We start from the raw sequence: 55,144 nt of genomic DNA on the forward strand, positions 1-55,144 counted from the left end.
CTTAATGATGCGCCGACGCGGCGGGCGTAGTTGTCGAGAGCCGCCTTGGCGACCCCGTAGCTGAGCAGGCCTTCCCGGGTGCGGACGGCGGCCACCGAGGACAGCACGACCAGGGTCCCGTGCCCCTGCTCGCGCAGCCGGGCGGCGGTGGCGTGCACGGCGAGCATCGGCCCGGCCATGGTGGACCGCATGGCGTGCTCGAACGCCGCCGTCTCGGTCAGCGCCGCCTCGCCGGCCAGCACGCCGACCGCGAGCACCACCACGTCGAGGTCGCCGTGCCGGGCGGCGGCCACCGCCAGCAGGTCGACGATCGCGGCGGCCGGGGCCAGCGCGTCGTAGTGGAGCGTCGCCACGTCGCGGGCAGGCCGGGTCAGCCGCGCCGCCGCCTCGTCGAGGGCGACCGGATCGCGGCCGGCCAGAATCAGCGTGCCCGACTCCGGCAGCAGCTCGGTGGCGATCGCCTGGCCGATCTGCGAGGTGCCGCCGAGCAGCAGCACGGTCTGCGGGCGGCCCAGTCCGTCACGCACGGCGGCCGCCCACGTGGTCGGTGACCCGCTGGTCGGTGAGCCGGAGGCGGCGGGCCAGGTCGGACACGAGGACCTGGTCGGGGTCGAGCATGGACCGGACTGCCCGCCACCGGGCCAGCCCCGGGTACATGGCGGCGACGGACCCGGCCCGCACGCGGCTGTCCTTGACCAGATAGACCCGGCCGCCGGCCGCGGCGATCAGGTCGTCGAGGCGGTCGAGGACCGGCGCCAGGGCGGGGTCGGCGGCGAAGTCCATCGCGAGGCTCCACCCGGGTGCCGGGAACGACAGCGGCGCCCGGCTGCCGTCGCCGAAGACCTTCACGGTCGTGAGGGACGGCGGATGCCCGGCGTCGCGGGTGGATCGCAGCGCCTCCTCGAGCACGTGCTCGGCGCCGAACGGGACGGTGAACTGATGCTGGATCAGGCCGCGGCGGCCGTGCAGCCGCGGCCAGCCCGGCAGCGCGTCGAGCGGAAAGTGCAGGTCGGTGAGGGACCGGAGGCGGCGGGGCCGCACCGCGACCGCCAGCCGGCGGGCCGCGTTGGCGGCGGCGGTCACCGGCGGCCAGGCGATGCCCCTACCGGGCAGCGGCGGGGTGGCGCGCGGCCGGGACGGTCGCCCCGGATCACGCCCGCCGGGCCGGGACGGTTGCTCCGGATCGCGCGCGCCGGGCCGGGCGGTGACCGCCCGGGTGACGACGCCGGCGCCGCGGGGGTCGACCCAGGCGACCGCGTGCTCACTGGTCGCGGCGGCAAGCCGCAGCCGGTCGAGCACGGACGACAGGCTCGGCCGCGGCTCGCCGACGGTGCGGACCCACCACGAGTCGAGCGGAACGAGGCGCAGCGTGGCCCGGCGGATGACGCCGGTGAGGCCGAGCCCGCCGACCGTCGCCCAGAACTCCTCGGCGTTGACGGCCGCGCTCATCGCCATCGCGCCGTACGCCGGGGTGTGGACGGTCATGGCGGCCACGTGGTTGCCGAACGTCCCGTAGCGCGTGTGGTTCTTGCCGTGGACGTCGGCGGCGATCGCGCCGCCGACCGTGACCGACGACGAGCCCGGCACCACCGGCAGCGTCCACCCGCCGGGCGCCAGCCGTCGGACCAGCTCGCCGATCGTGACGCCGGCCCCGGCCTCGACGGTCGCGCCGACCGGGTCGACGTCGCCGATAGTGGTCTCGCCGAGCGTCGAGACCACCAGCCCGCCGGCGTTCTGCGCGGCGTCGCCGTAGGCGCAGCCGCCCCCGCGGGCGATCAGCCCCCGTGGCCCGGCCTCCGTGAACAGGCCGGCCCAGTCCTCGTCCGTCACCGGCGCGGCCACCAGGGCCCGGCTGCCGGTCGCCCGTCCCCATCCGCCGATCAACGCCGGTCGTCCTTGTCTCACCACGAGGCACACGATGCGGCGCGTCACCTGAACGAGGGCTGAAGCGACCGGCCCGTCCGGGGGACCGGAAGAGGTGCTGAAGACCCCTGCCGGGCCGGCGTTCGCGCCGCTACCGTCGCCGGGCGGGGCCTGATCAGCACCATGCGGCAGGCGGTCGGCCGGCGGGTCCGGGAGCAGCGGCACCTACCCGGCGCCCACGACGAGCTGTTCCTGATCGTCGCCGAGGGCGTGGCCACGCCCACCGGCGCGCGCACCGTGCTGGTGGCGGAGTCGCTGAACGGGGCGGTGGTCGTGGCTTTGCTGCTGGCGCTGCCGCTGCCCTCCTGAGGTTCAGGCGGGGCGCGCGGTGTGGATCCGGTCGCCCGGGTGCAGACCGCGGCGGCGTTCCTGCGTGTGGGCGTACGCCATCAGTCCGAACAGCGCCGCGAGCAGCACCAGCGACGAGCCCAGCGTGCCCAGCGCCAGCCCGCCCTTGGCCGCCGGCTTGGTGAGGAAGTCGCCGGCGGTCGCGCCGAGCGGCCGGGTGAGGACGAACGCGAGCCAGAACAACACGACATTGGGTACGGCCGGCGTGTACTTGAGCCCGAACAGCACCGCGAGCAGCCCGGCGATCAGCAGGGCGCCGCCCGCATAGCCGAGCCCGGAACTGTCGGACAGGAAGTCACCCATCGACGTCCCGAGCGTATTGGAGACCAGGATGGCGGCCCAGAACAGCACCTCGCCCCGGAACGTGTCGATGTCCCGGATCTGGAACGTCAGCCCGGTCGACTTCCAGACCGCGAAGATGACGATCAGCAGCGAGACCAGGATCGCCGCCCCGATGGGGTAGCCCAGGCCGAGACCCTGCGGTCCCCAGCCGAGCGCCTCCTCCCCGGCCGGAAGGTAGCTGGTGTCGCGGTTCATGAAGTCCGACATCGTGGTGCCGGCCATGCTGGTCGACAGGATCACCGTCCAATAGAAGAACGGGTTGTACGCGCGGGACCGCAGCTGGATCACCAGCGTCACCACGAAGATCATGAACAGCGCGATCGTGGTGAGGAAGTAGCCGAGTCCCAGCGTCTGGGCGAACAGGTCACCGGCGGTCTCGCCGAGCGTGGTCGCGGCGATCTTCATGATCCAGAACGCGAGCGTGACCTCGGGCAGCTTCTTCATGACGTACCGGCCGGCGCCGGCCACGTCCATCTCGGTGAACAGTTCCGGCTGCTTGTTCATTTGTCTCTCCCCGTGATTCCGGCCCGTGATTCCGGCTGAGCACTTCCAGAAGCATGGGGTCGGCACGAGGGGCCGCGGCGCGACTCGCCGGATCCGGCGCACAACATCACCTACAAGTTGTAGGATATGCACGCGTATTCAGCTCTCTCTTAGGGCCGTCTCCCTACCATCCGCCGCATGCATCGTCGTGACGCCCTCCGCACGGTCACCGCCCTCTCCCTCGGCGCCGCCGCCGGTTGCGACTCCGCGCGGCCCTCCCCCACGCCCACGACCGCACCCACGACGAGACCCGCGACGACCCCGGCCCCTCCGGCCCTTCCCGACGAGGTGCGGCACGGCCCGCGCGACCGGCCCCAGGTCGCGCTGACCTTCCACGGCCAGGGCGATCCGCGGATCGTGAGCGCCCTGCTCGACGAGCTGGAGCACGGCGGCGCCCGCGTCACGGTGCTGGCCGTCGGCGCCTGGCTGGCGGCGAACCCGGGCCTCGGCCGGACCGTCCTCGCCCGCGGCCACGAGCTCGGCAACCACACCCAGCACCACGCGGACATCAAGAAGATGAAACCCGAGCGGGCGTACGCCGAGATCGTCGCCTGCGCGCGAGCGATCCACGGCGTGGCCGGCTTCCCCGGACGCTGGTTCCGCCCGTCGCAGACGCAGTACGCGACCGCGACGATCAAAGCCGCCGCCCGCCGGGCCGGCTACCCGACGTGCCTGTCGTACGACGTGGACCCGCGCGACTTCACCGACCCGGGCGCCGCCGCGATCGTCGCCGCCACCCTCGCCGCGGTCCGCCCCGGGTCGATCGTGAGCCTGCACTGTGGTCACGAGGGAACCGTCGCGGCCATCGCCCGCATCCTGGCCGGTCTGGGCGCCCGGGGGCTGCGCCCGGTCACGGCCTCGGAGCTGTTCGCATGAACCGGCTCGGCCGAGCCGCGGCCGCGACCACCGCGATCCTGCTCGCGGGCTGCACCTCGGCCCCGGCGCCGGCCGAACCGCGCGCGTCGTCGCCCGCGACCACGAACGCTGCGACGCTGCTGCCGGGGATGCCGCCGCCTCTCGACCCGGCCGATGTCTACGCCGCCGACCGCCCGGGCCACCTGGCGGCCGTCGCCGCACACGCCCGGCCGCTGGTCTACGTCCCGAACTTCGGCAGCGACACCCTGTCCGTGATCGATCCGCGGACGTACAAAGTGATCCGGACCGTTCCCGCCGGGCACGGACCGCAGCACGTGGTGCCGTCGTGGGACCTGCGCACGCTGTGGATCAACGACAACGCGGGCAACACGCTGATCCCGATCGACCCGGCCACCGGCCGCCTGGGCCGGCCCGTGCCGGTCGACGACCCGTACAACCTCTATTTCACGCCGGACGGCCGGTTCGCGATGGTGATGGCCGAGTCGCGCCGGGCGATCGTCTTCAGCGACCCGCACACCATGGCGCCCCGGCATCTGCTGCCGGTGGGCTGCGACGGCGTCAACCACGCCGACTTCTCGGCCGACGGCCGGTACTTCATCGCCACCTGCGAGTTCTCCGGCGACCTGGTCAAGGTCGACACCGCCGCCCAGCGCCTCATCGGGCGGCTTCACCTGCCCGGTCACGCCATGCCGCAGGACATCAAGATCTCGCCGGACGGGCATACCTGGTACGTCGCCGACATGCAGACCAGCGGTGTCTGGCTCATCGACGGCGACCGGATGACCGTACGCGCCTTCCTCCCCACCGGCGACGGCGCCCATGGCCTCTACCCGAGCCGCGACTCCCGCCGCCTCTACGTCGCCAACCGCGGCGCGGGCAGCGTGTCCGTCCTCGACTTCCGCACCGGCCGCCTGGTCGCCCGGTGGCAGTTGCCCGGCCACGCCAGTCCCGACATGGGCGGCGTCTCCGCCGACGGCCACGTCCTGTGGCTCTCCGGCCGCTACGACCACGAGGTGTACGCCATCGACACCACCACCGGCCACCTGATCGCCCGCATCCCGGTCGGCGCCGAGCCGCACGGGCTCTGCGTCTGGCCGCAGCCGGGCCGCTACTCGCTGGGCCACACCGGCATCCTGCGCTGACCGGCGCACGCCTCGTCGGCGACCCGGAAGAACGCAGGCAGCCGCCGCCCTTGCCTCGGGCGGCGGCCAGCGCCGCCGCGGTCACCGGCAGCGGCGTCGTCAAGGACCTGCCCGCGGGGGTCTCGTGGTCGCCCGCTTCGCACCGTTGCTGCGTCTCGACGCGGCGATCAGCGCGGCCGCGCTGCGGGCCGGCCTCGACCACCCGGCCTGGCGGGCCCTGATGTGGGCGATCACGGTGACCGGCGGCCCGGTGGCGCTCACCATCGTCGCCCTCGTGGGCGTCGTGGGCCTGGCCGCGGCCGGCCGCCGCCGGGACGCCGCCTTCGTGACCGCGGTCATGCTCGGGTGCGTCGGCCTGCGCCTGATCGTGGTGAACCTGGTGGCGCGCCCCCGGCCGTGGCCGCGGCTGTCCACGGCGGCCGGTTGGTCGTTCCCGTCCGGGCACACGACCGCGAGCGCGGCCGCCGCGCTGGCGCTGATCGGCGTGGGTGTGCCGGCGCTCCGCCGTTCCCGGCCGCGCATCGCCCTGGTCGCCGCCGCCCTGACCTGGGCGGTGGCGGTGGGGGTGAGCCGGGTGGCGCTGGTCGTGCACTGGCCGTCCGACGTCGTCGGCGCGTGGCTGTTCGTCGCGATGATCGTGCCGGCCGCCGAAGCGCTGATTCCGCCGGCGAGTCCCTCAGAGTCCGGTGACCGCGCCGGTCCCGCTGATGATGATCGTCTGGGCGACGAATGCGCCGGTGCCGTCGCACGGCGGTTTCTCCACCTCGTCGGCCACCGCGGTCAGGTCGAACGTGCCCCGTAGGCCTGCGTAGGCGCCGGTGCCCGCCACGATCGGGGCGGACGCCCGCACCGTGACCGAGCCGGAGCACGTGCGCGGATCGGCGGGCAATGCCCGGAACGCGTCGGCCAGCCGGCCTTCCAGTGCGCTGACGTCCAGCCGCACGGTCCCGTGCCGGAGAGTGAGCGCAAGCCGGCCGTCCGGCTTCGTCGTTGCCGCGGTGCCGAAGTCGCCGACCGCGCCGGTGAGGATGGCCGAGGAGTTCGGGCCGTCGGTGTCGATCGCGTAGTCGACCAGATGAACCGCGTCCACCGGATCAGCGGGCGGCTCCGCGACCGGGGGCCGGGCCATCCGGGTAGTCATCCAGATCCACCCTGATTCTCCCGACCCCCGGCAATGAAGCGCCGAGCTTGTCGGCTATGCGTCGTGCATGGCCGCGTCGGCGGTCTCCGCGTGCTTGGGGATGAGCAGCGCGAGCAGGGCGCCGAGGACGGCCGCGCCGGCGCAGACGGCGAACAGGATGCGGTAGGCGGTCAGCGAGGCCAGTTCGAACGCGCCGAGCTTGATGGTGACGCCGGCCAGGATCGCGCCGCCGATGGCGCTGGCCAGGGAGCTGCCGACGCTGCGGAACAGGGTGTTGAGGCCGTTGGCGGCGGCCAGCTCGGAGCGCGGCGTGGCGTGGATGATCAAACCCGGCATGGCGGCGTACGCGATGCCGGTGCCGATGCCGGCGATGCTGGCGCCCACGACGATCTGCCAGATCGCGCCGGTGAGCCAGATGCGCGACAGGAAGCCGACCGCGATGATCAGCGCGCCGACGATCAGGGCGGTGCGCGGCTTGAGCTTGGCCGAGACCGGCGAGAAGATCAGCATGCCGAGGCCGCCGGGCAGCATGCACAGGCCGCCGACCAGGACCGACGCGCCGAAGCCGTAGCCGGTCTCCTTCGGCGCCTGCACGTAGGAGGCGGTGCCGATCAGGGTCGCGAACAGCGCGAAGCCGACGCACAGCGACGCGATGTTGGTCAGCAGCAGCGCGGGCCGGGCGGTGGTGCGCACGTCCACCAGCGGCGACTTGATGCGCAGCTCGGCCAGCACGAAGACGGCCAGCAGCACGGCGGCGGCGATCAGCAGCCCGATGGTGCGGGCGCTGCCCCAGCCCCACGACTCGCCCTGGGACAGCGGCAGCAGCAGGGCGAGGATGCCCGCGCCGAGCAGGACCGTGCCGGGGATGTCGAAGCTGCCCTTGGCGCCGCGCGCGGGCTCGGGCACCAGCAGGCGCACGGCCGGCAGGGCCAGCACGCCGCCGATCACGCAGATCCAGAAGAGCCAGTGGTAGTCGGCGTACTCCGCGATGAGCCCGGCCAGCGGCAGGCCGAGCGCGCCGCCGACGCCGAGCATGGCGCTGACCAGCGCGATGCCCGACCGGGCCCGCTCCGGCGGCAGGGCGACGCCGACCAGGGTGATGCCCAGCGGCACCGCCGCCGAGGCGAGGCCGACCACCGCGCGGCCGATGATCATCGTGGTGACGTTGTCGGCGAAGCCGCAGATCGCCGAGCCGACGACCAGGGCGCTCAGCGCGATCAGCAGCATGCGGCGGGTGCCGAAGAGGTCACCGAGGCGGCCGTACGCGGGGACGGCCACCGCGGAGACGAGCAGGGTCGCGGTGAGGATCCAGGCGACGCCGTCGGCGCCGGTGTGCAGGTCGGTCGCGAGCTCGCCGAGGACCGGCACGAGCAGGGACTGGGTGAGCGAGACCAGCAGCGCGCCGATGCCGATCACCAGCATGATCACGATCTGCCGGCTCGTCCATTTCGGCGCGGCGGGGTGGGGTGGTGCGGCCAGCTCGGCGGTCTGGGACATGGATGTCGCTCCCCGGGGAATCGGTCTCGTGGCAGAATGTGCCACGAGGCAGAGCCTGCCACGAAGAAGTTGCGATGATGGGCACGGCGGCCGCCGTTGAGAGCGGCATCACAACGATCGGACGGGAGTCGGGACATCACCGGCCTGCGAGACCGCAAGCGCGAGCAGAACCGCACGCTGACCGCCGAGACCGCGTGGCGGCTGTTCATCGAGCGGGGGTACGACAACGTGACCGTCGCCGACATCTGCACGGCCGCGGACATCGCGCCGCGCACCTTCCACCGCTACTTCGCCGGCAAGGAGGACGTGGTCGCCGAGCCGCTGCGCCGGATGACCGCGGTGGTGGCCGGCCAGATCACCGGCGCCCCGGCGGGCGAGGCGGACACCGAGGTGCTCCGCGGCGCGTTCGTGGCGCTGGCCCGGTTCGCGATCGACAACCGTGACCTGCTGATCGCGCTGCGGCTGGTCGCGCAGGGATCCCAGCACATCCGGGCCGCACACGTCGGGCCGCCCGAGCAGGAGACCGAGGTCGTCAAGCTGCTGGCGGATCGGCACCCGGGCGCCGATCCGGCGGCCTGGCCGCGGCGGCTGCTGGTCGCCTGCGCGGTCGCCGCCTACCGCGTCTGGTACGACGACTACCTGACCCTCGAGCTCGCCGACCCGATCGCGCACCTCGAGACCGTCCTCGACCGGGTGTTCGCGGCCGCATAGGCGTTCCACAGCTGATCAAGGTCCCAAAATCTGCGAACATCATTGTCTTCCAGATCGTTAACAATCTCGCTAACATCCGGGTCACGGCGGTAACCCAGCCGTAGCGTGCTCACCACAGCGGCGTGCCCCGAGGAGGCGGCTGTCCATGCATGAGTCCCTGCGTAGATCCCTTTTAGGCGGCGCACTTGTCGTCGCCATGGTCGCGACGGTCGCCACCGTCGGCGGCGCGGCATCGGCCCACACCACGACGCATCCCCGCGTCACCGCGGCGGGCCTGCGGGACCTGCCCGCGCTCCAGCCGGCCATCGACTGCTCGGCCGTGACCGGTCTCGACCTCACCGGCGTGACCGACGCGCCGGTCACGATCACGAGCGCGACCGTCGTGACCGCCGGAACCCCGGCCCCCTACTGCGAGGTGCGCGGGACCATCGCGCCGGCCGACACGATCGTGCTGCGGCTGCCCACCACCGGCTGGACCCAGCGGTACGTGCAGACCGGCTGCGGCGGCGAGTGCGGCAGCTCGAACATCAACTTCGGGCAGGCGTCGAACTGCCCGCCGGTCGTCGCCGGCCAGGTCGCCGTCGCCACCACCGACATGGGCCACCAGGGGCTGAACGACGGCTCGTGGGCCGCGAACAACCCGCAGGCGCAGATCGACTTCGCCTACCGGGGCGTGCACGTGACGTCGCAGGTGGCCAAGGCGATCATCGCGCGGTTCTACCACCACAAGCCGGCGTTCTCGTACTTCACCGGGTGCTCCGACGGCGGCCGCGAGGCGCTGATGGAGGCGCAGCGGTACCCGGGCGACTTCGACGGCATCGCGGCCGGCGCCCCGGCCAACGACATGGTCGTGCAGAACACCTACCACCACGCGTGGAACGTGCTGACCAACCTCGACGACGACGGCAACTACATCCTGCTCGCCGGGAAGCTGCCGATGATCCACAGCGCGGTGCTGGCCGCCTGCGACCGGCTCGACGGGTTGGCCGATGGGCAGCTCACCGATCCCCGGGCGTGCCAGTTCAACCCGTACGCGCTGATTTGCAGGAAAGGCCAGGCCGCCTCGACCTGCCTGACCCCCGCCGAAGCAGGCGTGGTGTGGCGGTTGCACAACGGCGCGGTGACCGGCAATGGTCAGCGCCTGGAGCCCGCGATCTCGCACGAGTGGGGATCGGAGCTCGACTGGACGCTGTTCGTCCCGGCCGCGCAGGGTCAGACCGTCGGCAGCCAGATGTTCGTGGAGTCGTTCGCGCGGTACCTCGGCTTCGTCAACGAGGTCGACCCGGCCTGGACGCTGAAGGACCTGAAGCTGACCGTGCAGGGCTTCTGGGACACGGTGCAGTCGTCCAGCTATCTGTCCGCGATGGATCCCGATCTGGGCGCCTTTGAACGCGACGGCGGCAAGCTGCTGCTCTGGCACGGCTGGGAGGACCAGCACATCTCCCCGCAGGGCACGCTCGAGTACTGGGACGCGCTGCAGAAGACGCTCGGCAAGCGGGCCGTCGACAGCTTCGCCAAGCTGTTCCTGTTCCCCGGTGTCGCGCACTGCGGCGGCGGCGAGGGCCCGAACACGTTCGACGTGCTCACCCCGGTGATGGCGTGGACCGAGAGCGGAGGGGTGCCGTCGAAGATCGTCGCAACCAGGATCGACAACGGCGCCATCACCCGTACGCGGCCGGTCTACCCCTATCCGCAGGTGGCCCGCTACGACGGCAGCGGCAGCATCGACGACGCGGCGAACTTCGTCCCGTCCACGCCACGGCAGCCGGTGCGCGACGACTTCAACTGGCTCGGATCGCGGTTGTTCTCCGGCGACTACCAGACCTGGGGCACGGCGGTGGGCACCCAGTTGGTGCTCAGGCCGGCGAACACCTGGCTGACCCGCAAGAGCAGCTGAGCCGGGCCCGGGCGGCCGCCCGTGGCCTGCGGAAACGAAGGTGCTCGCGTAAGGTACGCGTGATTCCACGCACCCGCAGGTGAGAGGCCACGACGTGACGACTGCATCGGGCCAGGTGCCGACCGATCTTCGCGCGCTGTTCGGGCAGTCCACGGCCGTCTTCGCGTCGCTGGCCGGGCCGGCTCACGTGGTCGAGGCGGCCAACCCCGCGTTCCTCGCGGCCGTCGGCGGAGAGCCGGACCGCCTCGGGTTTCCGCTCGCCGAGCTCGTGCCCGGCCTCGTCCCCCAGCTCGACCAGGTCTACCGCACCGGTGAGCCCGGCACCGGCCGCGATGTCCGGCTCGTGCTCGGCGCCGGTCCGCACGCGCGGGAGGCGTTCTTCGACTTCACCTACGAGCCGCGCCGCGACGCCGGCGACGCCGTGACCGGCATCCGGGTGCTCGGCGTCGAGACCACCCAGGTCAAGCAGGCCCAGCGGCTGATGGCCGAGCACCGCGCCCTGCTGGAGCAGATCGCCCGGCAGGCGCCGCTCGGCGAGGTGCTCGACGGGATGGCTCGATCGATCGAGAACCTCGCCCAGGAGGAGGTGCTCGTCTCCGTTCTGCTCGCCGATCCCGACGGCCGGCACCTGCGCCACGGCGCCGCGCCCAGCCTGCCCGGCTTCTACAACGACGCCATCGACGGGATCGCCACCGGCGAGGGCGTGGGCTCGTGCGGCACCGCCGCCCACCGGCGGGAGCCGGTCATCGTCACCGACATCGCCACCGACCCGTTCTGGACCGACTTCCGCGATCTCGCCGGCCGGGCCGGGCTGGGCGCCTGCTGGTCGACGCCGATCATGGCCCGGGACGGCGGCCTGCTGGGCACCTTCGCCATGTACCACCGCACCCCGCGCGTCCCGCAGGAAGAGGACCTCGCGCTCGCCCGGGTCTTCGCCGGCACCGCCGCCCTGGCGATCGAACGCCACCACATCGAGCAGGCGAAGGCGGCCGCGGAGGCCCGCGCGAAGGCGGCCCACGACGATCTGGCCACGGCGGTGCGCGCGGAGCAGCGCCTGCGCGCCGAGGCCGAGGAACGCGCCGCGGCGGCCGCCGACCTGGCCGCCCGGATGCGCACCGCGGCGACCGAGCAGGCCGCCAGGCCGCACCCCGAGCGATGCCAGCTCGGCGGCGCCCGCGGCTGCCCGGCACCGGCCGAGATCAAGATCGCCGATTCCTGGGGCGACGCGGCCTGGGGCTGCCCCGACCACGTCGAGGAGGCCATCCTCAACGTGCGGTCGGTGTTCATCGCCAGCGAGGAGCTCGGCGGCCTGTCCGCCTATCTCCACCGCTGATCGGTCACCTCCACCCGCGCCGCCGTCAAATATCGGAGCCGCGCCGCCGCTGGTGCGCCGCCGCCATCACCAGGTAGCAGCTCGCCGTCCAGGTGTAGGCGCGGTCGCGCAGGCCGGCGCCGGTCTCGGCGTCGAAGTTCTCGGCGAAGCCGGACTTCTCGCAGAGCGCCCGGAAGCGCCGGCTGATCGTGTCGGCCAGCTCGACGTGGCCGGCGCGGCGCAGGCCGTCCTCGATCAGCAGGGTGGAGGGCGCCCAGATCGGCCCGCGCCAGTAGCCGTCGGCGGCGTAGTGCGGCGAGTCGACCGGCTCGGTGGCCAGGCCGTGATCGGTGAGGTGGCCGGCGATGGCCGCGGCCAGCTCGGCGCCGATTGCGGTGGGCAGGTCGTCGCCGAGGACGATCGGCATGAGGTCGAGCAGGCTGCTGCTCGCCCGCAGGCGTCCGGAGAAGGCAGCGCGGGCGGCGAACCGGTTGCCCTGCCACAGCTCGCCGAGCATCGCCTCGCGGATCGTGTCCGCGGTTTCCCGCCAGCGCCGTGCGTCGCCGGGGCGGCCGAGCTCGCCGGCGAGGGCGGCCAGCTCGCGCAGTTGCAGGACGAGGAACGCGGCGAGGTCGGCGGTCTCGATGACGCGGTCGGCGTCGAAGGTGGTGGCGTTGTCCCAGCCGCTGTCGTTGCCGTGCTGGTAGTGCGGCAGCGCGCGGCCGGGGGCGCGGCGCTGCTCGAGCCAGAAGCGGGTCCACGCGGCCACCCGCTCGTACGCCTCCTCGAGCTGCCCCCGGTCGAGCCGGATCTGATCGCGCAGCCGGCGCAACGCCCAGCCGTGGATGGGTGGCTTGACGAAGTTGTACAGCGCCTCGGAGTGGGTGACCGAGTCGGGCAGCGCGCCGGTCGGGTCCTGATGGTCGAACGGCAGCAGGAATTGGTCCCAGGCCAGGGCGGGCTCGCCGGCGGCGACGGCGAGGGCGTTGAAGCAGTGGTCCCAGCTCCAGATCTTGTCCATCCAGTGCTTGGACATCAGGATGCCGGGCCGGGCGAGGAACCCGGCCGGATCGACGGTGGCGGACCAGATCACGTACGCGGCGAGCTCCGCGGCCGGGGTCTCGTCGCTGCGCCACGGCGCGATCGCGTCGGCGAACGCGGCGAACCGGCGGCCGGTGGCGGCGGCCGTGTCGTCGAAGGACGACGCCGCGGCGTACGGCGGCCGCCCGGTGGGGAACTCCTCGATCGCCAGCTCCCAGGGCGCGTCGCCGGACACGGTCAGGTGGCGGTCGACGGCGCCGAGCGCCTCGATCCCGGCGGCGTCGGCGATCGTGCCGGACAGCATCGTGATCCGGTAGCGGCGACCGGTCTCGTACGAGGTGAGCACGTGGCCGCCGGAGACCGGGTCCCGGTAGAGGTAGCTGCCGCTGAACGGGCTCAGCGTGGTGGCGGCGACGGCCAGGCGAAGACCGAGACCTTTTCCGCGTACGCGAATGGTGTCCGCGTTTTCGAAGGCGAGCTCGATCCGGCCGTCGTCGTGATGCCAGCCGAGCAGTGACGGCGTGGCCACGATCCGGGCGCCGGCGGCCGACGGGACGAAACGCAGGACGGGGTGCATGCCGGTCTGATGGGAGACCAGGTGCAGGTCATCGGCGTAGGTGTTCTCGGCGATGACCGGGGAGACGTCGAGCCACGATCCGCGGTAGGAGAACGGGATGTCGTGGAGGGAGAACACGGTGCCTGCTTCCTCGAGGAACGGGTCAGTCCTTGACCGCGCCGGCGGTGACCCCGGCCGCGACGTACCGCTGCGCGATGATCAGCAGGATCGCGGCCGGGATGGAGGCGATCACGGCGGTGGCCATGATGGCGTTCCATTGCTGGTTGTTGGTGCCGATGTAGTGGTAGATGCCCGGAATCATCGGGGCGATCAGCAGAACGAAGCTCAGTGCCTGTCCCCGCGCGGCCGCAGCTTCGCCAGGGAGTACCCGGCGGGGGGCGGCGAGAACGAGGGTGAGCGCCTCCAGACTGCCGTCCACCGGGATGCCGGCGGTCTTGACCGCTCTCACGTGCCGGCGGCCGCGTCGACCCACACCTTGAGCTCGGGGTTCGCGGCGACCTGCTGCCGCTGTACGGCGTCGGTGGGTGCGAGGTAGGACAGTGTGGTGTCGGTGGCCAGCAGGTTGTCGCCACCGACGGCGACGGCCGCGGCCAGCATGAATGCCGCCGCCCGCTGTCGGCGAGAAGTTGGCATGGGCTTGGTCCCCTTCGCTGCGGGGTTTGCGAATCGATTCGACGACTCGATTCGACGGAACAGTAGAACCCCGCCCGCGCGAGGGTCAAGATGGAAACCAGGATGCCCGGGGTGGTATTGACATCGATGACGATGACTTTTACGGTGTGGCGAACCGATTCGACGCCGTGCCGAGGTGACTGATCAATCCCGGAGGCGGTTGCGTCATGATGGGCGCGGGCGGGAGGAGACCCAGATGAACATCGGCGAGATCGCCCGCCGGGCCGGGGTGTCGCGCAGCACCGTCTCCTACGCCCTGACCGGCAAACGGCCGGTGACCGAGCGCACCAGGCAGCGGATCCAGGCGGTGATCGACGAGCTCGGCTACCGGCCCAACGCCGCCGCCCGGGCGCTCAAGGAGGGCCGCACCCGCACCCTCGGCCTGGTCATTCCCCCGGCCAGCCAGCGACTGACCGACATGCAGCTCGGCTTCGTCGCCAGCGTCGTCGAGGCGGCCGCCCGCGCCGACCTGGACGTGCTGCTGTCACCGTCCGGCGGCGACCACGACCGGTCCTTCGAACGGATCGTCGCCGGCCGGCGCGTGGACGGGGTCATCCTGATGGAGATCCGGCTCGAGGACGAGCGCGTCGCCCGGCTGCAGCGGACCGGCCTGCCGTTCGTCACCATCGGGCACACCGCCAACCCGCACGGCACCTGCTGGGTCGATGTCGACTACGGCGCCCTCATCGCCCGCTGCGTGCATCACCTGGCCGACCTCGGGCACCGCGATGTCGCCCTGATCAACCGGTCGGCGGAGCTCGTCGCGGCCGGCTACGGCCCCGCCCACCGCGCCCTGCAGGGGTTCGCCGAGGCCGTCACCCAGCGCCGCCTCACCAGCGTCGCCCTGACCTGCTCCGACGACGCCGCCGCCGGGGAGACCTGCATCGAGCGGCTCCGCGAGAGCCATCCCGAGATCACCGCCGCGGTGACCGTGAACGAGGCGGCACTGCCCGGCATCCAGCGCGCTCTCGAACGCGGCGGGGTGTCCGTGCCCCGGGACTTCTCGATCGCCGGGGTCGCGGCCCGGCACTGGGCGGAGGACTTCCGCCCGCAGCTGACCGCGGCCGACGTGCCGACCCTGGAGATGGGCACCAGCGCCGTCGAGCTGTTGCTGGAACGCATCGCGGCGCCCGAGTCACCGGTCCGGCACCTGCTGCTCACGCCGCCGATCTCGCTACGCGCCAGCACCGGCCCGGTACCGGGCCGCTAGATCGCACCCCGAGTTCCCGGGACGAGCCGCGCGGCTCGCCCCGCGATGTCCCCTGCCGTTCTCCGGCTCCCCCCGGGCCCCACCCGAACAGGAGAACCCATGTCCCTACGGCATCGCCTCGCCGCTGCCCTGATCGGCGGCACGCTACTGCTCGGCTTCGCGACCCCCGCGCGCGCCGCCGACGAAAGCATCAGCGTCGACTTCTCGATCGCCGGCGGCACGCCCACCTACCGCGCTTCCGGCTGGATCTACGGCATGACCGAGGACGCCTCCGGCCCGGCCGACCATTTCTACACCGACGTCAAGTTCCGGGCCATGCGCGCCGGCGGCGCCCAGCTCGACCAGCCCGGCGGCTGGGTCTCCGGCCGATACGACCGCCGCTGGAACGCCACCCGCGCGCAGCTGGTCCGCACCCGGGCGCTCGGCGGCAGCTTCGTCCTGCTGGCGCACGATCTGTGGGGCGCCGACGGCTACCCGATCACCCGCTTTCCGGGCGACAACGGCGACTGGACCGACTACGACAACTTCCTCACCCGCCTGATCTCCGACGTGCGCGCGACCGGCGTACCCGTGCAGTGGGACATCTGGAACGAGCCCAACATCGGTCTGTTCTGGAACCGCCCGCAGAGCCAATACTTCGAACTTTGGCGACGTACGTATCAGCGTCTGCGCGCCGGCCTGCCCGGCACGCTGATCGTCGGCCCCAGCTTCGCCGGCGTCCCCACCACGGGCAGCGGCACCTGGTGGAGTCAGTACCTCGACTACGTGCGCGCCGGCAACGTCGTCCCGGACGTCTTCAGCTGGCACAGCCTCCCCGGCGACCCGGTCGCCAACGTCGCGGCGGCCACCACCACCCTCGCCGCCCGCGGCATCGCCCATCCCCGCCCGTACCAGATCAACGAATACGGATCGTCCAGCGAGCAGAACCCCGGCGACGGGTCGTGGTACATCAGCCGTCTCGAACGCGCCGGCGCCGACGGCCTGCGCGCCAACTGGGCCAGCACCGACAGCCTGCACAACGACCTCGGCAACCTGCTCGTCCGGAACTCGGCCGGCCAGCACCTGCCCAAGGGCGAATGGTGGGTCTACCGCTTCTACGCCGGCCAGACCGGCCTGATCGCCTCGACCACGCCGAGCCCGGCCTACGACGCGTTCGCCACCAGGGACACCGGCGTCGCGAAGGTCCTCGTCGGCGGGGGCGGCACCACCGGCAACGTCGCCGTCCGGCTCAACCGGGTCGACGCGACCTCCGGCATCGTCGTCAACAACCAGGTTCGCGTACGCGTCCAGCTGATCCCCTACAGCGCCGGCGGCGCGGTGCCCGGACCGACCACCGTGTCGGACACCGTCGTCACCCTCGCCGGCAACGCGACCACCGTGAACCTGGCCCACGGCAACGCCGACGACACCTTCACGATCACTCTGCTGCCGCCGACCGACTCGAGCTTCGCATCGGTGGCCGTCGCGCAGCACAGCCAGCAGTGCCTGGACAACACCGGCCTGGCGACCGGCGACGGCAACCAGCAACAGCAGTTCTACTGCGAAGGCGGCAACCAGCAGCTCTGGAACTTCCGGCCGGTCGCCGGGGTGGCGAACACGTACACCGTCGTCAACCAGCAGAGCGGCAAATGCCTCGACGTCAACGCCGCCTCCACCGCCGACGGCGCCGCCGTGCAGCAGTGGACCTGCCTGAGCGGGGCGGCCAACCAGCAGTTCGCCCTCCGGAAGGTCACCTACGGCGGCAGCGACGCGCACGACTACCAGCTCGTCGCCCGGCACAGCGGCAAGTGTGTCGACGTCAGCGCGATCTCGACCGCGGCCCGGGCCAAGATCCACCAGTGGACCTGCAACCCGGCCGGCCAGAGCAGCCCCCGCAACCAGACCTGGCGACTGCTCGGGCGCTGACCGCCACCCGCCGCCGGTCAGCGGTGCCCGGCGGCGGGCTCGCGGTGGAAGCGGATCGTCTCCACGTCGTCGAGCAGCACGACGCCCTTCTCCAGGATGTCGTCGAGAGTGTGCAGAAACGCCTGGATGCGGGCGTGGTCGTCGACGATGGTGATCAGGATCGGCAGGTGGTCGCCGAGGCTGAACAGGTGAGTGGTGTGCACCTGCGAGACGCCGGCGTACCCCTCGATGCCGCGCAGGACGGTGGCGCCGGCGAGGCCTTCGGCGCGGGCGCGGTGCACGATCTCGACGTAGACGCTGCGGTGCCGCCACTTGTCGTTCTCGTCGACGAGGATGGTGAGACGAGCGGCTCGGCCTTCGGTACGCATGATGGGTCTCCCTCCGGTCCAGTCTCCACCCCTGGGCTAGTCTTTTCCCGGGTGCGAACCTCTTTGGTGCGAACCCAGCGGTGGTGGGGCCCACCGCCCCCGGCTTCCCGGGCCGGGGCAACCGCGTCGACGCCAACGGTCCCTGCCAGCGAATACTGGTAGGAGTACAGGCATGCCCGAAGCTTCCGCGGAACGACTCCCCGCCGACGCCGACGTCGACCTGCACATGCGTACGCACCGCTTCGAGCTGTTGCACGCCCCGGGCAGCGTCCTCGCCGCGATCGCCGCCGGCGGCGCGATCGGTGCGATCGCCCGGTGGTCGATCGGCCTCGCCTTCCCCGCGCCGGCGGCCGGGTTCCCGTGGGCGACCTTCCTGATCAACGTTTCCGGCTGCGCGCTCATCGGCGTCCTGATGGTCCTCGTCACCGAGGTGTTCACCCGGCAACGGCTGCTGCGGCCGTTCCTGGGCGTGGGGATCCTCGGCGGCTACACCACCTTCTCCACCTACATCGTCGACATCAACCGGCTCATCACCGAGGGCGCCGGCGGCATCGGCCTGCTCTACCTCGCCGTCACCCTGGTCGCCGCGCTGCCGGCCACCGCCGCGGCCATCGCCCTCACCCGGCTCGCGCTGGCGACGGCCCGGGGCTCCCGATGACCCCGCCGCTCGACGGCCCGGCCACCCGGATGACCATCTACCTCAACGACGGTGACCGGGCCGGCCGCACCGCGCTGTTCCGGGAGATCGTGCGGCGCGCCCACCGGCAGGGTCTCGCCGGCGCCAGCGTCCTGCACGGCATCGAGGGCTACGGCGCCGGCCGGTTCGTGCGCACCGACCGCCTGCTGGACTCCGCCGACGACCTGCCCGCGGTCGTGATCATCGTCGACGCCGACGACAAGATCCGCGCCTTCCTGCCGCAGCTCGACGAGCTCATCGCCGACGGCCTGGTCACGCTCGAACACGTCGAGGTCGTCCGCTACACCGGCGCCGGCGGTGGCGCATGACCGCGCTGCTGGTCATCCTCGGCGCGATGCTCGGCGCCCCCGCGCGCTACCTGACCGACCGCTTCGTCCAGGCCCGGCACGACACCGTCTTCCCGTGGGGAACCTTCACCGTCAACGTCGCCGGCTCGTTCATCCTCGGCCTGCTCACCGCCGCGGCGAGCCACCACGGTCTCCCCAAGGCCGTGGTGGCCTTCGGCGGCACCGGCTTCTGCGGCGCGCTGACGACGTACTCCACGTTCAGCTACGAGACGGTGCGGCTGCTGGAGGATCGCTCGTACTTCTACGCCATGGCCAACGTGGTCGCCGGCATCATCGCCGGCCTCGGCGCCGCGGTGTGCGGTGTCGCCCTCGCGCTCGCGCTCTGAGCCGGCCTTTCACCGCGCCACCGCGAAGATCAGGCAGGCGGCGAGCAGCAGCGATCCGATGGTAAGAACGAGACGCGGGACCCACGCCTGTCGCAACATGGCCGGCCCTCCCAGACGAAATCGAACCTAGACGAAGTCGAAGCGTTCCGTGTTGAGCCGGCCGGCCGGGACGCCGACGGACAGCAGCAGGTCCTCCATCGCGTCCAGCATGGCCGGGGCGCCGCAGATGAAGTACTCGAACCGCCGGAACTGCCGGGCCGGGAGGTGCCGCTCGAGGATCCCGGCGTCGATGCGGCCGCGCTCGCCGGTCCACCCGTCGGGCGGTTCGCCGAGCACGTGGACCACGCGCAGGTTGGGCATCGAGCCCTGAAGTTCCTCGAGCTGCTCGCGGAAGGTCACGTCCGCCCAGCGGCCGTTGGCATAAAACAGGATCACCGGTCGTACGTCGTCCCGCTCCCGCATGGTGAACAGCATGCTGTAGAGCGGGGTGATGCCGACGCCGCCACCGATGAAGACGTAGCCCGGCGCCTGGTTGGTCTCCATGGTGAACACGCCGTGCGGTCCGTCGACGTAGACCTTCGCGCCGACCGGGAACGAGGCGATCCGGCTGGTGAAGTCGCCGCTGGCCTTGATCGTCAGGGCGACCGTGCCGCCCGGCTCGACGTCGCCGCAGGACGAGAACGAGAATGGGTGGTTCACGCGGGTGAACGGTGAGCGGTCGACGATGATCCAGCCGAACTGGCCGGGCTGGAAACTGAAGCCCGCATGGTCGACCGGCTCGATCACCATCGTCGTGGTGTTGCCCCGCTGGGGCTCGATCGCGGCGATCCGCCAGGGATGCCGCAACCGGATCAGCGGCCGCAGGATCCTGATCCAGAGCAGCATCAGCACGAGGATGCCGGCCAGGGCGTAGAACAGCGAACGTTTGGCCGTGCCCGACGTGTAGTAGCCGACGCCCTGGATGTGGGCGAGGGCCAGCAGCACCACGGCGACGGCGAGGATGCCGTGCGTCCACTGCCACACCTCGTACGACAGGCGCAGTCGCCGCCGGGCGACCGAGAGGCCGATGAGGACGAGCAGCAGCAGCGTGGCGGTGACGGCGAAACGGGCCCGCCACGGCGCCGTGAAGACGTTCAGCAGCGGCAGGTACTTCGGGCCGTCCTGGATGAACAGCAGGATCGGGTGGGCGAGGATGAAGAAGAGCGCGACGTACGACACCTGCTTGTGGAACTTGGTCAGGGCGTCGACACCGAACGGCGCGGCCACCGGCTTGAACCGGGCGATGAGGGCGAACTGGAGGCCCATCATCGCCAGCCCGACGAACCCGAGCGCGACCGAGAGCTCGATCAGGAACGGGCGGCCCGCCGGCGGATGGGCGGAGGCGACGATGACCAGCGGCGCCAGACCGAGGACCAGGTAGACCAGCACCCAGAGCAGCCCGGTCAGGGTGTTCTTCATCGTGCCGCGCCCCTTCCTTCCGTCGTCGCGCTCAATGCGGCTGCAGGTGAATGACGCCGAGGTCGGCCAGGCCGTCGAGACCCAGCTGCACCGCGAGCGCGGCGAGCAGGAAGCCGAAGACCTTCTCGGTCACCAGCATCCGGTTCTCGTCCAGATGCGCGCTGATCCGGTTGGCCCACCGGAACACCACGAAGTCGATGCCGATGACCACCGCCAGCGTCGCGATCACGACGCCGTACACGGCCGGCGATCCGGCCTCGGCCGACGCCGTGACCAGCACGACGATCCCGGCCGGGTTGAGCAGGTACGGGACCGCCAGCGGAAAGACGGCGAGCCGCATCGGATCCTGGCCGGTCAGGGTGTCGTTCGGGCCGCCCTGGTCATGCGGGGCGAGCACCATCGAGACCGCGATGATGAGCAGGACGATGCCGCCGGCCACGCCGAGCGCTCCCGGCGAGAAATGCAGCAGCCGGGTCAGCAGCCCGCCGAGGACGAGCAGGACGAGCGCCACGGTGGCGGCCGTGGTGATCATCTTTCGGACGATGCGGTTCCGGACGTCCGGCGGCACGGCCGAGGTCGCCTCGAGGAACGGCACGAGGGCGATCTTCGGGCCGACCCCGATCAGCAGCAGCAGGAAGGTGTCGATCACCATGGCGACGCTGACCGACGCGAAGTCCACGATCATGGCTGCGCGAACTCCATCACGACCTTGATGTCGTCCGGCTTGATCTCGTCCGGCTTGATGTCGTCCGGTGCGACCCGGCGGGTGATGAGCCGCTCGAGCCAGGACCGGTCCGCCCGGGCCAGCATCGCGGCCGCCCGGAAGTAGTGCCGGCGGTTGGCGTTCACCGAGCCCAGGATCACCACGTTCTTGAGCACCGCATCCCCGGCGAGCAGCGCGGCCGCGCCGGCCGCGGTGGCGTCCGGCGAGCCGATTCCGGTCAGGCACACGATGCCGCCCGGCGCCACGACGTTCGCCGCGTCGACGATCAGCGGCACCACGCCCGTGCAGTCGATCACGATGTCCGGGCGCATGCCCAGTTCCGCGATCGGGCCGGTGTGGTACGTCGCGCCCAGCTGCTCGACCAGCGCCGGTTTGGGGCCGGACGTGACCCGGTCGAGCACGTGGACCTCCCGGCCGAGCTGCGCCGCGGCCATCGCGGCGAGCAGCCCGATCGGGCCGGCGCCGACAACCAGCACGGTCTGCGGGTCCCAGAACGTGCGCTGGCCGATGGCGAGGATGTGCTGCCAGGCCTTGGCGACCACGGTCGTCGGCTCGAGAAGGACGCCGAGGACGCCCAGGGACTTGTCGACGCGGACCACGTACTCCGGCTCGATCCGCCACCGCTCGGCCATGAAGCCGTGAACCTGTTTGATGCCGCGCTCGGTGTAGCGGCCGTTGGAGCACATGTCCCACTCGCCCACCGCGCAGTTCGGGCAGGGCGCCGGGTCCGGCCGGCGCACGATGCCCACCACGTGGTCGCCGACCGCCAGGCCGGTCGGGCCCGGGTCGATCACCCGGCCCAGGGACTCGTGGCCGAGGATGAGTCGTTCCTCGCCGGGCGGCGCCCAGCCGTAGCCGCCGCTCACGATCTCGGCATCGGTGCCGCAGATGCCCACGGCCAGCGCCTCGACCACGACCGATCCGAGGTGCGCGGCGGGCTCCGGGACATCGTCGAGCACGGCGGACCCCGCCTTGCCCGGGATCACCGTCACCGCGCGCACGAGACGCTGCCTTCGTCGCCCGGCCTCTGCGGGCCGCGGGGCACGACTCCTCGCATCACCACTGCAGTGTTGGGCGATGTCCACCGGCGAACATCATCCGCGACGGGCTAACTTGGCGTCGTCATCCCGTGCTCAGGACGTCGGCGACCGGGCGGCGGGCGCCCAGGCGGGCCGGGACGGCGGTGCAGATCGTGACCGCGAGGACGGCGCCGGCCAGGACGGCGATCAGCGCGCCGGCCGGCGGCATGGTCAGCGTCGTGCGGGTGACCAGCCGGTAGACCAGCACCCCGGCCGGCGCGCCGAGCAGGGCGCCGAGGGTCGCCGGCACGATCTGCGCCGCCGACAGGCCGGCCGTGACCTGGCCGGGGGTGGCGCCGAACGCGCGGGCCAGGGCGGAGGCGTGCCGCGTGTCGGCGACGGTCGCCCAGGTGAGGAAGACCGTGTTGACCGCGGCCAGCACCAGCAGCATGACGGTGATGGTGGTGGTGACCTGGGCGAGCCGTTCGGTGCGCAGGTTGTGCAGGCCGCCCAGATCGCGGCCGGACACGGTGGCGCTGATCGCGATCGTGACGAGCCCGGTCACGGTCACGGCGGTGCTGAGCACGGCCAGGACGGCGCGGGCCGGGCGCCGGCCGATCAGGCGCAGCCCGAGCAGGAACGGGACGGGCAGGCCGGCCGAGACGGCGATCAGCCGGCCGCTGCGTCGCGGCGCCCGGGCGGGAGCGTCGAGCGCGGTGATCGTCGCCGAGCGGGCGGCCCGCAGCGTGGGCACCACGGTCGCGGTGAGGGCGACCAGCAGGGCGGCTCCGAGGACGACGGCGACGGTGGCGCCGGTCAGCGCGGCCGGGCCGGGTGCGCCGAGCAACCCGGCCCCGGGGTCGGTGAACCGGCCGGCCAGCAGGCGGCCGGCGGCGAGTCCGGCGGCCGCCGCGAGCACGGCCAGGACGAGGTGTTCGAGGAGCAGCGCGGCGGCGATCAGCCCGGGCGTGCCGCCGACGGCCTTGAGCAGGCCGACGCGCCGGGTCTGCTCGAGGGTGCGCCGGCCGGCCAGCACCGCCAGCCCGGCGACGGCGAGCAGCGCGAGCAGGACGGCGCCGACCTGCAGGGCGGCCTGGGCCGATCGGGTCACGCCGGCGTCGGCGTCGCGGATCTGCCGCCAGGTGAGCAGGAACGGGGCGGTGACGCCCGGTCCCGGTCGCACATCGTGGGCGGCGGCGAAGGCCTCGGCCGACGCCGGGTCGGCCAGGCGCAGGTCGACCAGGTAGAGCACGGTGGGCGTGGTCCGGTCCGGGACGGCGGCGAGGTCAGTGGGGGTCAGCCAGAGCAGGCCGATGTCGAAGGCGTTCGGGCCCGGTGCGACGCCGGCGAAGCAGAGCAGGTGGCACAGGCTGCTCGGGTAGGACGGCAGGGCGGCGCTCACGGCGGTGCCGCCGACCCGGAAGGACCGGCCGCCGAGCATGATCCGGTCGCCGACCTTCGCGCCGAGCGCGTCGGCGAAGCCGCGTTCGAGGACGACCGAGCCGTCGGCGACCCAGCTGCCGGCGGTCAGGCGGGGCCGGTCCACCGCGTCGGTCGCGGCGCTGCGGCCCAACGCCTGCACGGTGGCGGTACGGCCGCCGAGCGCCAGCGTGGTGTGGATCAGCGGGAAGGGTCCGCTGTGGCCGGTCACCCCGGGCAGCCCGGTGAGGGCGCCGACGGCGGCGGGGTCGAGGGGCGCGCCGTCGTCGCGCACGAATCCGGCGATCGCGTCGGGTCCGGCCGTCGCCGCCCGGGTCTGCTCGTAAGGATGGTCGGTGACGCCGTGCAGGGCGAGCCCGATCGTGAGGGTGGTGGTCGCGACGGCCATGACCAGCAGCGCGAGGATCGCCTCGACCGGCCGGCGGCGCAGGTCCCGCCGGGCGAGCCGCAGGACGAGCAGCGTGCGGCCCATCAGACACCGGCCTCGGCGAGCACGGTCTGGTCGACCAGGGCGCCGTCCCGCATCGCGATGACCCGGCTCGCGGTGGCCGCGATCCGCGCGTCGTGGGTGACGACCACCAGCGTCTGCCCGTCGTCGTGCAGCCGGGTGAACAGGCGCAGCACGTCCGCGGTGGCGGCGCTGTCGAGGTTGCCGGTCGGCTCGTCGGCGAGCAGGACGAGCGGCTGGGTGATCATGGCCCGGGCGATCGCGACACGTTGACGCTGGCCGCCGGACAACGCCGTCGGCAGGTGCCGGGCGCGATCGGCCAGCCCGACCCGGTCGAGCAGGTCGAGGGCCGCCGTGCGGGCCGCTCGCGGCGCGCGGCCGGCCAGCAGCGCCGGCAGCTCGACGTTCTCCGCGGCGGTCAGCTCGGGCATCAGGTGGAACGCCTGGAAGACGAACCCGAGCCGGTCGCGGCGCAGCCGGGCGAGCGCGCGTTCGCTCATCCGGTCGACGCGTCGCCCGGCCAGCTCGATCTCGCCGGACGTCGCCCGCATCAGGCCGCCGAGCAGGTGCAGCAGTGTCGACTTGCCGCAGCCGCTCGGGCCCATCACGGCCACGGTCTCCCCCGCGGACACGTCGAGGTCGACATCGTCGACCGCGAGCACGCGGCCGTCGCCCTTGCCGAACTCCTTGCGCAGACCGCGGGCGCTCAGAACGTAGTCACTCATGAATCTCCCCCTAACCGTTAGCTACAGATAACCGTTAGACGCACAGGGCCGTCAATCAGGGTCATCCCTGAGTCGAACCCGAGCCGCGGCGCGCGTCCGGGATACGCTGGCGGCGGAGGTCTGCGACGGTGACGATGAGAGACAGCCGGCGGCCGCCGGGCGGCCTGGAGGCCGCGGTCATGGGCGTGCTGTGGGCGGCCGACGCCCCGATGACGACGACCGAGGTGCAGCAGGCCCTGGGCAGCGATCTCGCCTACAACACGGTGCAGACCATCCTGTTCCGGCTGCACGACAAGAAGTCCGTCGAGCGGCATCGCGCCGGGCGCGGGCACGCCTACTGGCCGGCCCGGGACGCGGCGTCGGCCGCCGCATCGCAGATGCAGGCCGCCCTCGCCGACCGTCCCGACCGGCACGCCGTGCTGCAACTGTTCGCCGCGTCCCTCGACGACTCCGACGCCGCGGTGTTGCGGCAACTGCTGGCCGGCAATGAGCCGCGGCTCGACTCATGACCATCACCGTCTACCTGCCGCTGCTGCTGGCGCTGCCGCTGGCCCTGGTGGCGCGGCGCATCGCCGCCCGCGGCGCCCCCGGACCGGCGGCGTGGGCGCTGACGCTCACCGCGGCCGTCGCCGCGCTCGCCTCGACCTGGTCGCTGCTCATGCTGGCGCTGACCATGCTCGACGACGTGCCGCCGCTGTCCGCACTCGACGACCATCCGGCGATCGAGCTGCCCGAGCCGGTCCCCGGGCCGATCGCCCTGGTCGCCGGCCTGCTGCTGGTGGCCGGCGGGGTCCGGCTCGCGGCCGACGTGCGACGCCGGATCACCACCAACCGCCGGCTCCGGGCCATCGGCGACCCCGGGCAGGAGCTCGTCATCGCCGACTGGTCGACGCCGATGGCGGTCGCGGTCCCGGGCACGGCACGCACGCACGGCCGCCTGCTGATCACCACCGGCATCCTCCGGCTGCTGGACGCCGGCGAGCGCGAGGTCGTGCTCGCGCACGAGCGGGCGCACCTCACCCACCGCCATCACCGCCTCACCGCGATCGCCGGCGCGGCGGCCGCGATGAACCCGTTGCTGATCCCGGCCCGCCGGGCCGTCGCGTTCCTGGTCGAGCGCTGGGCCGACGAGACCGCCGCCGACGACGTCGGCGACCGCGGGTTGACCGCCCAGGCGGTGGCGCGCGCCGCGCTCGCGACCTCCGGCGCCGGCGCGGGCCCCGTGCTGGGCATCAACGGCGGCGCGGCCGTGCAGCGCGTGCGGGCGCTGTCGCAGCCCTCCCCCGCCCCGCTGCTGCGGCGGCTGACCGGCCCGGCGCTGCTCGGCCTGGTCATCGTGGCCGTCGCGGGCGCGGCCACCGAGGCGTTCGTCGACCTGGCCCGGGCGTGGCTGTGACGTCAGCGCGGCTCTGATCCACTCGTGCGCGCACGTCGGCGGCTGCGCAGCAGCTCGATGCCGATCGGGACCACCGACAGCACGACGATGCCGACCAGGATGAACTCGATGTTCGACTTCACGAAGGCGACCTGGCCGAGGAAGTAGCCGAGGATCGTCACGCCGCAGCCCCAGAGCGTGCCGCCGATCAGGTTGTAGATCAGGAACGTCCGGTAGTGCATGTGGCTGGCGCCGGCGACGATCGGCGTGAAGGTGCGCACGATCGGGACGAACCGGGCCAGCACGATCGAGCGGGCGCCGTACCTGGCGAAGAACTCGCGCGCCCGGGTCAGGTTCTCCTGCTTGAACAGGCGCGAGTCGGGACGCCGGAACAGGGCCGGGCCGAACCGGCGGCCGAACAGGTAGCCGAACTGGTCGCCGAGCACAGCGGCGGCCGACACCAGCAGGCACATCAGCCACAGCGGCACATGCAGATAGGTGCCGCCGGCGATGAGCAGCCCGGCGGTGAACAGCAGCGAGTCGCCGGGCAGGAAGAAGCCGATCAGCAGCCCGGACTCGGCGAAGACGATGGCCAGGATCCCGATCAGGCCGAAGGTCGAGATCAGCCATTCCGGGTCAAGGAACGACGGGCCCAGCGCTGACGTCATCGAATCGGTGTTCCTCTCCATCGCCCCGGTGCACTGGCTCATGCCCGCCGGGCTGCGACCCAAACCTACATGTTGTAGGAGAACGAGACTTGACAGGCTCCTACAACGTGTAGGAGCTTACCCACATCAGGTAAGGCTCATCTAACTTCGGGAGCACCACGTGGGCGGCGCGTTCTTCGCCAGCTATCTCATCGGGCTTCGCGACGGCCTCGAAGCGGCGCTGGTCGTCTCGATCCTCGTCACGGTCCTGGCCCGGGCCAACCGCCGGGACGGCCTGCTGCCGCTCTGGTCGGGCGTCGCCGCCGCCGTGGTCTGCGCCGCCGCACTCGGCGTGGTGCTCACCTACGTGGCCACGTCGCTGCTCTCCGGCGTACGGCTGGAATTGTTCGAAGCCATCTCCTCGCTGATCGCCGTCTCGATGGTCACCTGGATGATCTTCTGGATGCGGCGCAGCGCCCGCACCATCAAGTCCGAGATGACCGGCAAGCTGACGACCGCGCTCGGCCTCGGCAAGGCCGCCGTCGCCGCGCTCGCCTTCGTCGCCGTGATCCGCGAGGGCGTCGAGATGGTGCTGCTCGTCTTCGCCGCCGCCCAGGCCGCCAGCGAGACCGTCGCCCCGCTGCTCGGCATGGTCGCCGGCGTCGCCTCGGCAGTGCTGCTCGGCTGGCTGATGTACGCCGCCGTCGCCCGGGTCAACCTCGGCCGGCTGTTCACCTGGACCGGCGCCCTCCTCGTCCTGGTCGCCGCCGGCATCATCAAGTACGCGGTGCACGGCTTCCAGGTCGCCGGCCTGCTGCCCGGCTCCACGACCGTCGCGTACGACGTGTCGCACCTGATCGACCCCACCTCCTGGTACGGAACGTTGCTGGCGGCCACGGTCAATGCCACCCCGACGGCGACCGTTCTCGAGGTCGGGGCCTGGATCGCGTACGCCGCAATCGTCCTGTTCTTGTTCTTCCGCCCGGCCCCGAAGCGCGTCCCGGCCGCCGCCTAGCGCGCGACCACCCCGGCCACCTTGCTGACCGGCTCGAGCCGCTCCCAGTAGGTACGCGCGACCGGATACAGCGCCTCGGCCCGGGCGACGTCGCCGGCCTTCACCGCGTCGGCGAACTCCTTGGTCTTCGGCGTCAAACCGGGCGCCGCAGCAGGCCGTCCGCGACCAGCTCGACGGTCGCGGCGACGGCGATCGCCTCGACCGCCAGCAACGCCACCAGCACGAGCAACTGGGTCGCGCCGGCCTGCACCGCGGAGCCGCCGCCGAGCAGCACCCCGACGAACGCGCCGGGCAGCGTGACCAGCCCGACCGTGCGGGTCTGGTCGAGCGCGGGCACCAGGGCCTGACCGGCGGTCGGCCGGCACACCTCGAGCGCCGCGTCGCGCGGGAGGAAGCCGAGCGCGAGGGCGGCCTCGTACTCGCCGTAGCGGTTGCGCAGCTCGTCGAGCGCGCGCCGGCCGGAGAGCGAGGTGGCGGTCATCGCGCCGCCGATCAGGATCCCGGCGATCGGCAGGACCGCCACCTCGGTCAGCGGCACGGTGCCGGCGGCGACGATCAGGACCCCGGCGGGGACGGCCCCGCCGGCGATCGGCAGGAGCGTGAAGCGGACCAGCCGCCACGATCCGATGCGGCGGGCGCTGGTGGCCGAGGCCACCAGCAGCATCAGCGTGATGAAGCCCGCGGTCGCCCACCAGGATCGCAGGACGGCCGCGATGAGCAGCGACACCGCGGCGAGCTGGACGACCGCCCGGATCGACGCGGTCACGACGGCCCGGCTCACCCCGAGCCGGCCGATCAACGCGGCGGCCACGGCGACCAGGGCCAGCGCTGTCAGGACGACGGCCAGCACGGGACCGGTCGCCACCGCTGCCTGGGCCAACCTCGACCACTCCCGCTTCGTGCGTCGCTTTCACCGAATCTTAAGGTGGCCGATCGTAGGTTGCCGCTCGTGAACCAGCGCATCACGGCGGTCCTGACCGCCCACCGGCTCTGCCGGCGCTTCGACCCGTTCGCGCTGGACGGAATCTCGCTGACCATGCACGGCGGCGAGAGCGTCGCCGTGCTGGGGCCGGTCGGCTCGGGAAAGACCTCGCTGCTGGCGCTGCTCACCGGCCTGGACGAGCCGGACAGCGGCTTCGTGCACGTCGCCGGTCGTCAGCTCAACCGGCGCCCCGAGGCCGAGCGGGCGCGCCTGCGGGCCGAGCACATCGGGGTGCTGTACGCCTACGGCAACCTGCTGGAGCACCTGACCGTCGCCCAGAACATCGTCTTCGCCCGTCACCTGGCCGGGCGCCGCGGATACCGCGGCCTGGCGGGCCGGCTCGCGGCGGTCGGCCTGGCGGGCCGCGGGGACGCGTTCCCGCTTCAGCTCGCGCCGGGCGAGCGATCCCGCGCCGCGCTCGCGGTGGCGCTGGCCAACGACCCGCCGCTGCTGGTCGCGGACGAGCCGACCGCGCAGCTCGAGGCGGCCGGCGCTGCTGGTCTTGCTGCGTGCGCAGGCCCGGGCGAGGGGTCGCGGTGCTGATCGCGACCGGCAGCGAGCAGGTCGCCGGGACGTGCGATCGCATCATCCGGCTGACGGCGGGTCATGGACCGCCAAGCAGGTAATGCCAGAACCTGTCAGTCATGCCTTGCCCGGGCCTAGCGTGGCGGTGGACAGAGATGAGGTGCGGCCATGGCCATCAGCGAGACGGCCCGCAAGAACCACGACGACCTGTTCCCCGGACACGTCTCGACGCTCGCCGACACCGATCCGGAGCTGATCGAGTACTTCGACAACTTCGCCTTCGACGAGGTGCTGCGAAACGGCGATCTCGACCCCCGCACCCGGCTCATGACGCAGCTCGCCGCCCTGATCGCCGGGCAGGCGCTGCGCGAATACCGGGTCATGCTCGGTGCGGCGCTGACCGCCGGCGTCACGCCGGTGGAGGTCAAGGAGATCGTCTACCAGGCGGTCCCGTACGCCGGCATGGGCAAGGTCCTCGACTTCCTGCACGCCACCAACGAGGTCCTCGCCGAGCGTGGCGTCGAGCTTCCGCTGCCCGGCCGGTCGACCACCACCCCTTCGACGCGTGCCGAGAAGGGCCTCGCCGTACAGAAGCAGATCGTCGGCGCCGCCGCGGTCGAGGCCATGTACGCGAACGCGCCCGACGACGAGCAACACATCCAACGCCTACTGTCGGCCAACTGCTTCGGAGATCACTACACTCGCGACGGTATCGACATCCGCACGCGTGAGCTGCTGACCCTCGCCATGCTGATCTCCCTCGGCGGCGCCGACCCTCAGGTCAAGGGTCACGTCCGCGCGAACCTCAACGTCGGCAACGACCGGGCCACCATGCTCGCCGTGATCACTCAACTGCTGCCGTTCGTCGGCTATCCGCGCACGCTCAATGCGTTGCGCGCCCTCGACGAGATCACCCTGTAGGAGGAGCTGACATGCAGAAGCGCACCCTCGGCGCCGGCCTCGAGGTCTCGGCCATCGGCTTCGGCGCGATGGGCATGAGCCAGAGCTACGGTCCCGGGCCCGACCGGGACGCCAACATCGCCCTGCTGCGGACGGCGGTCGAGCGCGGCGTCACCTTCTTCGACACCGCCGAGGTCTACGGGCCGTTCGTCAATGAGCAACTCGTGGGAGAAGCCCTTCATCCCGTACGCGATCAGATCGTCATCGCCACGAAGTTCGGTTTCGCGTTCGACGCCGATGGCAAGCAGACCGGCCTGTCGAGTCGCCCGGAGCACATCAAGCAGGTCGCCGACGCGTCGCTGAAGCGGCTGCGGACCGACCACATCGACCTGTTCTATCAGCACCGCGTCAACCCGGACGTGCCCATCGAGGACGTCGCCGGCGCGGTCAAGGAGCTGATCGAGGCGGGCAAGGTCAAGCACTTCGGCATGTCCGAGGCCGCCGCCGCGACCGTGCGCCGCGCCCACGCCGTGCAGCCGGTCACCGCGGTGCAGAACGAGTACTCGCTGTGGTGGAAGCGCCCCGAGGCGGAGATCATCCCGATGTGCGAGGAGCTCGGCATCGGCCTGGTCCCGTACAGCCCGCTCGGCAAGGGCTTCCTCACCGGCACGATCACCACCGAGACCGCCTTCACGCCGGGCGACATCCGCACCACGATCCCCCGCTTCCAGGCCGGCGCCCGCGAGAGCAACCGGGAACTGGTCGGCCTGCTCGGCGCCATCGCCGCACGCAAGAACGCCACCCTCGCGCAGATCGCGCTGGCCTGGCTGCTGGCGCAGAAACCGTGGATCGTCCCGATCCCCGGCACCCGCCGCCTGGAACGCCTGGACGAGAACCGCGGCGCCGCCGGCGTGACGCTGACCGACGAGGATCTCGCCGAGATCGACGCCGCCACCGCGCGGGTCGAGATCCAGGGCGGCCGCTACTCCGAGCAGGCCGAAGGCATGACCAACCGATGACCGGCATCGATCACCGCGCGGAGACCCGCGACTTCCTCACCACCCGCCGCGCGCGGATCACCCCCGCGCAGGCCGGGCTGCCCGCCTACGGCACCAGCCGGCGGGTGCCGGGGCTGCGCCGGGAGGAAGCCGCCATGCTCGCCGGGGTCAGCGTCGACTACTACACCCGGCTGGAACGCGGCAACCTCTCCGGCGTCTCGGACAGCGTCCTCGACGCCCTGGTCCGGGCCCTGCAACTCAACGAGGCCGAACGCGACCACCTGTACGACCTCGCCCGCCAGGCCAACACCGGGCCCCGGGCGCGCGCCGCCCGGCGCCGTACCACCGCCGACGTCCGACCGGCCGTCCAGCAGCTGCTCGACGCCATGACCGGCACGCCGGCCTACGTCCGCAACGGCCGCCTCGACATCCTCGGCGCCAACCATCTGGCCCGTGCGGTCTTCGCACCGGTCTTCCGCACCACCGCCGGCCGGCCCAACCTCGCCCGGTTCATCTTCCTCGACCCCGCCGCCCAGGACTTCTACCGCGACTGGGAACGGCTGGCCGAGGATGTCGTCGCCCTGCTGCGCGGCGAGGCCGGCCGCGACCCGTACGACAAGGACCTCACCGACCTGATCGGCGAGCTGTCCACCCGCAGCGACCGGTTCCGGACGTGGTGGGCGGCGCACGACGTACGGCTGCACCGCTCGGGAACCAAACGCCTGCGCCATCCCCTGGTCGGCGACCTCACCCTCACGTACGAGTCGATGGATCTCACCGCCGATCAAGGCCTGCGCCTGAACGCCTACAGCGCCGCGGCCGGCTCGCCCGACCAGGACGCCCTCAACCTGATCGCCAGCTGGGCCGCCACGACAGTCCGGTAGCGCCTACGCCGTGGTGGTGGGCCGGTACCGCACCCGGGCGGTCGCCGCCGGATCGCCACCGTCGAGCCGGTGGAGGCGGATCGGCGCCGTGCCGTGGCTTCGGTACAGCCGAATCCCGTCGCCGAGCAGGACCGGCGCCACGTGGATGTCGATCTCGTCGATCAGTCCCCGTTCGAGAAGCTGGGCCCCGATGTTCGGCGAGAACACCGCGAGATCTCTGCCCCCGGCCGCATCCAGCCCGGCCCGCACCGCGTCCTCGACGGAGCAGGACAGAAACGTGATGTCCGGGGTCGGTGGTGCGTCCTCGGGATGGTGGGTCAGGACGAAGATCGGCCCTTTCCATCGGCCGCCCCACGGCCGTGAGTCGCCGATGGCGCTGTCGAAGCCGTCACGGCCGGCCAGGACCGCGCCGGTGGTCCTGATGTAGTCCTCGACCAGGTCCGGCTGGGCGGTGAAGCCGGTCATCCAGTCCATCTCGTGGTGTGGTCCGGCCACGAACCCGTCAAGGGACATCGTGAAGGCCCAGAGCACTTTTCCGGTCGCGGTCGGTGGCTCGGTGCTGGTCATGAGCCCCACGCTAAGAGGTACGGTGGCGCTTTTAGGAGATCCAATTCCGGACGGGTTATGAGTACCAGTTCGCCAGAGTTGTTCGTGGAGCTCGACCGGTCCCGTCCCCGGGGTCTGCGCGCCCAGCTGGAGCGGGGCCTGCGTGACGCCGTCCGGGCGGGCCGGCTGCGCCCCGGCGTCCGGCTGCCGTCGTCCCGGGCGCTCGCCGCGGACCTCCAGATCACCCGCGGTGTGGTCGTCGCGGCCTACCACCAGCTCACCGCCGAGGGCTATCTCACCTCCCGGCCGGGCTGGGGCACCGTCGTCAACACGATCTCCAAGCCCGGGGGCCCACCGCGCCACCGCCCGCCGCCGGCCGGCGTCCGGTACGACTTCCGTCCCGGAGCCCCGGATGTCGGCCTGTTCCCGCACGCGGCCTGGGCGCGGGCGACCCGCACCGCGATGCGGTCCCTACCCGGTCAGGCCCTCGGCTACAGCGACCCGGCCGGTCTCCCGGCGCTGCGCGACACCCTGGCCGACTACCTGGGCCGGGTCCGCGGCCTCTCCTGCGAACCGGACGACATCGTGGTGTGCAACGGCTTCTCGCACGGGTTGAGCCTGCTGGCCCGCGTGCTCGCCGAGCGGGGCATCGCCGTGGAGAACCCCGGCCACCCCGACTGGCGGGAGCAGATCGAGTGGGCCGGCGCCGGCTGCCACCCCGTCGAGGTCGACGACGAGGGGCTTCGGGTGGACCTGCTGGCCGAGTCGGGCGCGGGCGCCGTGCTCGTCACACCCGCCCATCAGTACCCGACCGGTGTGGTGCTCTCGGCCGGCCGGCGCGTCGACCTGCTCGACTGGGCCCGCACCGGCGACGGCTACATCATCGAGGACGACTACGACGCCGAGTACCGCTACGACCGGCACCCCGTCGGCGCCCTCCAAGGGGTCGCGCCCGAGCACGTCATCCATGTCGGCAGCCTGTCCAAGAGCCTGGCCCCCGGGCTGCGGCTCGGCTGGCTGGTCGTCCCCCGGGCGCTACGCGACGAGGTGGTCGCCGCCCGCGCGCGCAGCGACCGGTTCACCACCTCGATCATCCAGGCCATCGTGGCCGAGTTCGTCCAGCGCGGCGACCTCGACCGGCACCTGCGACGAACCCGACGGAACTACCGCCAGCGACGCGACGCCCTCATCGCGGCCCTGCGGCACCGGCTACCCGCCTACCGTGCGACCGGCATCTCCGCCGGCCTGCATGTCCTGGTCCGGTTGCCCGCCGGCATGGACGCAGGCCACCTCGCGGCCACCGCGGGCGGGCACGGCATCCTCGTACGCCCCCTGGACCACTGTTCGGAGCGGCCCGCCATCGTGATGGGTTACAGCCGGCTCACGCCCCACCAGATCGAGGACGGCATCCACCACCTCGCCACCATCCTGGACCGGGGCGTCACCCCGCGCGGATGATCTGCTCGGCATGAGTCTGCCGAAACATGGCGAACGTGGAGACTGGCGTTGAGCGTGTTCCGCTGACCGAGGCCGGGCTGGATCGGCGGCGGATGAACCTGGTGTTCGTCACGGTCCTCCTCGGAATGCTGCTCGCCGCCCTGGATCAGACGATCGTGTCGACCGCGCTGCCCACGATCGTCGGGGATCTGGGTGGTGCGGGCCACCTGACCTGGGTGGTGACCTCGTACCTGCTGGCCGACACGATCGCGACCGTGCTGGCCGGCAAGGCCGGCGACCTGTTCGGGCGCAAGCTGGTCTTCCAGGTCTCGGCCGGCACGTTCGTGCTGGCCTCGGCCTTCTGCGGCTTCGCCACCAGCATGACGTGGCTGGTCGGCTGGCGGGCCGTGCAGGGCTTCGGCGCCGGTGGCCTGGCGGTGACGGCGACGGCGCTGATCGCCGACGTCATCCCGCTGCGCGAACGCGGCAAGTACCAGGGCGCGCTGGGCGCCGTGTTCGGGGTGACCACGGTTCTCGGCCCGCTGATCGGCGGCCTGTTCACCGATCATCTGTCCTGGCGGTGGGCCTTCTACGTGAACCTGCCGATCGGCGTGGCGGTCATCGCGCTCGCCGCGGTCACCATCCCGGCGGTCAAGGCGGTCACCCGCCCGGTCCTGGACTATCTGGGCATCGTGTTCATCTCGCTCGGCTCGGCCGGGCTCACCCTGGCGCTGTCCTGGGCCGGGACGCAGTACGCCTGGTCCTCGCCGACGATCATCGGGCTGTTCGTGGGCTCGCTGATCGCGCTCGGCCTGTTCGTGGTGTTCGAACGCCGGGCGGTCGACCCGGTGCTGCCGTTGCGCCTGTTCGGGTCGTCGGTGTTCAGCGTCTGTGTCGTGCTGGCCTTCATCGTGGGCTTCGCGCTGCTCGGGGCGATGACCTTCCTGCCGACCTATCTGCAGTACGTCAAGGGCGTCTCGGCCACCGGCTCCGGTCTGCAGACCCTTCCGCTGGTGGTGGGCCTGCTGGTCACCTCGATTGCCGCCGGGTCGATCGTGGGCCGGACCGGGCGGTACAAGATCTTCCCGGTCGCCGGGTCGCTCGTCATGGTGCTGGGGCTTTATCTGCTCTCCCGGATGGACGCGGACACCGCGTACTGGTCGCTGGCGCTGAGCATGCTGGTGCTGGGCGCCGGCATCGGCCTGTGCATGCAGGTGCTGACGATCATCGTGCAGAGCACCGTGAGCTACCGGGATCTGGGCGTGGCGACCTCCGGGGTGACCTTCTTCCGTACGCTCGGCAGCTCGTTCGGAGCCGCGGTGTTCGGCGCGGTGTACGCCAACGTCCTCAGCTCCTCCATGCCCGCGGCGTTGGCGCAGGCGCGGGTGGACCCGGCCGCGATCGCCACCCCGGCCGAGTTGCACCGGCACCCGTCCGCCCAGATCGCGCCGATCGTCGATGCCTACGCGCACGCCATCCACATCGTCTTCCTCGCCGCGGTCCCGGTCGCCGGCGCGGCCTTCGTCCTGTCGCTGTTCCTCAAGGAGGTCCCGCTCCGCCGCACGTCCCGGGCTTCGGCGTCGGACATCGGCGAGGGGTTCGCGATGCCCACCGGCGACGACAGCCTGGTGCAGTTGCAGAACGCCATCGCGTGCATCGTCCGGCGGGATCCGCGCGCGGCGGCCACGGCCGTGTGGGCAGCGTCCGGCACCGCGCTCGACGTGTCCGCCGGATGGTGTGTGGGCCAGGTGCACGTCCGCGAGCGGGTCGCCGCCGACACCGGCCTCCGGGCGATCGGGCAGCGGGCCCGGGTCCCCGCCGAGGTGCTGAAACCCGCCTTCGACATCGCCCGCGCCGACGGTTACCTCACCGGCGAGGACGACCACCTGCGGGTCACCGACGCCGGCCGGGCCGAGATCCGGAAGGTCGTCGACGCGGCCCGCGGCTGGCTCGCCACCGAGCTGGCCGACTGGGGCGACCTCGACGACGAGCAGCTGCGCCGGGCCATGACCACCATGGCCCATCAGTACGTCGACCAGGACCCGCAGCTCGGGCGTACGGTCGCCGCGGTCTCGTCATGACGGCGCGGTGCTGCGGATGCCGCTGATGACGAGGTCGAGGCCGTAGTCGAAAGGCGCTTCGTGGTGCGGGGCGGGGATATGGGCGTGCGGTCACCACCGGGCGATGAGCGGCGGCCCCGGTTCGTGCTCCCGCCAAGCCTCGGTGAGCCGGGCGAGGCGAGTGGGGGCGGCAATGCCGCGCACGGTCGCGATCTTGCCGTTGGTGATGTCGAACGTCACGGCGCCGACAACCTGGTCGCCCACCACGAAGAGAATGGCCGGGGCACCGTTGACGAGCGCGTAGTGGACCGTGGGCGTGCCGCCGGCAAGTCGCCGTTTCGCGGGCGTGGGTTTGAAGCCGGCCCGTGCGACGGCGGCGATGCGCTGCACAGTGCTGTACTGCAGCAGCGTCTCGGTCAGGCCGGCGCCGTCGGAGATCGCTATCGCGTCGTCGGTGAGCAGCGCCACCAGCCGTTCGATGCGGCCCGAGGAGGCAGCGGCGAGGAATTCCTCGACGATCCTGCGGGCGGCTGCGGGGTCGATGTCGCCTCCGCCGCAGCGCGCGGCGGTGATGCGGCGCCGGGCCCGGTGAGGTGCTGCTGGCTGGCGGCCTCGGAGCCGGTCGAGGCACAGGTTGGTGACGACCTTCGTCAACCATGCTTCCGGGACCTTGATCCGCTCGCGGTCGGCGGCCTGCCAGTGCACGAACGCATCCTGCACCGCGTCTTCGGCGTCGGCGGAGCCGCCCAGCAGCCGGTACGCCAGCGAGGCCAGCCGGTTCCGGCTGGCCTCGAACCGGCTGGTGTCGAAGCGATCAGTGGCGGTGCTGTCCACGCTGACCAACCTGGGCGGCCACGCGACCGTGGTCCTGGCGGAACGCATCCGGAGCAGCGGCCAGGCGGCGCTTGCGGGTGGGCAGGCCGAAGGTCGGGTGCGAGATGGTCCACAGCGCGATCCGGTTGATGCCCGCCTTGACCAGCGCAGCCGCCGGTCAGGCCGCCGACGATCGACTCCAGAGCCTGGCGTCCGGTGAAGCCGGCCGAACCGCAGGACATCGGCAGCGGCCGGCCGTTGTCGCCGATGGCGCACACGCTGTCGCCGATCGCGTAGACGTTCGGGTGCGAGACCGACCGCATCGTGCGATCGACGACGATCTGACCGTTTTCGGTGACCTCCAGCCCGCTGGCGGCGGCAATCGGGCCGGCCGCGAACCCGGCCGCCCACACGGTCGCGCCGGATGCCGACGCCCTGCCGCCGGCGCACAGCACCCGCGCCGCTTCGACGGCTTCGACCGTGGTGTGCTCCAGGACGGTGATGCCGAGCCGGTCGAATGCCTGGCGCACGTGACGGCGGGCCCCGGCGGAGAGCCGGGAGCCCAGTTCGCCGCGGGCGACCAGCGTCACGGACAGGCCGAGCCGGGCTTCGGCGATTTCGGCGGCGCTCTCGATGCCGGTCAACCCGTCACCGACGACGAGCACCCCGCTCTCGCCCTGCGTGCCCAGGCTGTCCAGGCGCTCGCGCAGGCGTAGCGCCGAGGGCTTGCCGGCGATGTCGAGGGCGTGTTCGGCCACGCCGGGGACGCCGTGGTCGGCCACGTGACTGCCGAGCGCGTAGACGAGCGTGTCGTAGCCGAGTTCGCCGCCACCACCGGCGTCGGCCGTCGAGACCACCCGGCGCTCGGGGTCGACGGCGGTGACCCGGGCCACGCACAACCGGATCCCCGTGCCCGCGAAGGCGTCGGCAAGGTTCAGGGCCTTGAGATCTCGGCCGGCTGCGAACTCGTGCATCCGCATCCGCTCGACGAACTCCCGCTCGGCATTGACCACAGTTATCCCGACATCCGCCGAGGACAGTCGACGGGCCAGGTTTCCGGCCACGTAGGCCCCGGCATAGCCGGCGCCGAGAACGACGATGCGGTGCTTCATGGCTGCTCCTGTCAGTTCGCGTGCTCTCCGCGAATTGAGCGGGAGGGGGCCGCCATTGCTGACAGGAGCTGCATGTGTCTTGGATCACACGATGGCCACCAGGCTTACCTCACCCGATAGCGCAGGTGAAGCACCCGGTTGCCCTGGATCGCCACGTCCGGATCCGCCAGCAGGTGCTGCGCGTGGACCGACCCGAAGTAGCGCTTGCCGGACCCGAACACGACGGGTACGACGTCCATCCGCACCTCGTCGACCAGGCCCGCGGCAAGCACCTGACCGCCGACGTCGCCGGCCGCGACCTCGACCAGGCGGTCACCCGCGAGCTCCTGGGCCTTGGCCACGGCCGCCTCGACGCCGTCGACGAAGTGGAACGGTGCTCCGGGGTCCCAGCCGTCGGGCGCCGGCCGGTGCGTCACGACGACCACGTGGTCGATCCTGCCCGGAGGCTTCCCGTCCCAGCCGTCCGTCATGTCGAAGACGTGGCGGCCGACGATCGTCACCCCGATCTGGTCCCAGTACGGCCGGATGTAGTCGTAGGACGTCTGCGACACCTTCACCACGCCGCTCTCGTCCAGCGGGACGTCACCGCCGGTCAACCAGTCGAACAGCGGCCCGGGCTGGTCATTCTCGTCCGCGACGAAGCCGTCCACCGACACCGAGCTGTACATGACCACCTTGCCCACGGGGCTCTCCTCTGCTTGGGTGCCCCCAAGTTAGCGTGCCGTGAGCTGCCGTTCTTGTAAGAAATCAATCGGCCGGCAGCGGCCAGCCCTCGAACGCGTGGCCGGGATGTTCGCGCATGAACCGCCGCCGGACCTCGATGTACCGGGTCGGCGTGAGCCCGGTGAACGCCCGGAACTCGTGGCCGAAGTGGGCCTGGTCGAAGTAGCCCGCGCGACCGGCGACGTCGCCCCAGTCGATCGGGCCGGCCGGGTCGATCGCGAGCACGGTGGCGGCGAAGCGGTGGGTGCGGGCCAGCCGCTTCGGGGTGACGCCGACGAGCTCCTTGAACCGCTGAGCCAGGTGGGTGCTGCTGACCCCGGCGGCCACGCTCAGGTCGCCGATCGCCGCCGTCCCGCCGGTCGCCGCGATGACGCGGCTCGTGTGGCGGACCAGCCCCAGACCGGTGGTCTCGCCCAGCCGTCGCATCAGCTCGTCCTCGAACAGCGTCAGCATCTCGTGCGGTCCGCCCGCCGTGGCCAGCCGGTCGCGCAGCTCGGCGACGGCGGGCCGGCCCCAGACCTGCTCGATCGTCACCGGCCGGTCACACAGCTCGGCCGCCGGCATCGGCAGGAACGGCGCGAGCCCCCACGGCTTGACGTGCACGCCCACGGACCGGGTCGGGGACGGGTAGCTGAACTCGAACGCGCGGGTGGGCGTGGTGACGACGCAGCCGTCGGCGTACTCGGCCGCTCTGATGTCGGTGCCGGCGCGGATGCGGAACGGCGCGCCGAGGTTGACGATGAGCAGGGCCGCCGGCATCGGCGGGAGCGTCAGGCGGGCGTACGGCGGCGCGCCCTCCAGGTAGTAGAGGTCGTCGATCAGCCCGTCCAGCGGCGGTCGGGGCGCTCTGGACACGTACTCCATGCCCACAGCATCGCCGACGTGCCGCCGGGATGGCCGAGCGGGGGTTCAGGGTGCGATGCGGGCCGCGACCTCGCCCAGATGTGGTTGGTCGGGCGACTCCAGCACGCAGCGCGCGAACAGCCAGGCGAGCAGCCGGTCGTGGTCCAGGTCGAGCAGGCCGGCCATCCGATGGCTCAGCCCGGCCGGGTCGGCGGTCAGGCGGTCGCAGTTGAGCATGTGCTGCACGGCGTCGTAGGCCGGGTCACCGACGTACGGTTTCGGGTCGATCACCAGCCACGGCTCGCGCCGGGCGGCCAGGATGTTGCCGGCGTGCAGGTCGGTGCACAGCAGCGCCGACCGGTCGGCGGTGGCCGGCAGCGCGCGCCACAGCTCGATGCCGGCGCGGGCGAGACCAGGATCGGCGAGCCTGGGACCGGCGGCGTCGAACTCACCGGCCCAGGCGTCGCACATGGCCTGCAGCGGCCGGAACGGGTGACCGCCGGCGGGCGCCCGCCAGAGCCGGCGCAGCATCGCCGCGACGATCTCGTCCTGCTCGGCTTCGGGCTTCGCCTCGCCCAGGGTGGTGCCCGGATCGCAGCGTTCCAGGAGCAGGACGGTGGTGGCTCCGGCGGTGGCGCTGTCGTGCAGCAGCGCGGCGCCGTCGCCGGCCCAGGCCCGCAGCCCGTCGGCCTCGTGCAGCGCCTCGTCGTGCGTCCGGGCCACCTTCAGCACCAGCTCCCGACCGGTGTGGTCACGGGCCGGGGCGACCCACGCCGTACGGCCGCCGGGCTGGTACGGCGGGCCGAGGCGCAGCGACCAGCGGTCGGCGAACTCCGCCACCACCCCGGGCAGGGCGGCCAGCCAGGCGTCCCACTGGGGCGACCGGCCGGACCGCGCGCGGTCGAGCAGGTTCACGGGCAGAGCGAAGGCGGCCACCCGGCAATCATGCGGCCCGCCGGCCAGGGCCGTCAGGGCAACGTGACGACCTGAGCCGCGTACGAGAGGCCCGCCCCGAAGCCCACGAGCAGCGCGGGACCGGTCGTGTCGGGCAGCGCGGCCATCGCCTGGGGAATGGAGGCCGCGCCGGTGTTGCCGTTGGTGGTGATGTCGGTGGCCACCCGCACGTGCGGGCCGAGCCCCAGGGCCTTGGCCGCGACCGTGGTGATGCGCAGGTTGGCCTGGTGCGGGATGAAGGCCGCAAGCTCGGCCGCGGAGATGCCCGCCGCGTCCAGCGCGCGCCGGGCCAGATCGGGGATGACGGAGGTCGCCCAGCGGAAGACCTCGGGGCCGGCCATGCGCAGGATGCCCGCCTCGTCGTACCGCAGGAACTCGCTCTTGGAGCCGTCGGCGCCCCACACCACCGGGCCGATGCCGCACGTCTGCGCCGGACCGACGACCACCGCGCCCGCGCCGTCGCCGAAGAGGAACGCCGTGCCGCGGTCGCGCTCGTCGATGATGTCGGTCATCCGCTCGGCGCCGACCAGGACCACGTAGCCGGCCGAGCCGTTGCGGACGAGCGCGTCGGCGGTCGCCAGCGCGTACGGGAATCCGGCGCACGCCGCTCCCAGATCCATCGCGGCGGCCGCGGTGGCGCCCAGCGCGTCGGCCACCAGGGGTGCGGCGGTGGTCGCGCGGCCGCGGTGGGACATCGTCGCCACCAGGACGGCCGAGACGTCGCGCGCATCGACGCCGGCGCCGGCCAGGGCCTTGGAGGCGGCCGCCGCGGCCATCGTGACCAGGTCCTCGTCGGGCGCGGCGCGCCGGCGCGACTCGATGCCGCAGCGGCGGCGGATCCATTCGTCGCTCGAGTCGATCAGGGCGGCGATCGTGTCGTTGCCCACCTCGGTCCGTGGGCGGTACGTGGCGACGCTGAGGATGCGCGACCCGGGGTGACCGGCGCGGCGCTGCAAAGGGTTGGCCATGGCCAATCCAAGCATGCCCGACTGGGAGGGCTCTGATTGCTTTATTCCTCGCCGGTAACCAAGCGCTCGCCGGCGCCCGGATCGCGACCGAAGGGCTCGGCCGGCACCGCCATTCCCAGGATCTGGTCTGACGATCATCGCCCGCCCGAATCGGTATGTCAGGGGCCACACTTCCGCGGCCGGACGGAGTAGATTCTCGCGGGATACCGCGAAGAGGAGCCAAACACACGAAGGAATGCCGTGGATTACAAAGTGGATGTTGACGGTTTCTGGCGTGACGGATACACGATCATCAAGGGTGTGTACACCCCGGACGAGATCGAGTCGTTCCGGCCGCGGGCGCGGGAGTCCGTGGGCTGGAATGGCGATCTGCTGTCGAACCCCAAATTCAGGGACGTGCTGACCGATGGCCGGATGGTCGCGGTCGCCCGCAAGATCCTCGGCACCGACGAGATCGTTTACAGCGGCGACAGCAGCTTCACGATCAATTCCGGCTCGCACAACTGGCACAAGGACAACACCGACCGGGAAGACCCGAAGGCCCCGGACTGGACGCAAGGCCGCTACACGATGCTGCGGTTCGGTGTCTACCTGCAGGACCACACCAGGCACAGCGGCGGCCTCAACCTGCGCCGCGGCTCGCACCTGACCACCGAGCTGATGGCCGGCAAGAACGTGTACGTCGCCACCGCCGTCGGCGACCTGGCCGTGTGGAGCATGGCGATCAGCCACTGCGGCACCGCGACCAAGCTGCGGTTCCCCTGGTGGATCGACCCGGAGCCGGCCATGGACGGCAAGTACCCGCGCTGGTGGATCCCGGCCAAGTCCAGCGGCGACCGGATGGCGTTGTTCGTCGGGCTGGGCACGGACGACGCTCACCACGCGCGCTACGTCGAATACCTGAAGACCCGGACGTACATCTGCAACATGTGGCGGAAGCACCCGTGGGATGACGAGACCATCGCCGAGGCGAGCAAGGCGGGGCTGACCGTGCGCAACGTGCCCAAGGAGATCGAGGGCGACGACACCGTGGGCAAAAACCAATGGTGGCGGGCCATGCCTTACTGACCGGCGCGCGGCCTTACTCCTTTGCCGGCTTGTTCAGCCGAGATCGAATGCGGATCGCGTCCTGGATGATCAAAGTCAACACGTGATCGACCGTTGCCTGCTCGTCGTCGGCGAGGTCCGACACATCTGTTTCCCGGGCGCCGGAAATGAGCCTTGCCGCGCCGCGCAGGTTCCGGAGCATCGCATGGTCGAGCACGTCAACGACGCTAATTCCGCCGGACCCCGGAGGCCGGCCGGCGCGCAATCGTCACGCGATAGGGCGACCGACAGCAGCGCCGGTCGGCAGCGTCACCGTCACCGTGAGGCCGCCGCCGGGGTTGGGGGTGGCCGCGACGGTGCCGCCGTGGGCGCGCACGATGGAGCGGACGATCGCCAGCCCGAGGCCGGTCGACCGGGCGCCGGCCGGCCGGTTCTGCGCCAGCCGCTGGAACGGCTCGAAAAGGCGGTCCACCTCGTCCGCCGGGATCGGGTCGCCGCCGTTGCGGACCGTGAGCGTGGCCACGCCCTCGCCGCTTTCCGTGACGACCTCCACCCAGCCCGACCGCTGGTTGTGCCGCACCGCGTTGTCGACCAGGTTGCTGGCCAGGCGGTCGAGCAGGGCCGGGTCGCCGGTCACCGGGGCCGGCCGCAGATCCGGCGTGATCTTCAGTTCGGCCCGTTCGGCCTCGCCGTCGGCGTCGCTGAGCGCCGCGCCCGCGGCAACGGCGAGGTCGTGCGGCTCGGCCGCGAGCACGCCGCTGTCGCTGCGGGCCAGGGCGAGCAGGCCGTCGAGCATGCGTTCGGCGCGGCCGGTGGCGGTCAGCACCAGGCGAGCCATGCTCTCCCACTGCTCGACCGTGCCGGTGCGCCGCGCGAGCTGCACCTCGGCGCCGGTCCGGGCGATCGCCAGCGGGGTGCGCAGCTCGTGCGCGGCGTCCGCGACGAACCGGCGCTGGCTGGTGAAGGACGCCTCGAGCCGGGACACCATCGCGTCGAACGTGTCGGCCAGCTCCTTCAGCTCGCCCGGCGGGCCGGTCAGCGCCACCCGCTCGTGCAGCCGGTCCTCCGAGATGCGGCGGGTCGCGGCGGTCAGGGTCTGCAGCGGCCGCAGCATCCGGCCGGCGACGATCCATGACGCGCCGACGCCGAGCAGCGCGGTGACCGCGAGCGCCGCCGCGGACGTACCGATCGTGGTCACCATGGTCTGGCGCCGCAGCGCGGTGATCTCGGTCTGCCGGGCCCGGTAGCCGGCGAGCGCCTCGCGGGCCCGGTCGCCGGCCTCCGGCGGCGCGTTCTCCAGCTTCTGCAGCTGCCCCGCGTTCGGCGCGCTGAGGTCGGTGTAGAGCCGGTGGTACAGCAGCCCGTAGTTGAGCGCGAGCAGCCCGACGCAGATGGCGACCAGCACCCCCGCGTACATCAGGGTCAGGCGCCACCGGATCGACCGGCGCCTCACAGCCGGTACCCCGCTCCGACCAGCGTCTCGATCAGCGGCGGGTCGCCGAGCTTGCGGCGCAGCCGGGCGACGGTGACCCGGACGGTCGCCGTGAACGGGTCGGCGTGCTCGTCCCACGCCCCTTCGAGCAGGTCCTCGGCGCTGACCACGGCGCCGTCCGCGGTCATCAGGATCTCCAGCACGGCCAGCTCCTTGGTGGTCAGCGGGATGATGCGGCCGTCCCGCGTCACCACCCGGCGGGCGGTGTCGAAGCTCAGCGCGGCCCGCCGCAGCACCCGCGGCGCGTTGTTGGCGCGCCGGGCCAGGGCCCGGATCCGCAGCACCAGCTCGTCGAAGACGAACGGCTTGGGCAGGTAGTCGTCGGCGCCGAGGATCAGCCCGGCCACCCGGTCGGCGGCGTCCCCGGCCGCGGTGAGCATCAGGATCCGGGAGTCGGCGCCGCCCGCCGCGAGCGCCGTGCACACCTGGTCGCCGTGCACGATCGGCAGGTCGCGGTCGAGGACGACCACGTCGTACCGGTTGGCGCCGGCCTTGTGCAGCCCGTCCAGGCCGTCGGCGGCCACGTCGACCGCCATGCCCTGGTCGCGCAGGCCGTCCGCGACCTGCTCGGCCAGCAACGGCTCGTCCTCGATCAGCAACACCCGCACCCGGAACCTCCCACCGCAGTCTCGCCGTCCGGGCATTACACCCGCGTTACAGCCGCTGTGACGGCACCGTTGCCGGCGCGCTGCTGCACTGACCGTCATGAGGAAACATCTGATCGCGGCCGCCGTGCTGCCGCTCGTGCTGATCTCGGCGGCGGCCTGCGGAAAGCCGGCCGAACACAAGAATGTCGCCTCCGCCGGCGGCGGCGCAACGCCGAGCCCGACGGCCACCCTCAGCTTCCTGGACCAGGGCATCCGGTACGCGCGATGCATGCGGGACAACGGGCTGCCCGGCTACCCCGACCCCGAGGTCACGGGCGGCGACGTGCGGATCCGCGGTATCGACAAGACCACCGTCGACACCAGCGTCCTGGCCGCGGCCCAGCAGGCCTGCCGCGCGTTGCGGCCGGTGCTGACCGGGCCGGACGGGGCGCAGAAGGCGGCGGCCGCCCGCTACGAGTCGCAGTGCATGCGGGAGCACGGCGTCCCGGACTACCCGGACCCGGATCCGGACGGGCACGCCGAGCTGCCCGACGCCGTACGGCAGAACCCGAAGTTCGACGCGGCCAAGGCGACCTGCCGCGACCTGACCCGGTCGTTCACGCCCAGCCCCACGGTGACCCACTGATGACACGCCGGTTCCGGACGGCCGCCGTGGCCGCGGCGGCGGTGCTCACGGGGGGCGCCGCCGTCGTGGCGGCGGCCGGGTTCGGCGGCGGCGGGCACGACGAGGCGCCCGCTTCCGGCCTGCCGCCGGCCACCGCCCAGGTGACCCGCCAGACGATGCACGACACCGCCGATGAGGTCGGCGAGCTCGGCTGGACCGACCACACCACGCTGCCCGGCCGGATTCCCGGCGTGATCACCCGGCTGCCGCGGCCGGGCGACACCATCGGGCGGGGTGCGGCGATCTACCGGGTGGATGACCGGCCGGTGGTGCTGCTGTACGGGCCGGTCGCCGCCTATCGCGCTCTGGGTCCGGGCGCGACCGGCCGCGACGTGCGCCAGCTCGAGGCGAACCTGGCAGCGCTCGGCTTCGGCGGGTTCACCGCGGACGACAAATACACGGCAACAACCGCGGCGGCCGTACGGCGATGGCAGCACACCCTCGGGCTGGCGCGCACCGGCAGAGTCGAGCTGGGCCGGGTCGTGTTCGCCCCCGGCCCGATCCGGGTCGACAGCGTCACGGCCGGCGTCAACGAGTCCAGCGGCGGCGGCGAGGTCCTGCGCTACACCGGCGCGGGCCGGGTCGTCACCGTCGACCTCGACGTGTCCCAGCAGCGGCTCGCCCACCCCCGGGTCGCCGTCCAGGTCGCGATGCCGGACGGCCGGCACGTCGCCGGCCGGGTCGAGCGCGTGCACACCGTCGTCGAGCAGCCCACCGGCCCGAACACCCAGCCCGTCACCCGCATCGAGGCCACCGTGTCCCTGCGCGACCCGGCCGCGGCCACCGGCCTGGAGGCCGCGGTCGTCACCGTCACCTTCACCGCCGCCGAGCGCGCGAACGTCCTGACCGTGCCGATCGCCGCCCTGGTCGCGCTGGCCGAGGGCGGTTACGGCCTCGAGGTCGTCGACGGCCGCACCACGCGATTCGTGCGGGTGACCACCGGGCTGTTCGCCAACGGGCTGGTCGAGGTCGCCGGCGACGGCGTGCGCGAGGGACTGACCGTGGGGATGCCGCGATGATCGAGCTGACCGGCGTCACCAAGGTCTACCCGGGCGGGGTGCGGGCGCTCGACGGCGTCACCCTCACCATCGGCGCCGGCGAGCTGGTCGCCGTGGCCGGCCCGTCCGGCTCCGGCAAGTCGACGATGCTGCACATGCTCGGCACGCTCGACCGCCCCACCTCCGGCCGGGTCGCGATCGACGGCCACGACGTGTCCCGGCTCTCCGACCGTCAGCTGTCGGCGCTGCGGGCCTTCCGCATCGGCTTCGTCTTCCAGCAGTTCCACCTCGCCGCCGGGGTCACGGCAAGGGACAACGTCGCCGACGGCCTGCTCTACGCCGGCGTGCCGATCCGGGAGCGCCGCCGCCGGGCCGAGGCCGCGCTCGCCCGGGTGGGGCTCGGGCACCGGCTCGGCCACGAGCCGCACGAGCTGTCGGGCGGTGAACGGCAGCGGGTCGCGATCGCCCGGGCGGTGATCGCCGAACCGGCGCTGCTGCTCGCCGACGAGCCGACCGGCAACCTCGACACCGCCTCCGGCGCCGGGGTCCTGGACGTGCTGCGGGAGCTGCATGCCGCGCGTACCACCGTCGTCGTCATCACCCACGACCGTGACCTCGCCGCCCAGCTCGACCGGCAGGTGCGGATGCGCGACGGGCGCATCGAGAGCGAGGCCACCGCATGCTGAACCCCGCCCGGCTCGCTCCCGCCGACGTGCTCCGGGTCGGCGCCGCCGGCCTGCGCGCCCGGCCCACCCGGGCGCTGCTGTCCGCGCTCGGCATCGCCATCGGGATCGCCGCGATGGTGGCCGTCGTCGGCATCTCGTCGTCCTCCCGCGAGCAGCTCCACCGCCAGCTCGCCGCGCTCGGCACCAACCTGCTCACCGTCGCGCCCGGACAGACCATCGACGGACGGCCGGCCGCGCTGCCCACCCCGGCCGAGGCGATGATCGGCCGGATCGGTCCGGTCACCGCGGTCTCGGCGACCGGCACGATCGGCGGCGTACGGGTCTACCGCACCGACCGGATCCCGCGGGTGGAGACGAACGGGCTGTCCGTGCTCGCCGCCCGGCTCACCCTGCCCGCCACGGTCGGCGCCGCCGTCAGCCGCGGCACCTGGCTCAACGGCCTGACCGCCCGCTACCCGGCCGCGGTGCTCGGCGCCGACGCCGCCGACCGGCTCGGCGTCGGCCGGCCCAGCGAGCACACGATGATCCTGGTCGGCGGCGTGCGCTTCACCGTGATCGGGGTGCTCGGCCGCGCCCCGCTCGCCCCCGAGCTCGACGCCTCCGTGCTCATCGGCTGGGAGGCCGCCACCGGCCTGTTCCCGTTCGACGGCCGGGCCACCACCGTCTACACCCGATCCGACGAGAGCCAGGTCGAGGCCGTCCACGCGGTGCTGGCCCGCACCGCCGACCCGGCCGAGCCCGGCGCGGTCACCGTCTCCAAGCCGTCCGACGCGCTGGCCGCGACGCAGGCCGCCGACACCACCCTGAACGCGCTGCTGCTCGGCCTCGGCGCGGTGGCCCTGCTGGTCGGCGGCGTCGGCGTCGCGAACACCATGGTGATCTCGGTGCTCGAACGCCGGGCCGAGATCGGGTTACGCCGCTCGCTGGGCGCGACCCGCGGCCAGATCCGGCTGCAGTTCCTCGCCGAGGCGCTGCTGCTGTCCACGATCGGCGGCGCGGCGGGCGTGCTGCTCGGCATCGCGATCACCGCCGGCTATGCCGCCTACCAGGATTGGCCGGCCGTGGTGCCGGCCTGGGCCACGGCCGGCGCGATCGGCGCCACCGTGCTGATCGGCGGCGTGGCCGGCCTCTACCCGGCGATCCGCGCGGCCCGGCTCTCCCCCACCGAAGCCCTGGCCACCCCGTGACCATCCGGCCTACCACCTCACGCCGACGGCCAATGTTGCCGCCGCCGTCACCATGGCAAGGCCGCTGCGCTTGAATCCGCGGCGCTACCGGCTCGCTCGTTTGCGTCCGATTTCCTACACGGCGGTGTCGTGGCGGCCGCGGGGGTGCACCGTGTAGCGAAACAGCCGTCTCGCCGGGGGGCGATGATCGTGGTCAGGAAGCTGCTGTTCGCCGCCGTGCTGGGGCTTGTCACCAGCGGACTCGGTGTTCCCGCAACGGCCGGGGCGACCCGGACCGACATCGACGCGGTGCGGAGCTGGAACGAGCTCGCGCTGAACGCGGTGCGGGCCAACCGGTCCTCCGACGCCGATGCCGCCCGGCTCTACGCCATGGTGAACGTCGCCATGTACGACGCGGTCAACGGCATCGCCCGGCCGTCGCGGGCGCCGGCGCTCGTGCCGGGACCCGGGCCTCGCAACGGCGATGAGCAGGCCGCCGCCGTGGCCGCCGCGCATGCTGTGCTCGTACGGCTGGATCCGTCCCGAACTACCGATTATGACGCCGCGCTCGCCGCCGGCCTCGCCCGTCTCGGCAACGGCCACGGCGTGACCAGCGGGGCCGGGTGGGGAGATCAGGTCGGCCGGCGGGTGGTCGCGGTTCGCGCCGACGACGGCTCCGCCCCGGTCGAGACCCAGCCGGCGGGCTCCGGTCCGGGCGTCTTCCGCGCCGCGTGGCCGGGCGTGCAGTACCGCAACGTGCGGCCGTTCGCCGTGGCCGATCCGTCGCGGTACGTCCCGGGGCCACCGCCGGCCCTGGACTCGGTTCCGTACGCGGCGGCGTTCGCCGAGGTGGCAGTGCTGGGCAACGCCGCACTCCCGGCGCCCGACCTGCTCGCCACGTTCCAGTTCTGGTCGCTGCCGGCCGGGTCCGACCAGCCGCCCGGCGAGTGGCTGCGGATCGCGCTGACCGTCTCGCACGACCGGCGGCTGCCGCTCGGCGAGCAGGCCCGGCTGACCGCCCTGCTGACCATGGCCCTCGCCGACGCGACCGTGACCACGGTGGCGACCAAGTACACGTACCGGCATTGGCGGCCGACCACCGCGATCCGCGAGGCCGACACCGACGGCAACCCCTCGACGACGGCCGATCCGGCGTGGACGGCCCGCGCGGGCGCGGTGGGCGGCACGCCCGAGTACGTCTCCGGGCACAGCTCCTACAGCGGGGCGGGCGCGGCCGTCCTGCAGGGGTTCTTCTGCGCCGACGCGATCCCGTTCACCCTCGCCACCGACTCCGCGCCGGGCGGCGTGCCCCGCACCTACCCGGGATTCTCGGCGGCCGCGGCCGAGGCCGGCCGCTCCCGGATCTTCGGCGGCCAGCACTTCGAGTTCAGCAACCAGGCGGGCCTGCAGATCGGCCGGGACGTGGCGGGCGAGACGCTGGCCACCCGGCTGCTGCGGGAGACGGGACCGACGCACTTCGGCGCCTGCCCACGGTGACCGGAAGCGGCTCCGATCAGCTGCCGTCGTACCTGCGCAGGCGGGCGTTGCCGGCTTCCCCGGAGCGGGTTATCGCATCGTCGGCGCCGGAGTAGCCGGAGGAGCCGATCTGGAAGGTCTCGCCTTCGTAGGCGACGGCCGGCAGGCGGTAGTAGGTGTGGAGCTCGTGCTCCTCGGCGTGCGTCAACGGCTCGTCCGTACCGGCGCGCGGGGCGTCCTTGACCTGGTCCTTGCCGTAAGCCACGGTGATCCGGTCGTCGGTGACGCGCGCGTCGCGCAGCGGGACGAAGGTTTCCGTGGTGCCGAAGAGGCCGGTCTTGACGGTCACCCACTCGGGGTCACCACTCCGGACGTCGACGTAGACCTGGCCGACCGAACCGATCTTGTCGCCGTCCGTGTCGTACACGTCGGCGCCGGTGAGCCGGGCGATGTCGTTCTGGGTGATCACGACAATCCTTTCGGGAGGGGATGTCTCACGATCGAAAAAGCGACTCGGATCGCTTGACGACTCGAAAAATGCCCGCCCGTTTAGGACATAAACCGGCGCTACATGTTCTCCGTCAGCCGGGGCGGCCGGCGGCGGCGCGGCAACAGCAGCGCCACCCGGTCGAGCAGAGCCTCGAGAGCCTCCTCGAAATCTTCCGCGGCGACATCGATGGACAGATGCGGCTCGAGGCGCTGCAGCAGCGGGTAGTTGCTGAGGTCCTCGACCGGCGACACGTCGGGCTCCTCGACCGGGCCGGTCTCCACACCGCGGCCGGAGACCTCCAGCAGCAGGTGGCCGAGCAGGAAGCTGCTGAACGCGCGGTAGACGGCGGCCGCGTTCTCGTCGGAGAACCCCGCCTTGTTCATCACCTCGAGCAGGGACTCGATCCACCGCAGGCTGCGCAGCGGCGGCCGGACCCAGGGCGCCGCCGCCGGGCGGGTGGCGACCAGCGGGAACACCTCGGGGTGGGCCAGCGCGATCCGGCGCAGGCCGTGGGCCAGGCGCTGCAGGTAGTCGACCCAGCCGGCGTGCGCTTCCAGATGCACGTCGGGGTCGCCGAACAGCTCGTCGACGACGGTCTCGACCACACCGTCCAGCAACGCCTCCCGGCCGGGCACATACCGATACAGCGCCATGCCCTCGACGCCGAGGTAGGCGCCGAGGCGCTGCATGGTGAGCATCCGCAGGCCGTTCTCGTCGATGAACCGCACCGCCGCGGCCAGGATGCGCTGCTGATCGAGTCCGCTGCGCCCCGAGCCGGGGCCACTGGTGCGGATCGCCTCGGCCGCGTCACCACGCTCCCGCGACCTGTCCGGATCCTGCATCGCGCCTCCCGCGTCCCCCGTGCGCCGTCGCATGCCCGGCGCAAGCGTCCCACAGATGGCCGGCGCCGGGCCGACCAGGACGAATCCGCCGGCCGTGAGAAATACTCGTTTATCTCATAAACAACGGCTGGTGAATGAATCGCCCGCATGGGGTTGAGACGCCGATCGGATGGGGATTGCACCGATCACACCCCTGGCCCGTGCCGATGGCACGCCGTGAGCGGGGAGGCCACCTGACGAAAGGAGCGAGCACGTGTCGAATGGATTCCCTCGTGAGCCGGCGCCCACCTCCGAGTTGGTGAGCCAGGCCGCCGCGCAGATCTCGACGCTGGTGCGCGACGAGCTGGCGCTGGCGAAGCTGGAACTGACGGAGAAGGGCAAGCGGGCCGGGGTCGGCGGCGGCCTGTTCGGCGGCGCCGCCGTGCTCGGCCTCTACGGGCTCGGCCTGCTGCTGGCCCTCGCCGTCGTGCTGCTCGACCTGGTCATGCCGCTGTGGCTGGCATTGCTGGTGGTGCTGGTCGTCGTGCTGGCCGCCGCCGGCATCGCGGCCCTGCTCGGCAAGCAGAAGCTGAAGGCTGCGGTGCCGCCGGTGCCCAGCGACGCCGTCGCCAGTACCCAGGCCGACGTGCGGGCCGTCAAGAACGCCGTACGGGAAGGACGCTCCTCATGACCGACGCCGGAACCCCCACCGACCCGGAGCAGTTGCGCACCGAGATCGAGCAGACGCGCGCCGAGCTCGGTGAGACGGTGCAGCACCTCGCCGCCAAGACCGACGTGAAGTCCCGCGCCAAGCAGGCCGTCGGTGACGCCACCGGCGCGGCCCGGCAGAAGCTGGCCGCGGTCAAGGACCAGGCCGCGCAGGCCGCCGGGACCGTGACCGACAAGGCGGCGGCGGCCAAGCAGCAGCTCACCGACTCCGACCTGCCCGCACCGGTCCGCCGCCCGCTGCCCCTGGCCGCCATCGCCGCCGCAGCCGCCGTGCTCGTCACGATCATCGTCGTGGCCCGCCGGCGGCGCCGATGAGCACGCACCCGGGCCGCCGACCACCGCGGCCGTGCTCGTCATCGTCGCGTTCGGACTGCTGAACTGGGCGCGACCGTCGCCGCCCGGCACGCCACCAGCGGGATCGGCGGCACGAGCCGGCCGCACCGGGCCGACATCGCCGTCATGACACCGGCGCACGAGCATCACCGCTCTGGCGGCCGCCGTCGTCGGCATCGTGGGCCTTTTCGCGGGGCCGGTCGGGGCGTGGGCCGTCGCCACCCTGGCCGCGCTGGAGGGCGGCGACCGGTGACGGATCAGTGGGCTTCGAGGGTGCGGGAGCCGCCGATGATGAGGGTGACCACGGCATCGACGTCGGCCAGCCCGGCATCGTCGAGTTCTTGGCGCAGGGCCGTCTCGCTGGCTTCCGGCGGCCGGCCCATGGCGATCACGTACAGCCTTCCGCGGCGGACCTGTACGTCGGTCAGCTGCCAGCCCTGCTCGTCCGCCCAGCGGCTGGCAACCGGCTGGGCCCGGCCGATGATGACCTGCTCCTGCAGGACCTGCCAGCTGCCGTAGCCGAGCGGGACCGCCATCAGCAGGAGGGAGAGCGCCACGGTGGCCACCGTCTTGACGCCGAGGGCGCCGACCGGCAGGGCGGCCTTCTTGGCGGCGTCGCGCAGCCCGGCGGCGAGCATGATCGCGGTGCCGGTGGCGATGATGGCGGCGACGTTGGTGCCGAACAACAGCAAGGCGCCGAACGATTCACCGTACGCGTGGGACTCCGCCGTGAGTCCGACCACGGCCAGCGGTGGAACCAGCGAGATGGCGATCGCCACGCCCGGCAGAGTGTCGGACACGTCCGACCGGATGAGCGCGAACCCGCCGACAAGCCCGGTGGCAAGCGCCGCGACGAGATCGATCAGCCGAGGGCTGACCCGCCCGGCGACCTGGGAGTTCGTGGCGGCGACCACGTCCATCTGGATGATTGTGCCGAGCAGGTAGCCGATGCCCACGACGGCGACGGCGCCGGCCAGCACGAGCCCGAGGTGGTAGACCAGCTGCCGCCGGTCGGCCAGGACGATCGCCAGCGCCGTGCCGAGGATCGGGGTCATCAGCGGCGCGACGATCATCGCGCCGATCACCGTTGCAGTGGAGTCGGCGACCACGCCGGCCGATGCGATCACGGCGGCGAGCAGGAGCAGGACCCAGAAGTTGGTCAGGTTGCGCGGCCGGTTGCCCTGAGTGAGGAACAACCGACCGATGATGCGGTCGACGTCGGACGGCGCGACCGTAAGGTTCACGGCTCGACGATGGCGAAGTCCGGGTCACCGGGCCGCAGCGCGCCGAACAGCGCGGCCAGCTGCTTCTCGTCGCCGGCCAGGGTGAGCCCGTTCGACCGTGCCGCTTCGACGTCGCCGGCGGCCAGGGCGGCGAGGGCGCCGGCGGACGCGGTCAGGGTCAGCTGCACCGGCTTGTCACTGTCCTTGACGTACGTGAAAACGCCGTTGCGCAGTGTGGTCCGGTAAGTGACGCCGTGGTCGGGTAGCTCCCAGCCGATGGCGAGATCGAGGTCCCAGGATCGTGGTCCGTCGATCTGGATGGCGAGCGCGTCGAAGAGCATCTCCGGGCTCAGGTGGGCGACGATGTCCGGTGCAGCGGTGACCGTGGGCGTGCCGAAGTTCCCGCTGCGCAACTCCGTCGCCGCGGACAGGAACTCGCATCGCCAGGTGCCGTTCTCCGAGCCGAAGCCCAGCTGCTCGAGCACGTCGGCCAGCAGGCTCTTGCCGGCGCCGTGCCCGGGGTCGGCGAACACCACGTGATCGAGAACCTGGGCCGCCCAGCGCAGGTCGCCGGCCTCGAAGGACACACGTGCCTTGGCCACGACCTCGTCGGCGCCGCCCATGAACTCGACGTACCGCTTGGCCGCCTCGGCCGGCGGATGCGGCCAGAGCCGGGTGGGGTTGCCGTCGTACCAGCCCATGTAGCGCTGATAGATCGCCTTGACGTTGTGGCTGACCGAGCCGTAGTAGCCGCGGGCGTGCCAGGTGTTCTCCAGCGCGGGCGGCAGCTGGATCATCTCGGCGATCTCCGGACCCGTGTAGCCGAGATTCAGCAGGTGCAGCGTCTGGTCGTGCAGGTAAGCATAGAGATCGCGTTGCAGGCCCAGGAACTCCACGATGTTGGCCGTGCCCCACGTCGGCCAGTGATGGGACGCCAGCACGACGTCCGACTTCTCGGCGAACAGCTCGATCGCCTCGGTGAGGTAATGCGCCCACATGTGCGGGTCGCGCACCTCGGCGCCGCGCAGGGTGAGCAGATTGTGCAGCGTGTGCGTGGCGTTCTCGGCCATGCACAGCGCTCGCTTGTCGGGGAAGTAGAAATGCATCTCGGCCGGGGCCTCGGTGCCGGGTGCCATCTGGAAGACGATGCGCAGGCCGTCGACGGTCAGTTCCTGGCCGGTCTCCGTCACCGTGACCGTGGGTTCGATCAGCGTGACGGTCCCGGTCGACGTGGTCTGCCCGAGTCCGGCGCCGACGCCGCCGCGGGGGCCGCGCGCGAGTGCCGCCCCGTACATGTAGCCGGCCCGGCGACCCATCGCAGTGCCCGCGTACACGTTCTCCGCGACCGCGTGCTCGAGGAACCCGGCGGGCGCGATGATCTGCACCCGGCCGGCGTCGACATCCTCCTGTGTGGTGACGCCCTTGACGCCGCCGAAGTGGTCGACGTGGCTGTGTGTGTGGATCACCGCCCGGACCTCGCGGTCGCCGCGGTGCCGCCGGTACAGCGCCAGCGCCGCCGCCGCGGTCTCGGTCGAGATCAGCGGGTCGACGACGATCACACCGGTCGCGCTCTCGACGAAGCTGATGTTGGACAGGTCGTAGCCGCGGACCTGGTAGATGCCGTCGGTGACCTCGAACAGGCCCTGGATCGCGACCAGCGTCGACTGCCGCCACAGGCTCGGATGCACCGTGTCCGGCGCGTCGCCGGCGAGGAAGCCGGAATACGAGCCGTTGTCCCAGACCACGTCACCGGCATCGTTCCGGATCACCGGCTCGCCGGCGTCGATGAGGCCACGCCGGGCGTTCTCGAAGTCGGTCGTGTTCTCGAACCGCAGGCCCGGCGGCACCCGGCCGGACAGAGACTGAGACATCAGTAGCACTCCCTCGCGATTGGCCCGCCTTCTCCCGGATCATGCCGAGGCCGGACCGCTGGCCGCCTC

Annotated in this window: 59 protein-coding genes; 29 read left to right on the top strand and 30 right to left on the bottom strand. The window is 72.3% G+C overall.

The features are described from left to right. Both ACZ6TB_RS19905 and ACZ6TB_RS19910 read right to left on the bottom strand, forming a co-directional pair. The coding region (locus ACZ6TB_RS19905; protein WP_465555990.1) for an SDR family NAD(P)-dependent oxidoreductase at window positions 1-527 on the bottom strand (527 nt) is incomplete at its 3' end. Continuing rightward, window positions 520-1,905 (bottom strand): FAD-binding oxidoreductase, encoded by a 1,386-nt coding sequence (locus ACZ6TB_RS19910; RefSeq protein ID WP_465555991.1) that lies wholly within the window; start codon window positions 1,903-1,905, stop codon window positions 520-522. The genes ACZ6TB_RS19910 and ACZ6TB_RS19905, both read right to left, overlap by 8 nt. A 141-nt stretch (window positions 1,906-2,046) precedes the next feature. On the opposite strand from ACZ6TB_RS19910, the gene ACZ6TB_RS19915 reads away from it, so the two are divergent. Further along, a complete protein-coding gene (locus ACZ6TB_RS19915) occupies window positions 2,047-2,232 on the top strand; it encodes a hypothetical protein (protein WP_465555992.1) in 186 nt (61 codons plus the stop codon). A 3-nt stretch (window positions 2,233-2,235) separates the two neighbouring features. On the opposite strand, the gene ACZ6TB_RS19920 is transcribed toward ACZ6TB_RS19915, so the two are convergent. Beyond that, window positions 2,236-3,117, bottom strand: coding sequence for a COG4705 family protein (locus ACZ6TB_RS19920; protein WP_465555993.1), 882 nt, complete (start codon window positions 3,115-3,117; stop codon window positions 2,236-2,238). Between the two features lie 177 nt (window positions 3,118-3,294). Here ACZ6TB_RS19920 and ACZ6TB_RS19925 point away from each other — a divergent pair, with 177 nt between their 5' ends. The 3 genes from ACZ6TB_RS19925 (at window position 3,295) to ACZ6TB_RS19935 (ending at window position 5,976) form a co-directional block, all read left to right on the top strand. Continuing rightward, complete coding sequence (locus tag ACZ6TB_RS19925; RefSeq protein ID WP_465555994.1) at window positions 3,295-4,032, top strand: polysaccharide deacetylase family protein; 738 nt, start codon at window positions 3,295-3,297, stop codon at window positions 4,030-4,032. Next, window positions 4,029-5,174, top strand: a complete 1,146-nt coding sequence (locus ACZ6TB_RS19930) for a YVTN family beta-propeller repeat protein (protein WP_465555995.1) — start codon at window positions 4,029-4,031, stop codon at window positions 5,172-5,174. Before ACZ6TB_RS19925 ends, ACZ6TB_RS19930 begins: the two co-directional genes overlap by 4 nt. Before the next feature lie 124 nt (window positions 5,175-5,298). Next, window positions 5,299-5,976: a phosphatase PAP2 family protein gene (locus ACZ6TB_RS19935; protein ID WP_465555996.1), complete on the top strand. Its 678-nt coding sequence runs from the start codon at window positions 5,299-5,301 to the stop codon at window positions 5,974-5,976. A gap of 393 nt (window positions 5,977-6,369) precedes the next feature. Here ACZ6TB_RS19935 and ACZ6TB_RS19940 read toward each other — a convergent pair whose 3' ends face one another. Then, window positions 6,370-7,812 (bottom strand): MFS transporter, encoded by a 1,443-nt coding sequence (locus tag ACZ6TB_RS19940; RefSeq protein WP_465555997.1) that lies wholly within the window; start codon window positions 7,810-7,812, stop codon window positions 6,370-6,372. Between the two features lie 96 nt (window positions 7,813-7,908). Here ACZ6TB_RS19940 and ACZ6TB_RS19945 point away from each other — a divergent pair, with 96 nt between their 5' ends. From ACZ6TB_RS19945 to ACZ6TB_RS19955, 3 genes are all read left to right on the top strand, one after another. Next, window positions 7,909-8,523 (top strand): TetR/AcrR family transcriptional regulator, encoded by a 615-nt coding sequence (locus ACZ6TB_RS19945; RefSeq protein WP_465555998.1) that lies wholly within the window; start codon window positions 7,909-7,911, stop codon window positions 8,521-8,523. 196 nt (window positions 8,524-8,719) lie between these two features. Next, window positions 8,720-10,420: a tannase/feruloyl esterase family alpha/beta hydrolase gene (locus ACZ6TB_RS19950; RefSeq protein ID WP_465555999.1), complete on the top strand. Its 1,701-nt coding sequence runs from the start codon at window positions 8,720-8,722 to the stop codon at window positions 10,418-10,420. 94 nt (window positions 10,421-10,514) lie between these two features. Beyond that, window positions 10,515-11,753 (top strand): GAF domain-containing protein, encoded by a 1,239-nt coding sequence (locus ACZ6TB_RS19955; RefSeq protein ID WP_465556000.1) that lies wholly within the window; start codon window positions 10,515-10,517, stop codon window positions 11,751-11,753. Window positions 11,754-11,778: 25 nt separating this feature from the next. On the opposite strand, the gene ACZ6TB_RS19960 is transcribed toward ACZ6TB_RS19955, so the two are convergent. The 3 genes from ACZ6TB_RS19960 to ACZ6TB_RS19970 are packed head-to-tail and all read right to left on the bottom strand — an operon-like array spanning window position 11,779 to window position 13,983. Continuing rightward, on the bottom strand, window positions 11,779-13,467 hold the full coding sequence (locus ACZ6TB_RS19960; protein WP_465556001.1) for an amylo-alpha-1,6-glucosidase: 1,689 nt from the start codon (window positions 13,465-13,467) through the stop codon (window positions 11,779-11,781). Between the two features lie 25 nt (window positions 13,468-13,492). Then, a complete protein-coding gene (locus ACZ6TB_RS19965) occupies window positions 13,493-13,798 on the bottom strand; it encodes a hypothetical protein (protein ID WP_465556002.1) in 306 nt (101 codons plus the stop codon). Then, window positions 13,795-13,983 (bottom strand): hypothetical protein, encoded by a 189-nt coding sequence (locus tag ACZ6TB_RS19970; RefSeq protein ID WP_465556003.1) that lies wholly within the window; start codon window positions 13,981-13,983, stop codon window positions 13,795-13,797. The genes ACZ6TB_RS19965 and ACZ6TB_RS19970 overlap by 4 nt, the downstream gene beginning before the upstream one ends. A gap of 235 nt (window positions 13,984-14,218) precedes the next feature. On the opposite strand from ACZ6TB_RS19970, the gene ACZ6TB_RS19975 reads away from it, so the two are divergent. Continuing rightward, window positions 14,219-15,232, top strand: a complete 1,014-nt coding sequence (locus ACZ6TB_RS19975) for a LacI family DNA-binding transcriptional regulator (RefSeq protein WP_465556004.1) — start codon at window positions 14,219-14,221, stop codon at window positions 15,230-15,232. Between the two features lie 99 nt (window positions 15,233-15,331). After that, window positions 15,332-17,137, top strand: a complete 1,806-nt coding sequence (locus tag ACZ6TB_RS19980; protein ID WP_465556005.1) for an RICIN domain-containing protein — start codon at window positions 15,332-15,334, stop codon at window positions 17,135-17,137. Window positions 17,138-17,154: 17 nt separating this feature from the next. Here the strand turns inward: ACZ6TB_RS19980 and ACZ6TB_RS19985 are convergent, their stop codons facing one another. Further along, on the bottom strand, window positions 17,155-17,505 hold the full coding sequence (locus ACZ6TB_RS19985) for a DUF190 domain-containing protein (protein ID WP_465556006.1): 351 nt from the start codon (window positions 17,503-17,505) through the stop codon (window positions 17,155-17,157). A 172-nt stretch (window positions 17,506-17,677) separates the two neighbouring features. On the opposite strand from ACZ6TB_RS19985, the gene ACZ6TB_RS19990 reads away from it, so the two are divergent. Genes ACZ6TB_RS19990 through crcB form a run of 3 tightly spaced genes read left to right on the top strand, consistent with a single transcriptional unit; the run spans window position 17,678 to window position 18,875 of the window. Then, window positions 17,678-18,163: a FluC/FEX family fluoride channel gene (locus ACZ6TB_RS19990; protein WP_465556007.1), complete on the top strand. Its 486-nt coding sequence runs from the start codon at window positions 17,678-17,680 to the stop codon at window positions 18,161-18,163. After that, complete coding sequence (locus ACZ6TB_RS19995) at window positions 18,160-18,510, top strand: DUF190 domain-containing protein (RefSeq protein ID WP_465556008.1); 351 nt, start codon at window positions 18,160-18,162, stop codon at window positions 18,508-18,510. The genes ACZ6TB_RS19990 and ACZ6TB_RS19995 overlap by 4 nt, the downstream gene beginning before the upstream one ends. Continuing rightward, window positions 18,507-18,875 (top strand): fluoride efflux transporter CrcB, encoded by a 369-nt coding sequence (gene crcB / locus ACZ6TB_RS20000; protein WP_465556009.1) that lies wholly within the window; start codon window positions 18,507-18,509, stop codon window positions 18,873-18,875. The genes ACZ6TB_RS19995 and crcB overlap by 4 nt, the downstream gene beginning before the upstream one ends. Before the next feature lie 126 nt (window positions 18,876-19,001). Here the strand turns inward: crcB and ACZ6TB_RS20005 are convergent, their stop codons facing one another. From ACZ6TB_RS20005 to ACZ6TB_RS20025, 5 genes are all read right to left on the bottom strand, one after another. Then, on the bottom strand, window positions 19,002-20,333 hold the full coding sequence (locus ACZ6TB_RS20005; protein WP_465556010.1) for a ferredoxin reductase family protein: 1,332 nt from the start codon (window positions 20,331-20,333) through the stop codon (window positions 19,002-19,004). Between the two features lie 31 nt (window positions 20,334-20,364). Then, a complete protein-coding gene (locus ACZ6TB_RS20010; RefSeq protein WP_465556011.1) occupies window positions 20,365-21,018 on the bottom strand; it encodes a MarC family protein in 654 nt (217 codons plus the stop codon). Continuing rightward, on the bottom strand, window positions 21,015-22,058 hold the full coding sequence (locus ACZ6TB_RS20015; protein ID WP_465556012.1) for a glucose 1-dehydrogenase: 1,044 nt from the start codon (window positions 22,056-22,058) through the stop codon (window positions 21,015-21,017). Before ACZ6TB_RS20015 ends, ACZ6TB_RS20010 begins: the two co-directional genes overlap by 4 nt. A gap of 121 nt (window positions 22,059-22,179) precedes the next feature. After that, window positions 22,180-23,988 (bottom strand): ABC transporter permease, encoded by a 1,809-nt coding sequence (locus ACZ6TB_RS20020; protein ID WP_465556013.1) that lies wholly within the window; start codon window positions 23,986-23,988, stop codon window positions 22,180-22,182. After that, window positions 23,988-24,689, bottom strand: a complete 702-nt coding sequence (locus tag ACZ6TB_RS20025) for an ABC transporter ATP-binding protein (RefSeq protein ID WP_465556014.1) — start codon at window positions 24,687-24,689, stop codon at window positions 23,988-23,990. Before ACZ6TB_RS20025 ends, ACZ6TB_RS20020 begins: the two co-directional genes overlap by 1 nt. A gap of 134 nt (window positions 24,690-24,823) precedes the next feature. Here ACZ6TB_RS20025 and ACZ6TB_RS20030 point away from each other — a divergent pair, with 134 nt between their 5' ends. Both ACZ6TB_RS20030 and ACZ6TB_RS20035 read left to right on the top strand, forming a co-directional pair. Then, window positions 24,824-25,198: a BlaI/MecI/CopY family transcriptional regulator gene (locus ACZ6TB_RS20030; RefSeq protein ID WP_465556064.1), complete on the top strand. Its 375-nt coding sequence runs from the start codon at window positions 24,824-24,826 to the stop codon at window positions 25,196-25,198. Continuing rightward, complete coding sequence (locus ACZ6TB_RS20035) at window positions 25,195-26,085, top strand: M56 family metallopeptidase (protein ID WP_465556015.1); 891 nt, start codon at window positions 25,195-25,197, stop codon at window positions 26,083-26,085. Before ACZ6TB_RS20030 ends, ACZ6TB_RS20035 begins: the two co-directional genes overlap by 4 nt. Window positions 26,086-26,087: 2 nt before the next feature. Here ACZ6TB_RS20035 and ACZ6TB_RS20040 read toward each other — a convergent pair whose 3' ends face one another. After that, window positions 26,088-26,732, bottom strand: a complete 645-nt coding sequence (locus ACZ6TB_RS20040) for a DedA family protein (RefSeq protein WP_465556016.1) — start codon at window positions 26,730-26,732, stop codon at window positions 26,088-26,090. Between the two features lie 160 nt (window positions 26,733-26,892). On the opposite strand from ACZ6TB_RS20040, the gene efeU reads away from it, so the two are divergent. Then, a complete protein-coding gene (gene efeU / locus ACZ6TB_RS20045) occupies window positions 26,893-27,726 on the top strand; it encodes an iron uptake transporter permease EfeU (protein WP_465556017.1) in 834 nt (277 codons plus the stop codon). Here the strand turns inward: efeU and ACZ6TB_RS20050 are convergent. Then, entirely contained in the window at window positions 27,723-27,863 is a 141-nt protein-coding gene (locus ACZ6TB_RS20050; protein WP_465556018.1) for an imelysin family protein, read from the bottom strand. The genes efeU and ACZ6TB_RS20050 overlap by 4 nt on opposite strands. Beyond that, on the bottom strand, window positions 27,860-28,591 hold the full coding sequence (locus tag ACZ6TB_RS20055; RefSeq protein ID WP_465556019.1) for an ABC transporter permease: 732 nt from the start codon (window positions 28,589-28,591) through the stop codon (window positions 27,860-27,862). The genes ACZ6TB_RS20050 and ACZ6TB_RS20055 overlap by 4 nt, the downstream gene beginning before the upstream one ends. Before the next feature lie 84 nt (window positions 28,592-28,675). On the opposite strand from ACZ6TB_RS20055, the gene ACZ6TB_RS20060 reads away from it, so the two are divergent. From ACZ6TB_RS20060 to ACZ6TB_RS20075, 4 genes are all read left to right on the top strand, one after another. Continuing rightward, entirely contained in the window at window positions 28,676-29,251 is a 576-nt protein-coding gene (locus tag ACZ6TB_RS20060) for an ABC transporter ATP-binding protein (protein ID WP_465556020.1), read from the top strand. A 150-nt stretch (window positions 29,252-29,401) separates the two neighbouring features. After that, complete coding sequence (locus ACZ6TB_RS20065) at window positions 29,402-30,154, top strand: carboxymuconolactone decarboxylase family protein (RefSeq protein WP_465556021.1); 753 nt, start codon at window positions 29,402-29,404, stop codon at window positions 30,152-30,154. A gap of 11 nt (window positions 30,155-30,165) precedes the next feature. Beyond that, a complete protein-coding gene (locus tag ACZ6TB_RS20070; RefSeq protein ID WP_465556022.1) occupies window positions 30,166-31,152 on the top strand; it encodes an aldo/keto reductase in 987 nt (328 codons plus the stop codon). Further along, window positions 31,149-32,015 carry a helix-turn-helix transcriptional regulator gene (locus ACZ6TB_RS20075; protein WP_465556023.1) on the top strand — a complete coding sequence of 289 codons (867 nt, stop codon included), beginning with the start codon at window positions 31,149-31,151 and terminating at the stop codon, window positions 32,013-32,015. Before ACZ6TB_RS20070 ends, ACZ6TB_RS20075 begins: the two co-directional genes overlap by 4 nt. Window positions 32,016-32,018: 3 nt before the next feature. On the opposite strand, the gene ACZ6TB_RS20080 is transcribed toward ACZ6TB_RS20075, so the two are convergent. After that, complete coding sequence (locus ACZ6TB_RS20080) at window positions 32,019-32,582, bottom strand: dihydrofolate reductase family protein (protein ID WP_465556024.1); 564 nt, start codon at window positions 32,580-32,582, stop codon at window positions 32,019-32,021. A 57-nt stretch (window positions 32,583-32,639) separates the two neighbouring features. Between ACZ6TB_RS20080 and pdxR the strand changes: the two genes are divergently transcribed. Together pdxR and ACZ6TB_RS20090 are read left to right on the top strand one after the other, a co-directional pair. Next, window positions 32,640-34,019, top strand: a complete 1,380-nt coding sequence (gene pdxR, locus ACZ6TB_RS20085; RefSeq protein ID WP_465556025.1) for a MocR-like pyridoxine biosynthesis transcription factor PdxR — start codon at window positions 32,640-32,642, stop codon at window positions 34,017-34,019. Window positions 34,020-34,054: 35 nt separating this feature from the next. Then, the gene (locus ACZ6TB_RS20090; protein WP_465556026.1) at window positions 34,055-36,079 is read left to right on the top strand and encodes an MDR family MFS transporter; all 2,025 of its coding nucleotides are present in this window, start codon (window positions 34,055-34,057) and stop codon (window positions 36,077-36,079) included. 90 nt (window positions 36,080-36,169) lie between these two features. Here the strand turns inward: ACZ6TB_RS20090 and ACZ6TB_RS20095 are convergent, their stop codons facing one another. The 6 genes from ACZ6TB_RS20095 to ACZ6TB_RS20120 form a co-directional block, all read right to left on the bottom strand. Beyond that, on the bottom strand, window positions 36,170-36,823 hold the full coding sequence (locus tag ACZ6TB_RS20095) for a sigma factor (RefSeq protein ID WP_465556065.1): 654 nt from the start codon (window positions 36,821-36,823) through the stop codon (window positions 36,170-36,172). Then, window positions 36,709-37,983 (bottom strand): NAD(P)/FAD-dependent oxidoreductase, encoded by a 1,275-nt coding sequence (locus ACZ6TB_RS20100; RefSeq protein WP_465556027.1) that lies wholly within the window; start codon window positions 37,981-37,983, stop codon window positions 36,709-36,711. The genes ACZ6TB_RS20095 and ACZ6TB_RS20100 overlap by 115 nt, the downstream gene beginning before the upstream one ends. 104 nt (window positions 37,984-38,087) lie before the next feature. Further along, entirely contained in the window at window positions 38,088-38,666 is a 579-nt protein-coding gene (locus tag ACZ6TB_RS20105) for a dihydrofolate reductase family protein (protein WP_465556028.1), read from the bottom strand. 64 nt (window positions 38,667-38,730) lie between these two features. Next, window positions 38,731-39,570, bottom strand: coding sequence for an AraC family transcriptional regulator (locus tag ACZ6TB_RS20110; RefSeq protein WP_465556029.1), 840 nt, complete (start codon window positions 39,568-39,570; stop codon window positions 38,731-38,733). 45 nt (window positions 39,571-39,615) lie between these two features. Next, on the bottom strand, window positions 39,616-40,485 hold the full coding sequence (locus ACZ6TB_RS20115; protein ID WP_465556030.1) for an aminoglycoside phosphotransferase family protein: 870 nt from the start codon (window positions 40,483-40,485) through the stop codon (window positions 39,616-39,618). A 32-nt stretch (window positions 40,486-40,517) separates the two neighbouring features. After that, window positions 40,518-41,471: a beta-ketoacyl-ACP synthase 3 gene (locus ACZ6TB_RS20120; RefSeq protein WP_465556031.1), complete on the bottom strand. Its 954-nt coding sequence runs from the start codon at window positions 41,469-41,471 to the stop codon at window positions 40,518-40,520. Between the two features lie 252 nt (window positions 41,472-41,723). Between ACZ6TB_RS20120 and ACZ6TB_RS20125 the strand changes: the two genes are divergently transcribed. Beyond that, window positions 41,724-42,539 (top strand): phytanoyl-CoA dioxygenase family protein, encoded by an 816-nt coding sequence (locus ACZ6TB_RS20125; RefSeq protein WP_465556032.1) that lies wholly within the window; start codon window positions 41,724-41,726, stop codon window positions 42,537-42,539. A gap of 13 nt (window positions 42,540-42,552) precedes the next feature. Here the strand turns inward: ACZ6TB_RS20125 and ACZ6TB_RS20130 are convergent, their stop codons facing one another. From ACZ6TB_RS20130 to ACZ6TB_RS20140, 3 genes are read right to left on the bottom strand one after another with little or no spacing between them, the layout of a single operon-like run. Continuing rightward, window positions 42,553-42,735, bottom strand: a complete 183-nt coding sequence (locus ACZ6TB_RS20130) for a hypothetical protein (RefSeq protein WP_465556033.1) — start codon at window positions 42,733-42,735, stop codon at window positions 42,553-42,555. Window positions 42,736-42,786: 51 nt separating this feature from the next. After that, entirely contained in the window at window positions 42,787-43,971 is a 1,185-nt protein-coding gene (locus ACZ6TB_RS20135) for a sensor histidine kinase (protein WP_465556034.1), read from the bottom strand. Beyond that, window positions 43,968-44,618, bottom strand: a complete 651-nt coding sequence (locus ACZ6TB_RS20140) for a response regulator transcription factor (protein WP_465556035.1) — start codon at window positions 44,616-44,618, stop codon at window positions 43,968-43,970. Before ACZ6TB_RS20140 ends, ACZ6TB_RS20135 begins: the two co-directional genes overlap by 4 nt. 97 nt (window positions 44,619-44,715) lie before the next feature. Here ACZ6TB_RS20140 and ACZ6TB_RS20145 point away from each other — a divergent pair, with 97 nt between their 5' ends. The 5 genes from ACZ6TB_RS20145 to ACZ6TB_RS20165 all read left to right on the top strand — a co-directional run bounded on the left by ACZ6TB_RS20145 (window position 44,716) and on the right by ACZ6TB_RS20165 (window position 49,629). After that, the gene (locus ACZ6TB_RS20145; RefSeq protein ID WP_465556036.1) at window positions 44,716-45,243 is read left to right on the top strand and encodes a hypothetical protein; all 528 of its coding nucleotides are present in this window, start codon (window positions 44,716-44,718) and stop codon (window positions 45,241-45,243) included. Next, window positions 45,243-46,301: a peptidoglycan-binding protein gene (locus tag ACZ6TB_RS20150; protein WP_465556037.1), complete on the top strand. Its 1,059-nt coding sequence runs from the start codon at window positions 45,243-45,245 to the stop codon at window positions 46,299-46,301. The genes ACZ6TB_RS20145 and ACZ6TB_RS20150 overlap by 1 nt, the downstream gene beginning before the upstream one ends. Continuing rightward, the gene (locus ACZ6TB_RS20155) at window positions 46,298-46,966 is read left to right on the top strand and encodes an ABC transporter ATP-binding protein (RefSeq protein WP_465556038.1); all 669 of its coding nucleotides are present in this window, start codon (window positions 46,298-46,300) and stop codon (window positions 46,964-46,966) included. Before ACZ6TB_RS20150 ends, ACZ6TB_RS20155 begins: the two co-directional genes overlap by 4 nt. Continuing rightward, entirely contained in the window at window positions 46,960-48,153 is a 1,194-nt protein-coding gene (locus ACZ6TB_RS20160; protein ID WP_465556039.1) for an ABC transporter permease, read from the top strand. Before ACZ6TB_RS20155 ends, ACZ6TB_RS20160 begins: the two co-directional genes overlap by 7 nt. Window positions 48,154-48,336: 183 nt before the next feature. Beyond that, complete coding sequence (locus tag ACZ6TB_RS20165; RefSeq protein ID WP_465556040.1) at window positions 48,337-49,629, top strand: vanadium-dependent haloperoxidase; 1,293 nt, start codon at window positions 48,337-48,339, stop codon at window positions 49,627-49,629. 16 nt (window positions 49,630-49,645) lie between these two features. Here ACZ6TB_RS20165 and ACZ6TB_RS20170 read toward each other — a convergent pair whose 3' ends face one another. Together ACZ6TB_RS20170 and ACZ6TB_RS20175 are read right to left on the bottom strand one after the other, a co-directional pair. Continuing rightward, a complete protein-coding gene (locus ACZ6TB_RS20170) occupies window positions 49,646-50,077 on the bottom strand; it encodes a PRC-barrel domain-containing protein (protein ID WP_465556041.1) in 432 nt (143 codons plus the stop codon). 98 nt (window positions 50,078-50,175) lie between these two features. Then, window positions 50,176-50,940 (bottom strand): TetR/AcrR family transcriptional regulator, encoded by a 765-nt coding sequence (locus ACZ6TB_RS20175; RefSeq protein WP_465556042.1) that lies wholly within the window; start codon window positions 50,938-50,940, stop codon window positions 50,176-50,178. A 253-nt stretch (window positions 50,941-51,193) separates the two neighbouring features. On the opposite strand from ACZ6TB_RS20175, the gene ACZ6TB_RS20180 reads away from it, so the two are divergent. Both ACZ6TB_RS20180 and ACZ6TB_RS20185 read left to right on the top strand, forming a co-directional pair. Next, window positions 51,194-51,610, top strand: coding sequence for a phage holin family protein (locus ACZ6TB_RS20180; protein ID WP_465556043.1), 417 nt, complete (start codon window positions 51,194-51,196; stop codon window positions 51,608-51,610). After that, complete coding sequence (locus tag ACZ6TB_RS20185) at window positions 51,607-51,963, top strand: DUF3618 domain-containing protein (protein WP_465556044.1); 357 nt, start codon at window positions 51,607-51,609, stop codon at window positions 51,961-51,963. The genes ACZ6TB_RS20180 and ACZ6TB_RS20185 overlap by 4 nt, the downstream gene beginning before the upstream one ends. 275 nt (window positions 51,964-52,238) lie before the next feature. On the opposite strand, the gene ACZ6TB_RS20190 is transcribed toward ACZ6TB_RS20185, so the two are convergent. Further along, a complete protein-coding gene (locus tag ACZ6TB_RS20190; RefSeq protein WP_465556045.1) occupies window positions 52,239-53,225 on the bottom strand; it encodes a DUF389 domain-containing protein in 987 nt (328 codons plus the stop codon). Beyond that, window positions 53,222-55,075 (bottom strand): alkyl/aryl-sulfatase, encoded by a 1,854-nt coding sequence (locus tag ACZ6TB_RS20195; protein ID WP_465556046.1) that lies wholly within the window; start codon window positions 55,073-55,075, stop codon window positions 53,222-53,224. The genes ACZ6TB_RS20190 and ACZ6TB_RS20195 overlap by 4 nt, the downstream gene beginning before the upstream one ends. Window positions 55,076-55,144: the final 69 nt, after the last annotated feature.

It is taken from the genome of Actinoplanes sp. NPDC051537 (assembly GCF_055586105.1).

Coding starts and splice junctions, on each gene's coding strand:
- ACZ6TB_RS19915 (WP_465555992.1), top strand. CDS start 2,047: ATGCGGCAGGCGGTCGGCCGGCGGGTCCGGGAGCAGCGGCACCTACCC.
- ACZ6TB_RS19920 (WP_465555993.1), bottom strand. CDS start 3,117: ATGAACAAGCAGCCGGAACTGTTCACCGAGATGGACGTGGCCGGCGCC.
- ACZ6TB_RS19925 (WP_465555994.1), top strand. CDS start 3,295: ATGCATCGTCGTGACGCCCTCCGCACGGTCACCGCCCTCTCCCTCGGC.
- ACZ6TB_RS19930 (WP_465555995.1), top strand. CDS start 4,029: ATGAACCGGCTCGGCCGAGCCGCGGCCGCGACCACCGCGATCCTGCTC.
- ACZ6TB_RS19940 (WP_465555997.1), bottom strand. CDS start 7,812: ATGTCCCAGACCGCCGAGCTGGCCGCACCACCCCACCCCGCCGCGCCG.
- ACZ6TB_RS19950 (WP_465555999.1), top strand. CDS start 8,720: ATGGTCGCGACGGTCGCCACCGTCGGCGGCGCGGCATCGGCCCACACC.
- ACZ6TB_RS19970 (WP_465556003.1), bottom strand. CDS start 13,983: ATGCCAACTTCTCGCCGACAGCGGGCGGCGGCATTCATGCTGGCCGCG.
- ACZ6TB_RS19975 (WP_465556004.1), top strand. CDS start 14,219: ATGAACATCGGCGAGATCGCCCGCCGGGCCGGGGTGTCGCGCAGCACC.
- ACZ6TB_RS19980 (WP_465556005.1), top strand. CDS start 15,332: ATGTCCCTACGGCATCGCCTCGCCGCTGCCCTGATCGGCGGCACGCTA.
- ACZ6TB_RS19985 (WP_465556006.1), bottom strand. CDS start 17,505: ATGCGTACCGAAGGCCGAGCCGCTCGTCTCACCATCCTCGTCGACGAG.
- ACZ6TB_RS19990 (WP_465556007.1), top strand. CDS start 17,678: ATGCCCGAAGCTTCCGCGGAACGACTCCCCGCCGACGCCGACGTCGAC.
- ACZ6TB_RS19995 (WP_465556008.1), top strand. CDS start 18,160: ATGACCCCGCCGCTCGACGGCCCGGCCACCCGGATGACCATCTACCTC.
- crcB (WP_465556009.1), top strand. CDS start 18,507: ATGACCGCGCTGCTGGTCATCCTCGGCGCGATGCTCGGCGCCCCCGCG.
- ACZ6TB_RS20005 (WP_465556010.1), bottom strand. CDS start 20,333: ATGAAGAACACCCTGACCGGGCTGCTCTGGGTGCTGGTCTACCTGGTC.
- ACZ6TB_RS20010 (WP_465556011.1), bottom strand. CDS start 21,018: ATGATCGTGGACTTCGCGTCGGTCAGCGTCGCCATGGTGATCGACACC.
- ACZ6TB_RS20020 (WP_465556013.1), bottom strand. CDS start 23,988: ATGGGCCGCACGCTGCTCGTCCTGCGGCTCGCCCGGCGGGACCTGCGC.
- ACZ6TB_RS20025 (WP_465556014.1), bottom strand. CDS start 24,689: ATGAGTGACTACGTTCTGAGCGCCCGCGGTCTGCGCAAGGAGTTCGGC.
- ACZ6TB_RS20030 (WP_465556064.1), top strand. CDS start 24,824: ATGAGAGACAGCCGGCGGCCGCCGGGCGGCCTGGAGGCCGCGGTCATG.
- ACZ6TB_RS20035 (WP_465556015.1), top strand. CDS start 25,195: ATGACCATCACCGTCTACCTGCCGCTGCTGCTGGCGCTGCCGCTGGCC.
- ACZ6TB_RS20040 (WP_465556016.1), bottom strand. CDS start 26,732: ATGACGTCAGCGCTGGGCCCGTCGTTCCTTGACCCGGAATGGCTGATC.
- ACZ6TB_RS20065 (WP_465556021.1), top strand. CDS start 29,402: ATGGCCATCAGCGAGACGGCCCGCAAGAACCACGACGACCTGTTCCCC.
- ACZ6TB_RS20070 (WP_465556022.1), top strand. CDS start 30,166: ATGCAGAAGCGCACCCTCGGCGCCGGCCTCGAGGTCTCGGCCATCGGC.
- ACZ6TB_RS20075 (WP_465556023.1), top strand. CDS start 31,149: ATGACCGGCATCGATCACCGCGCGGAGACCCGCGACTTCCTCACCACC.
- ACZ6TB_RS20080 (WP_465556024.1), bottom strand. CDS start 32,582: ATGACCAGCACCGAGCCACCGACCGCGACCGGAAAAGTGCTCTGGGCC.
- pdxR (WP_465556025.1), top strand. CDS start 32,640: ATGAGTACCAGTTCGCCAGAGTTGTTCGTGGAGCTCGACCGGTCCCGT.
- ACZ6TB_RS20100 (WP_465556027.1), bottom strand. CDS start 37,983: ATGAAGCACCGCATCGTCGTTCTCGGCGCCGGCTATGCCGGGGCCTAC.
- ACZ6TB_RS20110 (WP_465556029.1), bottom strand. CDS start 39,570: ATGGAGTACGTGTCCAGAGCGCCCCGACCGCCGCTGGACGGGCTGATC.
- ACZ6TB_RS20120 (WP_465556031.1), bottom strand. CDS start 41,471: ATGGCCAACCCTTTGCAGCGCCGCGCCGGTCACCCCGGGTCGCGCATC.
- ACZ6TB_RS20145 (WP_465556036.1), top strand. CDS start 44,716: ATGAGGAAACATCTGATCGCGGCCGCCGTGCTGCCGCTCGTGCTGATC.
- ACZ6TB_RS20150 (WP_465556037.1), top strand. CDS start 45,243: ATGACACGCCGGTTCCGGACGGCCGCCGTGGCCGCGGCGGCGGTGCTC.
- ACZ6TB_RS20155 (WP_465556038.1), top strand. CDS start 46,298: ATGATCGAGCTGACCGGCGTCACCAAGGTCTACCCGGGCGGGGTGCGG.
- ACZ6TB_RS20160 (WP_465556039.1), top strand. CDS start 46,960: ATGCTGAACCCCGCCCGGCTCGCTCCCGCCGACGTGCTCCGGGTCGGC.
- ACZ6TB_RS20165 (WP_465556040.1), top strand. CDS start 48,337: ATGATCGTGGTCAGGAAGCTGCTGTTCGCCGCCGTGCTGGGGCTTGTC.
- ACZ6TB_RS20175 (WP_465556042.1), bottom strand. CDS start 50,940: ATGCAGGATCCGGACAGGTCGCGGGAGCGTGGTGACGCGGCCGAGGCG.
- ACZ6TB_RS20185 (WP_465556044.1), top strand. CDS start 51,607: ATGACCGACGCCGGAACCCCCACCGACCCGGAGCAGTTGCGCACCGAG.
- ACZ6TB_RS20195 (WP_465556046.1), bottom strand. CDS start 55,075: ATGTCTCAGTCTCTGTCCGGCCGGGTGCCGCCGGGCCTGCGGTTCGAG.